Below are 57,671 nucleotides of genomic sequence, written 5' to 3'. Positions count from 1 at the left end.
TGGCGCATAAAAATCAGCTCCGCCATTATATAAGTACATGCGTCCACCCCAACTATTATAATAGTCTCTCATTTCAGGATTCACTGCAAATTCAGGCTCGAGCAGTTTTCCGAATTTCCTCATATATGAAAGAGGAATAATACTATTATAGCCATCGACCGTGTGGAAGCCGTTATACATTAGTACCGCAGGATGATAGCCAAAAGCGACTACATTTTCATTGGCATATCCAATGTCATGCTTTATATCATTAAACAACTCAATATCAAAGAACTCTTTATAAGAAATAAAATCATCAGAGCTATAGACAAATTTTTTAGAGATTGTCTTATCTATATGGATGACTTTATCAAGACCTGTTTTATAAACAATTTCGTTATACCATGTTTTAATAGTATCATTATACTCTGTCGGGGAAAATAAAACATAGCATAATTGCAACAAAACAACGGTATAGCCAAGCCATTTTTTATTAAATATAGCATTAATCTGTACAGCAACTAACGCAAACAAAATATACCAAACCGGAATATTCAAAACCCAAATTCTTCCCCAATTAAACCCTGATAAAGGAGGAATGACAGTTTCAACAAATGTGCTGATAGAATTATTTTCATACAAAGCCGCAATGAATGAAAAAGAGATAAGTATACAAAATAAAAATAATATTATGTGAATATTTTTCCTACTGATATTTTCAAATTGCGTTTTTATCCGTTTTACCCAAAAAGATAAAAAATATAAAAGTAAAAAAATAAATGCAAACGGGATTATGATTTTTCTTTGTAAAGAAGCAAAATGATACCAACCATTCAAAAAATAATTTTTAAACCATAGCAAAACATTACCGTCGCCCAGAGCAAATATTGACCTATTTAACGGCTCCTTTATTACCAAGGCATGATAGAATAATTTAAATTCAACAAGGATATACCCAGTACACAAAACAAAAAAGGCAACAAACAGATTGATATTTATTTTTTTAGATCGTATTAATAAAATTATGGAAACAAGCAGCCATAACCCTATAGCAAATATGCCGACAAAAGCAAAATTTGAAATAAGTGGAAAAAATAAAAGGAGTATATATTTTTTGTTAAATCTGGCATTTTGTTTGATTATATCTAAAAATGTAATTACTAAAATTGGTATAGAGGAAATAGCAACAGCTGACCAATAATATTTAGGCAATACAGCAAAAATTATAGAGATAACAACCGCTATAAAATCATCTTCTATTCCAAGCCTTTTTAATAAGATAAGCATAGATACGAAACCTACAATAATTGCAATATAATAATTAATCATATAGGCAAAGAAAGTAGGTAAAAGACAAAAGATAGCAGAATATAAAGAATAATTAACCTGCATAAAATACAAAGTTGACAAATTATTAAAGGATGGTGTGGGACTATTAAGCGTAAAAAAAGAGTCATTATCCTTGATCATTTTCGCCCATGCAGCATTGGAGTCCAAATTATCGTGTATGGAAATGATAGAATTCTCACCGATAAACGCCGGAAATACAAGAAAAACAATCACAAGCAGCAATATTATACGCAATAAATATCTCTCTTTCTTTTTTAATTTCAACATAAAAATCCTCAATAATAAAAATTTATGATTCACAAATTCAGCTTAGACACCATTTTTGTACTTGATTTCTTTTAACAAAATACGCATTTCCAGCTAGCAAAGCCATAGGCAAATCAGATTTTGAATCGGAGTAGAAATTTTCAATTTCTATTTTCCCAAATTTTTCTTTAAATAAAATCGGCTTAACAGTTCCATAACAGTTTTCACCTAGAATATTCCCCGTCTTTTGGTCCATATTTGTGGCTATTAAATTATTTATACCAATTTTTTTACATATTGGGCGAAGCAAAAAATCAGGAGATGCGCTTATAATGCAATCATCTGAAGCCTGCATCTCTTTGTACCATCCTTTAATTTTATTTTCATTCTCAATCCAAAAAGAGAGAATACAAGCATCTATATCCTTTATTCCTTGTAAAAATTTAAAAAACAATTTCTTAAATTCTTTTTTATCAACAAATTTAAATATATATAAAAACAGACCGCTAACTTGCAAAGGAAAAAAGCGAATAAGCTTTATATCATTTTTTAAACAGAAAAGCCAAAAATTGATTGAACTGTCTCCATCATAAATCGTTCCGTCAAAATCAAATACATTCATAATAGATATATAATTCCAAACAACATACATAAAAACAACAAACAAAAAGCCAGTATCTTTTTATCTGCAAAAACAACTTCAACAGGATCTCCATCATAGGAACTTTCGATATCAAGACTATATTGCATAAATATAATAATAACCACAGGCACAGTTAAAATCATATATGGATTAGGGTACTCCTTAGCCCACAGAGCATAAAACACACAGGTCATACCCAAACACAGATACATAAATTTATCAAGAAAGTTGAATGTATATTTTTGCAAAACGGCACGAGTCACACCATCGATGCCGCTCTCAACCATTTTAATTTCATTTCTACGCTTCCCTAGACCTAAATAAAAAGCAGCCGAAACAATCGTCAAATACAACCATGAAGAAACATAGGTTCCAGCAAGAAGAGCACCAAACATAACCCTGATTAAAAACCCTGCTGTTAAAATAGAGATATCTATAATCGGAATGTCTTTAAGACCCAAACTATATGCCAAATTCAAAATAAAATATAACAACAAATTAAACAAAGCAAAAAAACTGATATGATGAAATACAATTAGATAAAAAAGCAATCCTATAGAAATAAAAAAACAACATACAGCATACACAAAACCCTCTGCTATCGAAATTTTTCCGCTTGCAAAAGGTCTGTTTTTTTTAGTTGGATGAAGTTTATCTTTTTCTACATCCTTAGCATCATTTATTATATATATTGTTGAAGCAATAAGGCTAAACGAAATAAAACCAATTAAAACATATAGTATTCTCTGCCCCCCCCCCCTTCATCCCGCATAAATATAAGCGGAACAAAAACAAGAAAATTTTTTATACAGTGTTTTAGACGAAGGAGCTTTAATATATTTCTAAATTTCCCCATTTAAATCTTACTGTCTCTCCTTTTCGTTTCCGAATACATCCTATATGCATCTATTAACATATCATCATCACTATATTTAGGCTGCCAGTCCAAATCTTTTTTAGTTTGTGAAATATCAAGAATATACTCCTCATCGGCTATCATAAATTGTTCGGGATACATAATCGTTAGTCCTATTTTATCAAAAAGAGCAAGTATTAGTTTTACAAAACCTCCCGGCGTATGAATAACAGATGAAGAAGAGCCTGCATACTGTATAACCTTTTCTAAAAGAATCGTAATATTAGGCGGAGATTCCGATCCGAGATTGTACTCCTTATTAGGGATATCTTTTTCAAGAGCACAAATAATTGCTGAAACACAATCAAAGACCGAAATCATTTGATAATGATTTTTACCACTTCCGATCGTAGGCACAGGAAGACCTAAATCAATCAGTTTAAATAGCTTAACAAGGATACCAAACCGTCCAGGTCCAATAATCATTCTAGGTCTAAAAATTGTTATATTTATCCCTTTTTTGCGAAATTCACGGCAAATATCTTCACAGGCTTTTTTACTTTGTCCGTAAGGACCAAAAGGATTCTGCGGATGATTTATATCAACCGGAAGATATTGAGGCTTGCCGTATGTCATATCCGTTGTAAACATAATATAGCTAAGACATTTTCTTTCATACATTACCTCTAGGATATTTTGAGTTCCTGTAGTATTGGTATCAAAAAAATAATCATGGCGATTTTGGGGTACTCTGTTGTGATACTGATTCGCAGCCAAATTTATAACAGTATCGCACGAAGCAAATGAAAGATTTTCTATTTGTCTTTTATCACGAATATCGACATGAACATAGTCAGCCTTCTCATTTATTTGGCTATCCAGAACTTCATGAATATCACAAACGGTTACCGATTCATTCCTGTTTAACAGTTCATTTGCAAGATAACGCCCAACAAAACCATTACCACCAAAGATATAATACATTTAATTTCCTTAACTTCTTGAAATAAGAACAACACCAATACAGATAACTGCAATCCCCGCAATACGAACCGGCGAAAGAGATTCCTGAAAAAACAAGTAACCGGCAACTGCCGAAAGCACATATCCTATACTGAGGAACGGATATGCAAAACTGACTTGAACCTTTGAAAGAACAGACATCCAAAGGATAATACTTACTGCATAACAAAACATTGCAATCCAAAGCCATATATTGCTTGCTAAAAGCCCTATATTGTAAGCCATTCGAAGCATGTTCATTTCACCGACTTGAAGCATTCCTTTTCTAATAAACAGTTGGGCACAGCAGTTAAGACAAACACTTAATAAAATAACACCTATATTCATTTTATCAATCCTTTTACAAAACACAAATATTTTTGATATTTTTCAACAACCGCTACTTTAACACCACACCGTATTCATCGATATGCTTGATTAAATCCTTATGGTTCAATTTAGCATAAGCAACAAAGTCAAAAAAATAGGGTAGGCATGTTTCCTCTTCAATTTCCGACTTCAAATGCGCTGCCAAAAAAGAATCTACTTTATTACCTTTTAATGCAATGTCCACATCCGAACCCTGCTTATACGTTCCTAATGCACGCGAACCGAATAAAACAGCTTCCTCAATTTCGCTATGCCGTGCAATGTAACTTAAAATGATTTTGATATGCTCTTCTGGCAAACCGTACCGCATACGCTAAAGTTCCGCTCGCAGTGTATCATTAAGTTTTTCAACTTCAGGTAAAAAGCTTTCAATCACAAAATCATTAAGCTCTCCAAGAAGGGAAACATCATAGACATGACTCGTAAGATTTCTCACTTCAAGAGCTTTTAACCAAACTTCTCCATTTTCAATTATTCCATCTTGAAAGGCTTGACGGAATGCTCTCTTTCCCGTTTGAACTTCCGTATACCCTTCACTTTCAAGATAGTCTTTTAACACCTTCCAAGAAAGCTCTATAAGAATTTCAAAAGCTTGTACCAATGCCATCTGAAAGGCATCATAATATTTTGAACCCTCAGGATGTTCCTCAACGTCCAAGCACCTTTCTTTAAAGACGATGAGGGCTTTTTCAAAATTTTGAAACCGCTGTTTCCAACGGATATTTTCCGTATCTTTCATCATTGCCTATGATAAATACTTTTCCAGAGGGCTTTCATCCCCTCTACTCCTTCTCCCCCGCCTCATTCACCGTGCCGTGCACCCGTGCGGGGTTTCCATAGACAAGGGTGTATGGCGGCACATCTTTTGTTACTACGCTTCCTGCACCGATTAACGCATATTCACCGACAGTTACTCCGCAAACAATCGTAGCATTTGCACCGATAGATGCGCCTTTTTTAATCAAGGTTTGTTTATACTCATGTTTGCGTTCAATAAAGGCACGGGGATTTATCACATTGGTAAACACACAGGACGGACCGCAAAAAACATCGTCTTCTATCACCACATCGTCATATAGCGAAACATTATTTTGAATCTTTACGCCATTGCCGATAACAGCCTTCCCGCCGATGTTAACATTCTGCCCGATGGAACATCTTTTACCGACTTTAGCGCCGCTCATAATGTGCGTGAAATGCCAGACCTTGGTTTCTTCTCCTATCTCCGCACCTTCATCAACATAACTCGATTCATGCACAAAATAATTTTTAGCCATATTCCCCTACCGCTTATAAAATACTTTTATTGCATCACAGGTATAGGCAATTTCATCTTGAGTCAACTCAGGGTACATAGGAAGAGCAAGTACGGAAGCACACAGTTTTTCGGCAACGGGGAAATCACCTTTCTTGTAACCGAGATACTTAAAGCACTCCTGTTCATGTAAGCACTTGGGGTAATACACCGTCGTACCTATTCCTTTTTCGGTAAGATATGCCTGTAACTCATCCCGGTTTTCAGCAAGGATATTAAACACGTAGTACACTTCTTTTCCCTTCGTTTTTACGACGGGAAGTTTTATCTGCCCTATATCTTTTAGCAAAACCCGATATTGCGCTGCGTGTTCAGCTCGCTTTGCAATCGCCTCATCAATATGCTTGAGTTTAACATTCAGAACGGCAGCCTGTAAGCTGTCAAGCCGAGAGTTATATCCGATATAGTCATGGTGGTACTTTTTTGTTGCTCCGTGGACACGCAAGCTTTTCGCTTTTAAGTAATACTCTTCGTTATTCGTAACGATCATACCGCCATCGCCGTAGCCGCCGAGCGTCTTGGTCGGAAAAAACGAATAAATCCCCATATCGCCGACAGTTCCTGACTGATGCAAAGCGCCGTTATACATATCCTGCATCCCGAAGGCCTCAGCTGCATCTTCTAACACACGGAGATTATGCTTTTTTGCAAGTGCCATACAAGCAGTCATATCCGCCGTTTGTAAGAATAAATGCACAGGCAATAGTCCGACCGTATTTTTTGTTATACGTTTTTTCGCATCCTGCATATCCATACAGAAGGTGTCTTCATCAATGTCGCAAAAAACAGGTTTACCGCCTAAGCGGGCAATACAGGAAGTGGATGCAAAAAACGTAAAAGCAGGTGTTATAACCTCTGCGCCGTTTTTAAAGCCAAGAATATCGGAAGCAATCACCAATGCGTCACTGCCGTTCGCAACCCCGACCGCGTATTTTGCTCCGGTATACTGTTGTATTCCTTCTTCCAAACTTGCTACAGCTTTTCCTAAAATAAAATCCCCCGTTTCCAGCACTGAGGATAATGCCGTATCGAACTCATTTTTTAAATTTTTATATTCTCGTGTCGCAGTATAAAAAGGTACTTTCATCATCTTTCTCCTCTTAATCTATTTAAAGATACCCCTCATTTTCAACGTTGAAAAATCACACGGCAGCGTTACCGGCAATCCTGTTTTTTGGGATTTGTAAATAGCCAAGATAATCTCTAAAGCTTTTTTGCCTTTTTCGCCCGAAACGAGCGGTTCACGATTATGTTCGATTGCATCGACGACATCTCTAAAAAGAGCCGTATGTCCGAAACCGTACACCGTCGGCGGGTCTTTTTCATTAGGATTAAGGACATTTTCTTCCGTGTCCCCTACCTGTTCCGCATCGGCAAAACGCCATGTTTCCATCTTATTAACCGCAAGCCCGCCGATCACAACGGAACCTTCCGAACCGAATAAGCTCAATGTTTCATTGAGATTTTTCGGATACACATCGGCAGTTCCTTCTATTATGCCAACAGCACCGGAAGCAAATTCTACAATCGCACAACCGAAGTCCTCTGCATCAATCGGACGGATAAACCGGCGGGTTTGCGCCTGCACGCGGACAGCATCTTCCCCCATCATCCATTGCAAAAGATCAATACCGTGCGTACACTGGTTCATCAGAGTACCGCCGTCCTGCTCCCACGTACCGCGCCACTTTGCCTGTTCGTAGTAACCTTCATTTCGGTTCCAGCGCACTTGGATCATTCCGTGCAGCATTTTACCGAAACGGCCTTTTTGATATGCTTCACGTGCTTTTACCACCGGTGCATTAAAGCGATTCTGAAAGCACACTGCCAATGTTTTACCGTGTTGTTTTGCCGTATCAATCATCGCTTGTGCATCAGCTGTAGAAAGCGCCATCGGCTTTTCGCAAATTACATGAGAGCCATTCTGCAAACAATGCACCGCAATATCCTTATGCTTACCGGATTCGGTCGCAATCGTTACTATCTCCGGTTTACACGTCGCAAGCATTTCTTTATAGTCGGCAAATACTTTCACCATTGCATTCGGCAGTGCTTTAGCGTACTCAGCTTTTTTCTCTTCTGCACGCTCCTGCACGGGATCGCAAACAGCAACTAAATCAACCTTATCCTGCATCGCAACAAATGCTTCAATATGCTTAAAACTAATTCGGCCGCAGCCGATTAACGCAATCTTATATTTCATTTTATATCCTTCTCTTAATTTCACTCCAAAGCCACATACTTAAATTTGCTTAATTATTGATTAACTGATACGCTTCTTGTGTTTTATCGATATACAGGTAATCTTCATTTCTAATTTGAGAAAACGTATGGATACCAACCGGTAGTTTTTTCATGGAGATGTTACCTCATTGCTCAAATATGCTCGCAATCGATATACTTACCCTTATAGGCATCTTTAAAAATATATTTTGGAGACAATCGTTCGAAAGTCAATCCATCACATTCCATTTTATCTTTAAGCGTCTTCCAAGCAAGACATTCAAGATTCATCCGAAAATTGCATTTGTAGAAATTGTCCTGCAGATAATCCAATCGCCTAACCGTAGTTTTTATGCTTACATCCATAAAACATCCTTATATAAATTAAATCTTACAGCTATAAGCATAAAAAGCCAACAAGAATTAAAGTTTTTATAGGTATAGGCACAAAAACAGCAATAAATTTAAAATCTTTAAAGACACAACCATAAAATAGTATAATCTATTTATACAACGTGTAAATTAACCCCAAGCCCCTCAAAAATGAAGTTTTTAGGGGAGGCTATTCATTTATTGGATAGCGGGCATTCCAAATCTTCCGTACCAAGCAGTTTTTCTGCCGTTACAGCAAGCTTCATGTATAGTGTCATAAATTTATCCCATGAAGCATAGAGTGCATTAACCGCATTGACAATATCTTCCGGCCGCTCGGGGTATTCATGGGCAAAACTATTTCTCAACGAACGGAAATACTGCCAGTCCTCAGCCGATGTTAAAATGTTAAATTTTTCAAGTTTATTGAGAATATCGATAAACGGATGCGCGGTTGTATCGCTTTCCAGCAAACTATATACAGCAGGGATTAACCGCAAACCAATGCAATCTTGCAACTTTGCAAACCGATAGAGGAATTGATCCAAAACAGCAGTTTGCTCATCGGATAATGCGTTCAGCCTCTCTTCTGTAATCGGAAAAAACGAATGCAAAGTTTGAAGCGCCACATCAATCCTGTGTATATGTTTTTTACATTCTTCCAGCGCAGAAGCGCATTTTAGTTTTGCTATTTCGTCCATAATACTACACCTTGCCGGTATGCATTCTGCACGATCAACCGCCCATCATCAGCGCCGGTTGTTGTAAGTAGATCAATCCGTTGCTCACCGAGCTTCAATTGTAGAGCCGCAGCCGTCTGTAATTTTTCTTCAAAGGCTACAGCAGAAGTAAGCGGCGTTTGCACCAGTATATCGATATCCCCGCCCCGCTTGCTATCATCAGCACGAGAACCGAATAGGATAATTTTTTCAGCTTGCGTAAAATGCCGACGAACGGAATCGATGATGATGCTTTTAGTTTCTTCAGACAGACGCATTGTTACCCAAAGTAGTCCCACGCAGGCATGATAGTTATCCTTTTATCTTCTTTTACAAAAAGATCACGAGAATCCCGCGTAAGAATAAGTCCTTCCCGAACCTTAAAGAAATCCATAGCTTTCAGAAGTCCGTTTAACTCTCGTTCGGTGTTATCGAGGTTCAGCTCTAAGCATACCTGAATGCACTGCGGTGCAAAAAGCGGATTAACGACAAAATCGCACTCGCACGCATCATCACTATAATAGTAGATTTGTTTATCGTCAAAAGTCCCGTACTTTCGGCGGAGTTCGTTAAACACAAAATTTTCTAAAATATGCCCCGAATTTTCGCTAAACGTAAGCCCTGCCGTCCGTATCAATCCGATATCGGTAAAATAAACTTTTTTTGGGGCAAGGCTCTGTGCTTTTTGCGACCATGCGAACTTAGGTACTAAACTCAACAAATATGCATTCTCAAAATATGAAAAATAATCAAGAATGGTCGTATGCGACTTTACTCCGGCGACTGTTTTCAGCTTACTGGGAGAAATCAGTGATGCCGCATTGGAAGCAAGATACACATACAGCCGTTGCAGCGATTTATCATCACTGACATTGTAGCGCACTGCTATATCCCGATATAAGATGTCCTTTTGAAGCTGCATAACAACTTCGGAATTATTCAGCTTGAGATACTCGGGAAAACCGCCTGTTTGAAAATAGCTTTCAAACGATTGAATACCTTTTTGTGCATGCGCAAAGCGCAGATACTCGGAATAAGAAAACGGAAACAACTCTTTTACGATATGCCGCCCGGTCAGTTTTGTTCCAAGTTCACGGCTTAAAAGGGAGGCATTAGAGCCTGTTAATACAACCTGAAAACCTTGATCCAGTTTTTGCCGCACGTACAATTCCCAATGCGCTGCGGCCTGTATTTCATCAAAAAAAATAAGACGACTGTTCGATTCCTCAATAACAGCATCCAGTATCGCATAGTCGGAAACGGAGAATTCCAACAGCCGTAAATCATCAAAATTCAGATAAAAAAACGGCTTATTGAGCTTCTTTACAAACTGCTGTAACAGAGTGCTTTTCCCGCACCGCCGAACACCGCATACCACAAACGCATGGGTCGTTATATCGGGGATATCCGCTAATGCATCTCGATAGGTTCCGTCATCGGTTTTCCGCAGTTTTTCGAGTTGTGTAAGATATATTTTCTTTAATTCTGCCTGTAACATTGTGAAGAAAATATATCAACAACTGCATGGTATGTCAATATCATCAACATATATATGCCAATAACGTTAACATATCACTAAACACAATACGCCCCTTGTAAAGGGCTGCATTATCAATGGGGGTGCCTTAAAAGTTGTTTACTTCCCTACCCCGATTCCATGCATATACTGTTCGAGTTTAACGGTAAAAGTACGCATTTCTTCAGGTTTGATATCACCGATATTTGCGATACGGAATGTATCAATATTCCCCAGCTTTCCCGGATAAATGGTAAAGCTGTGTTCAGCAGCAAAGTCATGCAGGGCATCAAAACTGTATTGAGGGGTCTTCGGCTCCAAAATTGCCGTAATAAAATGGCTTTGATGCTCCTCTTTTACCAGCATTTCAAGGCCAAGCTTTTTAACCGCTGCTACTAGTATATTCCAACACTCGGTATAGCGCTCATACCGTTTTTGAACGGTCTCTTGTTTGGTCTCTAAAACAGCCTGCCGTAATGCGTACATCGTTTGTACCGGCGGCGTAAACCGTGTTTGATGGGTCTTTGAAAAATACGCATATTGATCATACAGATTTAAATAATAATTGCGCATCGGATAGTCTTTGGTCTTTTCAAGCTCGGCTTTATTGCAGATAACAAATCCTACACCCGCCATGCCTTGAATATTCTTGTTGCTTGTGGAGGCCATAAAGTCTATACCGAGTGTTTTTAAATCCATCGGCATTCCGCAATAAGCGCTTACCGCGTCAACAATCGTAACCATGCCGTATTTTTTTGCCATAGGACAGATAATATGCAAGGGGTTAAGCAAGCCGGTTGTTGTTTCATGGTATACACATGCAAGATGAGTATACTTTTTCGATGCAAATACAGCTTCAAGTTTTTCCAAGTCGATAGGTTCATACGTTGAACTTTTATATACATCCATAGGGATTTTATATACTTGCGCGATTTTTGCCATCCGCGCCCCATACGAGCCGTTATCAATTACTAACAGCTTTCCGGTATCGGGCACACAGGAAGAAACCATGACTTCATCCGCACCGGTACCGGAGCATCCGAACATAACAGTTTCATATTCATCGGGATTGGTCTGAGGCGCCAGCGCAAACAGCTTCATTTCATCGCAAAGCCATTGCATTAAATTTCCGAATTCTTTTTCACGCGGACAAATATCTGCTGCGACTTGAGCATATTTAACACTATCGGTAGTTGTGGCAGGCCCCGGATTAAGAAGCACTTCGCGACGAACATTTCGCAGACTTTCATTTTCTACGATATGAGGATAAATATCATTTACTGCCATCGCCAAATGATCTTCATCGTCGATTTCCCGCCATACATAGTACTCACTTTTCTTTACCGCAACAGCGTCAGTCTCCGCAATTTTTAAAAGCGCATGCTCGTATTCCATTTTAGGTAAATCATTATGATGAGCCTTTGCGTACGCACACATGTTATTTAACACTTCTTTCGTCAATTTGGTAATACCGACAAGTTCACCTAAAATACTGTGTAAGTCCTGCTTCTTCTTAGATAGCCCTGTCAGGCGCATATCTGCATCAGCTTGAAGATACACCTCATCACCGGAATGCGTAGCGCCGCTCGCTAAAATAAGATTTTTCCGCTCATCATTTATCAGGGTAAATAATCCGATCGAATCATAAATCAAATCGGATTCCAGCAGTAAAAAGGAACCGGTAACCAAAGGTGCACAGCATTCAAGCGTTCCCATACTGCCGGTTTCAGCATAGCGCTCATTTTTTACCGTAATGATAGCCGGATATTTTTGGGCAAGACGGTCATAATATTCGTTGCAATGCCCCGTACCGATAATAATTTTTTCTATTCCTTGAGCAAGCAGTTTTTGTACCGATTGCTCTACAATTGCTGTTCCCCCTATTTCCAAAAAACCTTTCGGCATTGTTTTTGTCTTATCTTTTAAGCGGGACCCCAAGCCACCAGCCAAAATAACAGCTTCCTTAATCATACTATTTCTCCAGTAATGCCATAAAAGCTTTTTTATTTTCAATAGGAGATGATTTCGGTCTTCCTAAGTCAGGGCGCGCACCTTTAGATACCATCACCTCAATAAATACCGTACCGGGGCTTGCAAACGCGATTTTTAAATTTGACAGCAACGCTTCCGGCGCTGCAACGGATAGAGCTTGATCATATCCACATGCCAAAGCAACAGCACATAAGTTTATGTTCCGCGCTACAGTAGGCTGTCCGCCGACCGAATCATGAGCGCCGTTATTTAAAACGATATGCACCATGTTTTTCGGTTTTTGAGTACCGATTGTACTGAACCCTCCAAGGTGCATAAGAGCTGCGCCATCGCCGTCAATACAGATAACCGTCCTATCCCGCTTGCATAAAGCGATACCGAGCGCTATTTGAGAAGCATGTCCCATTGAACCGACCGTTAAAAAGTCCGTATTATGCTTTTGCTGATTTTTCTCGCGTAATTCATACAATTCACGAGATGCCATTCCGGTAGTCGAAACAAAAACTGCATCTGAAGGAGCATAAGCTATTATATGGGCTATAGCCTGTTCTCTCGTCATTTCAGCAGGGACAGAGTCGTTTGATTTAAGCGTATAGGGTGCAAAGCATCCTTTCCGCACTACAAGCGCAAACGGAGCATTTCTTTCTTTGACCATTTTATAGGCATGGGTAATTTGAACGGCTGCCTTTTCCTCATCGGCTTCCAAAATTACATACGGAATTTCCATTGCATCAAGAAGTGCACAAGTTACTTTTCCCTGCGTTATATGCTGCGGTTCATCATGAACACCGGGCTCCCCCCGCCATCCGATTACAAGCAATAACGGTACGGAATACACCGCCTTATCTGCAAGTGAAAGGAGCGGGTTAACCGTATTACCCAATCCGGAATTCTGCATATACACAAGCGGAATAGTATCGGTTGCAAAATAGTGCCCCGCTGCGAGTCCGACAGCACAGCCTTCATTTGCTGCAATAATGTGATGCGTTTTATCTGCCGTATCCGTTATATATGCACAGAAATTTTTTAACAAAGAATCAGGCACTCCGGTAAAAAAATCGGTACCGTTTTCCTGTAATAACGCATAAAAAAATTGAGGGCGTATCATTTATTTAGTCCCCGGAATTAATTCCAAAATATTTTTTATTGAAAGACACATATCATTCACTTCTAAAGAACGTTCAGCTTCTAAAATAGTCTTTGCGACTTTATACATTGCAGGATACGATGCCCGCAACATGTGATTCGCATAAATAATAACATTTGCTCCCCATGAAGCAAGCTCCGATTCGGTAAATTGATTATAGGTAGTGGGTACTAAAACGATCGGTACTTTTTTATATTCGCCTCTAAAGCGTTTACAGAATTCTTTAATATCTTCCCCTGTTTTCTCTTTACTGTGAATCATAACGCCATCGGCTCCGGCTTTTACATACGCAAAGGCACGTTCCAAAGCCTCATCCACAGAATGGCCTGCTATCAGAGATTCAAGGCGAGCAATAATCATAAAATCTTTGGTAACTTGTGCCTTTTTACCTTCCGCTATTTTATGACAAAAATCTTCTACCGGCGCCAATTCCTGCTTAGCTTCCGTACCGAATAAGCTGTTTTTCTTCAAACCGACTTTATCTTCTATTATAATAGCGGAAATACCGTTCCGCTCCAAAGTTCGAACGGTGAATACAAAATGCTCAGGTTTGCCGCCCGTATCACCGTCATAAATAATCGGCTTTGTCGTACATTCCAGAATATCCGTTAAACTTTGTAAACGAGTTGTAAGATCAACCGCTTCAATATCTGGCTTTCCCTTACTGGTAGAATCGGTGAGACTTGAAGACCACATTCCATCGTAACGATGAACACCATCTTCTTTTTGTACTTCAATATTTTCGATAATCAAGCCGGAGAGGCCGGAATGAGCTTCCATAATCCGCACAACCGGTTTTGCTTCGATAAGTCTCCGTAACGTTTTCATTCTAATTTCAGGCGTTGTCCCGATAGTATGCATATTAGCGGCAAGCGCCGTTGAATTAATTCCTTTCGTGTAAGGAATTTCAATCACCTGACCGCCCCACTCGTTCATTACTTGAAAAACTTCATCTCTGATCTTGCTTAAGGGGCCGGCTTGCCAATCATCACCGTGAATAATAAAATCCGGTTTTAATTTTTTTAAATTCGGAACATACGACCAGTCTTCTTGCGGAATGACTTCGCTTACGCCTTTAATATTCTCTATAACCTGTTTTCGTTGTTCATACGTCAAATACGGTAATCTTTTATGCGAAACAATAGCGCTATCCGTCAACACCCCAATAATAAGGCGTCCGTATTTTGCACCTTCTGCAATAATATTGATAATGCCGGGATGGATGATATCCCCGGTAATTCCCAAATATACTGTTTTTTCCATAGGTTACATTTCCCAAAAAACATCAAGCTTGTATCAAGCCTCATATTCGCCAATATCAATTAAATATTTTTAACACCGCACACAAAAATTCATAAAAACAGTCTATTTCTTAAAAGCATGTTCAAGAATATACATTTGCCCGCGCTTATAGATGGGATAATAATCTTCATACCAGTAGAGAGCGGTCATCGTATGCCTATGCAGCAAAACACTTTCCTTAGGCATCGCAAGGATAATTTCGGGTCTAGCATCAAAAAAGACCGTAAGTTTTTCTATAATTGCGGTATTCATTCGCGCCTTTTTCCTAAAAACAATATTCTCTAACGCATGAGCACAGGGGCATTACATGAGCTACATGAATCAAAACTCCAACCGATGTTTTAGCATCCCCAACCGTACAAGTGTTGCTAAGACAGCTCCGGTACAGTCGGCAAACCAGTCATATACGGAAGCATCGCGCCCGGGAACAAAGATTTGATGGATTTCATCAGAGATACCGTAACAAGCAGTAAAAAGGCAAACAAGCGTGAAATATTTAAACGGTTTTGCAAGCCATTTACCAGAAGCAAACCAATAGGAAAGCGTAAAAGCAAGACTCCCGAAAGCGCATGCATGCAAAAGCTTATCTAATCCATGAAAAGAAACGCTCTCCGGAATAGGCAGCTTTGACTGCGCAGAAAGGAGAAAGATTACAACGGCGATACACATTGACATACACCGCATAGTATATTCGATGATTTTTTTTGAAATCATGTCCGACACCTCCGAAATAAGATGAGGACATACCTCACCCATTCACACAACTGCTTTGATTTTTAAACAGGCTGTATGCCAATCAATAAAAATGACCGCCGCTGCTTTCTGTGCCGCCGAAACAGGCTCCATTCCGCATAAGGCTGATAATCGTAAACTACGGCAATATACACCAAGTTTAAGCTAAAAGCAAGATACGCAAGCTATGGTTTTTCGGATATTCAAAGGTTTTCTAAACGTATCGCTTATGAAATAAAGGGACAAAGACATCGAGGGAGACTTCCTATTCTGCCTCGTCTTTTTTGACAATGCGTACCTTCCGCGCGGGTTTCGGTTTTGTACTTGAGTTGTGCTTATTGATGATTTTCTTTTTTTCTCCGCCGGCTGTCTCTGCAGAAATACTCCGCTGCTTTTTCTCTCGTTTTTCCTTGAGCTGCTCTTTCCGTTTTTTTTCGATAAATTCAAGGCTTTCGTTAAGCCCCTGCAAAAAGGTTTGCATTTCATCCTGAAATACGACAATTGCATGGCGGTCAAAACCGGCGCCGTCAGTGTTTTTGCTTTCGACAATCTGCAAAAAAACATCACCCAGCCGATTCTCTTTCACATTAAAAAAATATGTCCGGTTCTCTACCGGAATTTGAGTGGTAAATAATTCTCCTCGAATTCCCATTCCGTTATCCTTCCCTTAAAAGCTACCGATAATTGCCGGAATGCATATAGCCAGTAAGACCATCAGCATTCCTTTACCGGCGCCGTAAAATTCGGCTACAGCTTTCTTAATTTTTTGCCGATACCGCCGCATCGGCTTTGCGTACCATATCTCCCTGCCACTGAACCAGATATTCTTCCGCTGCCTGATCATATCCTTTGATGTCTGCCATAATGCGGAATACCGGTTCGGTACCGGAACCGCGCATCCAGATAAAGGCAATCGGCATATAGCTTGCATTATAGAACTGCACTTTGAGGCCGCCCTTTGCGGAAACTCCAAAATCTCTGAGATTTTCCGTACAAACCGTTCCATTATACGCAAACACTTTACAGGCTGCTATACCGAACCGGTCTTTCAGCAGCTGTTTTTTATCCGCCCATTCCTGCATAAAAATCTTCTGATATGCCGATTTTAACGCAGTGTGGTCGGTTGTATGGATGTGCATCAGCGCCCGCGCTTCCTGCGTCGGGGTTGTCCAATAGCGGGGAAGCGTTGCAATAATATCCGCAAAGGTAAAGTCTTTCCGGTACTTTGCCGTTTGCCCCGACCGCTCGCACCAGATACGGAACGGGCAGGATGCGCTCGGCGTATCTTTTATGAGCAAGAGCTTACTGATAGCAAAGAGCGTATTCAGCGGGTCACGCACGGCGGCGGGGTAGGTGATATTCCCCCCGTTGGAGCCTTCGCCGAGTATCCGTACTTTGTAACCGTACCGGCGTGCATCTTCCGCTCGGTTTACTACATTGGCTTCGCCTACCTCCGCATAAAACACTTCCGCATCCAAGGCTTTTGCGATTTCGTTAATGCGGAGCGATGTCGGCCCGTTGACGGTAACCGCGAGAGGCGCGCTGATGTTACCGCTGTAGTGCAGATAACTCAGTTCCGCGATGACCGACAAAGCAAAGACTTCCTGCGCTTCAAGGATCAGCGCTTTTTGCTGTACCTCATCCCAGTAGATGATATTGCCGCGGTCTCCGTCGCAGTCGGGCATATAGCCGAACAACGTATTCTCCGCCTGTGCGGGATTGCTCCGGTGCAGTTCTTCGATCTTTGCAGCACAAGTTGCGAGGTTCCCCCCTTCGGGAATAATACCGTGGACGATATTTCCGGCCTGTTCCGCAATACCGACAAGCTGCATACCGAGCTTTTCAAAGAAAGCTCGGTCAACCGAAGCGGCGCGGGCGCTGCCGTTAAAGTCTGCAACCAGTGTAAACGGCTTCCCTGCTGCCGCAAGTTCGGTGCATTGAGCGCGGATGCCGTCAAAAAAACGCGCTTGTTCCGCGCTGTCTTTTGAATCGGCAATCACTTCCTGTAAAAAGTTTTGATAGGCTGCAAGCGCCGCTTGTTTATGCGCAGCCTCCGCCTCAAACACCATTTGTACCTGTGCCGGATTAGCCTGTTTGCGCAAGGCAGCCGCAGTATCTTGGTGTGCGGCGGCGCATTTTTGTGTGAATAAGGCTATCAGCCGCGTCGATTGACTTCCGTCCAGTACGCCCCCGGTATCCAACCCGAACTTAAAGCCGTTATGCCCGATGGGATTATGGCTTGCGGAAATATACATGAAAGCCGCCCCTGCAGCGCGCGCGTACGCCATAATCTCCGGCGCCGCTGCTATTCCAACCGATTGTACCGCTAAAGCCGCCGAACTTTTCACCGCGGAAGTAGCCGTAGCAACCGTTGCCATAGGCACATCCGAACCTGTTATCGCGGACGCAGCGGCAAACGCCGTTACAGCCTCTTTTAAAAGCGCTGCGCCGGTGGGACGGCTGTCGCGGGCTATGACTATCGTGCGGATTGCCGGAAACTCAGCTTGTAAGAATTCCGCAAATGATTGAGCGGCAAAGAAAACAATATCGCGGTCGGCGGCGGAAATTTCCGGCGCTCCGTCGTTTTCGCTTCCGGATTGAGCAAATACTTTGCGCCAGCCCGACGCCGATAGAATCATCTTTTCAAATGCATGCTGTAATTCAGGGTATGCTGTATTCATTGATATTCTCTCGTATCGAAATCGATTAACCGAAACCTCTAAAAACCACAGCTTTTAGAGGTTCCGCTTCGCTTTAATGTGCTTTTAAAAACGCCTTGTAGGCTCGGTATGCCATTAAAAGGTCTACTTTACTGATCAATTCGATGGGGGCATGCATCGACAATACCGGCACTCCGCAGTCTACGACTTCCGTTCCGTACTTAGCGAGGATGTAGGCTATCGTACCTCCTCCCCCGGCGTCGGTCATACCGAGTTCCGCCGTCTGCCAGACAACATTGTTGGTGTCGAATAAATGCCTGATCTTTTGGAGATATTCGGCGTTTGCGTCATTTGAGCCGCCCTTGCCGCCGGAGCCGGTGTATTTGTTGATGCAGATACCGTTGCCGATAAACGCCGAATTGAGCTTTTCAAATACGGACGTAAACGCGGGGTCATAACCGGCGGACACATCGGCAGATAACATACAGGAGTTAGCAAATGCGCGGCGCACGCCTAAATCGCAGGGAGCATTTTGCAGGGCGGCAATCTCCGCGACCATGTTTTCAAAGTAGAGCGCTGTCATGCCGGTATTACCGACCGAACCGATCTCTTCTTTATCGGCAAAGAGGGCGACGGCGGTCTTTGCGGGAGTCCCCGAAACTTCGAGCATCGCTTTCAGTGTGGTATAGGCGCATACGCGGTCATCATGGCCGTGCCCTGCAATCATCGAGTTATCAAGCCCGACATTCCGCGCCTTTCCTGCGGGGACAATCTCGAGTTCCGCAACGCGGAAATCTTCTTCCGTAATGCCGTATTTTTGATTCAAGATTTTTAAGATATTTTCCTTAACGGGAGACTCCTTATCTCCTTTTTTATCCTCTTTAGATTTGTCTTTTTTCTTATCATCCGATTCATCCGGCGTTGCAGGTTTCATATTCCCGACAAGGACATTGAGCTGCTCGGCGGTAATGCCTTCCGCTAAGGTTTCCTGCAGCTGCTTTTTTGAAAGATGGATGAGCAAGTCACTGATAAAGAGCACAGGATCGTTTTCATCTTCACCGATGCATATTTCAACCTTCTTGCCTTCTTTGGTAAAGATGACCCCGTGAATAGCGAGCGGAATTGCAGTCCACTGGTACTTTTTGATACCGCCGTAATAGTGGGTCTTTAAAAACACGAGGTTGGAATCTTCATAGAGGGGCATCTGCTTGACGTCGAGACGCGGGCTATCGATATGAGCGCCGACAATATTCATCCCCTGCATGATATCCTCGCCGAGCACCATCATCACAACGGACTTATCTTTATTGTTAAGATAGACCTTTGTACCCGCAGGCGCTTTTCCGCTCTTTATCACTTCTTCAAGCGGCTTAAAACCTGCTTCCTTTGCCTGCCGTATAATTTGAGCGGCGCATTCGCGTTCGGTCTTTCCGGTGTTTAAAAATGAGATGTAATTTTGAGAAAGCGTTTGCATCTCGGCAAGTTCACTTTCGGTGAGCTTTTCCCATGCTGTTTTTGCTTTATACGTGAGTTCCATAGTGCACCTTCTTAATTATGTGATGTATCAAATTATCAACCAATTTCTAAAAACTTTAGATGTTGAGTTTAATCATCAGATGGGGCAGTATATACTATTGAAGAGAATTATAAAAGAGGTACATCACGATGCCGGAATATCAAAAAAAACTGGACAACCGTCAGAAAGTCAGCTACACTATAGAAAGATAGTTGGACATCTCTAAAAAACCGGTCAGCTTTTAAAGATGTCCTGACACTTTTAAAAAGGAGTTTATTGTGAGTGCAAAAAAATTAGGTCTATTGCCGCGTCTTATTATTGCAATCGTTGCCGGTATTTTAATCGGTAACTTGACGCGCTCCATCCATTTGCCGTTGCCTGTTCAGATTTTGGCAACCTTTAACGGGGTATTCGGCAACTTTCTCAGCTTTATCATTCCGCTGATCATTCTTGGATTTGTCATTCCGGGTATCGCGGATCTGGGTTCCGACGCAGGAAAGCTGCTCGCTATCACTGCCGGTATTGCGTACGGTTCAACACTGCTTGCCGGTACGTTGGCCTTTGTAACCGATTCCATATTCTTCCCGTTCTTTTTAAGTTCTCATGTGGATGTTTTTTCCCATGCGAACCCTGAAGATGCGCTGCTGCCCGGCTTATTCGGTATCGATATGCCGCCGCTGATGGGCGTTATGACTGCGTTGATTTTAAGCTTTGTTCTGGGTATCGGTATTGCGGTAACCCGTTCTGAAACATTAAAAAATGCAGCACGCGAATTTCAGAATATCGTTACGAAAGTTATCGAAGTTATCATTATTCCGCTTCTGCCGATTCATATTTTAGGCGTATTTACCAACATGACCCATGCGGGACAAGTTGGGCTTATCCTCAAGGTATTTATCAAAGTATTTGCAATCGTCATTGCGCTGCACGTCATCATGATACTTATTCAGTACATCATTGCCTGTACCATTGCAAAACGGAATCCCTTTACGTCGATTAAGACGATGCTACCGGCGTATGTTACCGCATTGGGAACGCAGTCTTCTGCTGCGACCATACCGGTAACGCTTGCTTCCGCCAAGAAAATCGGTATTCAGGAAAAAATTGCGGACTTTGTTATTCCGCTCTGCGCAACCATCCACCTTGCAGGAAGTACCATCACCCTTACCAGCTGCTCGATGGCTATCCTGATCCTGCACGGACAAACAGCGAGCGCCGGCGTTATGCTCCCGTTTATCGCAATCTTGGGTATCGCAATGGTTGCAGCCCCCGGTATCCCCGGCGGCGCCGTTATGGCAGCGCTTGGCTTTGTTCAGTCCATTCTCGGCTTTAACGACACGATGAGTTCATTGATTATCGCGCTCTATATTGCACAGGACAGCTTCGGAACTGCATGTAACGTAACCGGAGACGGCGCCATCGCCATTTTGGTCGACGCCATTTCGAAGGATAAAAAGAAGGCGTAAAGACATACTTTCATTCGATAGGAGAAAAGATGAAAAAGACAAAGATTGTCTGTACTATCGGTCCCGCTTCCGACTCGGAAGAAATACTGCGTGAATTATTTAAGGCAGGGCTCAACGTATGCCGCCTTAATTTTTCGCACGGTACGCATGAAGAGCACCAGATCCGTATCGACCGTATCAAGAAGATTCGACAGGAACTCAACTTGCCGATTGCGATTATGCTGGACACCAAGGGGCCGGAAATACGGCTGAAAAACTTCGGCGTTAATTCCGTACAGCTGAGCAAGGGACAGCAATTTACGCTTACCGTACGCGATGTTGTCGGCGATGAAAAAATATGCAGCGTAACCTATAAGAACCTTGCGCAGGAAGTACAGCCTAATAATCGCATCCTTATAGATGACGGCTTAATCGAACTGAAGGTCGAGCGGATCGATAACGGCGCCGATATTATCTGTACCGTCATGAGCGACGGCCCCGTATCGAATCATAAGGGCATCAATATTCCCGGAGCAAAAATCAATCTTCCCTTCCTGAGCGAGCAGGATATTTCCGACTTAAAGTTCGGCGCTCAAAACGAGGTTGATTTTGTAGCGGCCTCATTTACCCGCGGCCCTGCGGATATCTTAAGCATCCGCAAGGTCTTGGAGGAAGCAAATGGGAACAATATCCACATTATTGCGAAAATCGAAAACCAAGAAGGCGTCGACTCCATCGACAAAATTATTGAAGTTTCCGACGGTATCATGGTTGCTCGCGGCGATTTAGGTATCGAAATTCCGCCGGAAGAAATTCCGCTCGTGCAAAAGATGATTATCCGTAAAACGTTGCGGGCAAGTAAACCGGCAATTACGGCAACCCAAATGCTTGAGTCGATGACGCATAATCCTCGCCCGACGCGGGCGGAGGTTACCGATGTTGCAAACGCCATCTTTGACGGAACGAGCGCCATTATGCTTTCAGGAGAAACGGCTGCGGGAAAATATCCGGTAGAAACCGTTAAGATGATGCACCGCATTGCCGTTACAACCGAAAATTCGTTAAACTACGACAAGATTATGGGGGCGGTTGCCCGGGAGCATTCTTTGACCATTACGAATGCCATCGCACACGCAACCTGTTCTATGGCGTTGGAAATGAATGCACAGGTTATCGTTACCGCGACCTCTTCGGGAGAAACGCCGCGGGCACTTTCAAAATACAAGCCCAAGGCGCCGATTGTTGCCGTAACACCGTCCGAAGCAACAGCGCGGCGGCTGTCACTCAACTGGGGAGTATATCCGATTGTAACATCCTATTTTAAATCGACCGACGAAATGTTCGAGCAGTGCATCAACGTCGCAAAAGAGAATGGATTCGTACAAGAGGGCGAACTTGCCGTACTGACCGCCGGAGTTCCGATCGGACTGGTCGGTTCGACAAACTTGTTGAAGGTTGAAACCGTCGGAAAGATCCTGCTGAAGGGTAAGGGCACCGGCGTTGAATCGGTTGTAACCGGCCGAGTAAAGGTTATCCGCACCGAGCAAGACTTGCTGACCGACTTTGCGGATGGAGACATTATCGTAACCCAAGCAACCAACGATTTAATGAATTCCTTTATCGAGCGGGCAGGCGCCGTCATTACCGAAAACGGAAACTTGAGCGGACATGCCGCCCTGATGGGAATGAACCTTTCGAAGCCGACCATCGTCGGAGCCGCCGAAGCAACGACCGTATTAAAAACAGGCGATATTATCACGCTGAACGGAAAAACCGGTGTCGTGATAAAAGGAACTGCTGCGCTTTATTAAATCGGTTTCGATGCAGAGACACGGTATACCGGCTTCTTCATCGTACGTTCCACAAAGTATCCTTCCGTGTCCGTATAGGTTGCTGAACTTCAGATTGACGCCGATAACGCCGTCCGCTTTAAATTCGGAAGCGAGACGCTTAATATCTTCAATCCGCTCTTTGTTCGGGGTAAAACGCGCACAGTTGATGTGTCCAAGATAGCGCTTGCTTAAATCTTTGACCATGCCGTCAAGGGTATTGCTTGCTTCGTCGGCATCAATGAACAGGAAAATGCATCAGATTTTTGGCCAGCATTTCCGCACTGCTTCTTTAAAGCGAAGGCCGCGGTCGAACTCGTTTTTAAACATGCCGAAGCTCGTAGCGCCGGGGGAAAATACGACGATTGCTTGTTCTGCAGCAGTCGTGTTTTGCAGTGTCGGTTCATAGTCTCGGCGGATTACTTCAAGCAAGGTAGAAAGGTCTTGAAAGGGGCCAAAGTACGGGGTGTGCTGAGCTTGCAGTAGCGGTGTCAATTTATCGGTTCCTGTGCCGGCAAGTAAAAACAATGCTTTTGCCTTTTTAAGCTCCGGCGCAAGAGTGGTAAAGTCAAGCTTTTTATCGGTTCCGCCGGTGATGAGGATAACCGGCTTTTCAAAAGCGTTCACTGCTGCCGCTGCCGCTTCGGGAATTGTTGCTGCGGAATCGTTATAGAATTTGAATTGTTCCGTTTCGTAAAAAAATTCAAGCCGATGGGGAATACCGCCATAGTTTTGCATAACGGACGGGATCTGTTGCAGATCGGCGCCGTATAACGCAAGGGCAAGCGAGGCAGCCATAACATTTTGTTTGAGCGCTGCGCCGGGAACGGTAATCCGTGAAGGGAGCAGCAGGCGGTCTTCGTCCGGCGCCAGCCGTATCCGAGCAGAGCCGTCGGGGGCTATCCATGCGCCGAGTAGATGCGGCGGCAGCGGATGTGCGCTGTACCAAAAGACTTGCCCAGCTGTTTCTTGCGCAAAGGTCTTTCCCCAGCCGTCATCGTAATTGCAGATTGTGTAATCGGTGTTATCCTGATTGCGGTAGATGATTTTTTTGTCGGCTACATAGCGTTCCATCGAGCCGTACCAGTTTTGATGATCGGGCATAATATGGGTAATAATCGCTATTTTCGGTTTTAACTGCGGGCTTTGCGCAAGGTCGCTGAGCTGCCAACTGGAAAGCTCCAGCACAACCGGTGTGTCGGCTCGTGTTTCGGTTAAGAAGGTGAGCGGACTCACCGTGATGTTGCCGCCGAGGAATACCCGTATGCCGCATTGCTGCAGCCCATAATACAGCGCACTGACGGTTGAGGATTTTCCTTTACTGCCGGTTACGGCAAGCACCGGCGCGGAACTCAGCTGTAAAAAAATTGAAATATCGGTTTCGATACAGCGCGCAGCTGCAAGATACGGATTTCCTTCCGATTTTACGCCGGGGTTTTTAATCACCATATCCGCCGTACGGAAATCTTCAATATTGTGACCGCCGAGCGCAAAACGTACATTGGGATAGCGCCGCAACTCCGCAACCGAGGGAGCAAGCTCCTCTTCGGTTTTCATATCGGTTACGATAACCTCTTTTGCGCCGTGTTCCGCAAAAAAACGAGCCGAAGCAAGCCCTCCGCCGTTTAATCCGAGTCCCATAATCGTTACCGAAAGCCCTGCAATATCGTTTAAATTCCGTATCATCATTCAACGATAGTATCAAAAAACAAGCGTTTAGAAAAGAATAGCGAAGAGGCGTCTCTAGGGCGCTGCGCTGCAATTACTTTACCTTGACTATTATACCCTGTAAAGTTAAAATGTTAATATGAAAGATACATTGATAGATAGTGCCGTCCGCAAGATTCCGGATTTTCCTAAGAAGGGAATTTTGTTTTATGATATTACGGGGCTTCTGATAAATCCTGAAGCGTTTCACTATTGCTTGGATAAGCTTACGGGCTTTTATAAGGATGAAAAAATCGATGCGGTTGCAGCGATCGAATCGCGCGGTTTTATTTTTGCGGCTCCCTTTGCCGATAGGCTCGGTATTCCGCTGATTCTCATTAGAAAAAAAGGAAAGCTGCCGGGTGAAACCTATTCCTGTTCTTATGACCTCGAATACGGGCAAGCAACGATCGAAGTTCACACCTCCGATATACAAAAAGGCCAGCGGATATTGTTGCTCGACGATTTGATTGCAACCGGCGGCACGCTGAATGCGGCGCGGAAAATGCTGAATCAGGGCGGCGCCGAGGTGGTTGGTTTTTGCGGCCTTATCGGATTGCCGTTTTTGCACTATGACAAACTTCTCGGTGATTTACCGATTAAAACACTGATCGAATACGACAGCGAATAGGGATAAGATTTTAAAATGATTACATTAATTAAAGATATACTGACACAAAAACCGGACGGGCAGGAGGTCGCTGTCTACGGATGGGTGCGTACCAAACGCGAAACAAAGAACCTTATTTTTATTCAGGTAAACGACGGTTCATGCTTTGCCTCGATTCAGCTTACCTTTGACCGCGATAAGGGGATCGATGCGCAAACCGAAAAAGAATTAAGCAGGATTACGACCGGCGCTTCCATTAAAGCGGTCGGAGCATTGATCGAATCTCCCGCATCGGGACAGGCCGTAGAGGTTGCCGCAAAAACGATTTTTGTGTACGGCGAGGCTTCCGGCGAAACCTATCCGTTGCAAAAAAAACGGCATACGTTTGAGTTTTTACGCGACATAGCTCACTTACGCGCCCGTACCAATACGTTCGGAGCGGTTGCCCGTGTGCGGAATCAAATGGCTTTTGCCGTACACAACTTCTTTCAAGAGCACGGATTCCAGTACGTGCATACGCCGCTGATTACCGCCTCCGATTGCGAAGGCGCCGGCGAGATGTTTCAGGTAACCACGCTTAATATGCAGGAGATTATCCGCAAGGCTTTAAAAGATAAAGTTGATCCTGCCACTTTCGCGGTTGATTACAAACAGGACTTCTTTGAACGGGAAGCCTATCTGACGGTTTCCGGTCAGCTTGAGATAGAAACGTATGCAACGGCGCTTTCACGGGTCTATACCTTCGGGCCGACCTTCCGCGCAGAAAACTCAAACACGACGCGGCACCTCTCCGAATTTTGGATGATAGAACCGGAGATGTCGTTTTTCCGGCTTGAGGACAACATGGATTTAGCGGAGAAATTTGTTGTCTACCTTCTCAAATGGGCATTAACCCATTGCAGAGCCGACCTTGAGTTTTTTAACGCGCAGATTAAGCCGGGGCTTATCGAAACGCTGGAACACGTCGTACAGTCCAAGTTTACCCGTATCACCTATACCGATGCGGTGAAAGAACTTGAAAAACACGCTTCCGAGTTTGAGTTTAAACCGTTCTGGGGTTGTGATCTTCAAAGCGAGCACGAAAAATATTTAACCGAGCAGGTCTTTAAAGGTCCCGTTATCGTAACGGATTATCCTAAGGAAATAAAAGCCTTCTATATGAAGCAAAATGATGACGGTAAAACGGTACGGGCGATGGATGTGCTGGTGCCGGGACTGGGAGAGATTATTGGCGGTTCCGAACGGGAAGACAACCTTGCTGCGCTGGAAACCCGTATGACCGATCTCGGCCTTGATGTCAAAAACTATTGGTGGTATTTGGATTTGCGCCGCTACGGAACCGTACCGCATTCGGGATTCGGGCTCGGATTTGACCGGCTGCTCCTCTATGTCACCGGTATGGCGAATATCCGCGATGTTATTCCGTATCCGCGGACTCCAAAATCTGCGGAATTTTAACCGCAGCAACACAGTGGATTGTACCGCAATGCAGCGTACCGCTACGCGCGCACTGCGCAAGTTGTTCTTATATGGGTCGTACTTGTTCGTGACGCACTTACACGTTCCGACCATAAGACCGGCAGTATGAGTAATCGTTCTTGGAATACCGAGGCGCTCGTGCTGTCGGTTTCTTCTTTTAGCAGCGACCATCGGAACGTGTCGCTTCTTGTGCCGCAGGAACATGGGTGCACGATTGTACCGGCGACCCTTTTCGGCGGCGCACGGAGTAAACTGCGGGGGATGGTTTCTACCTATCAGAGCGGGCAAGTCTGGCTCTATTCAAACCCGATAAAAAATTCAAACAAAATTACCGATTTTTCAGTGAGCGCCTACCGGATGGAGCTGCGCGAAAGTTTAGCCCGCAGTTGGTGCGCCGCCGTGTGCAGCGAAATCACGATAAAAACCTGCGGCACGGTGAACTGGCAGCTGGTGAACGCTTTTTTGGACGGGCTGTGCGTGTCCGACGATGCAGGATGCGAGCGGGGGCTCTTGCGCTTTTTATGGCGGCTATTGCAGACCGCAGGCGTTGCCCCCGATATATTCCACTGCGGCACGTGCGGCGTCGAGATTGCACGTCGCACCGGGGGTGTAACCGGCAGCGCGGAAATTGTAAGCGTCGGTGCGGGGAGCGGCAGGACTGTAACCAATGCTGCGGGGTGGGAGAGCGGCAGCGCCGAGATTGCAGCCGACGCTGAAATTGCGGCAAACGCCGCGTCCTGCCCGGCGGAAACGTGCTGCGCTGTATATAGCCCCGCAGAGGATGAGTGCTTTTGCAGCTCCTGCCGTCGGTTCGATGCCCATACGTTTCCGCTTTCAGCAGAGGCTTTCAGGTATCTGTATGCCGTAACGGAAAAAGCTCCCGGCTATTCACGGCACTTGCCGCTCAGCCCCGCCGCTTATGGGGAGCTCAAGCGGTTCCTCTTTTTCTTAACCGAAAAGATGGCAGGAGCGCCGCTTAAAACCTTTCAGATGAGGTATGTGTAATTATCAACATTGTGCTTTCCTTGCTTATACTATGGAGCATCTCTAAAAAGTCGGTTAGATTCTTAGAGATGCCCGACGAGTTTAAAATTAGTCCTATCAAAGAAGTATCATCATTTTTAATTTTCTGCTATAATGGGGGTTATGAAACCGATCAATGAAGTTCGCACTTCATGCCTGAACACCCGCTCATCATCGAAAAAGAATGCGTATATTCTCTGCGTCGGAATTGCCGAAATCATGGACTGGGCATCTGCAAAAAACTCAAGTTTTTAGAGGTCCCATTGTTGAGTTCATTTAAACTGATAAAAGGATAACTGGGAATATGGCGCTTATAGATTGCCCCAATGGGACTGATTTTGAATTCGGTGTGTTAATACAAAAGAAAGATATTTTTATTTTAGAAAGCGGACAGCTGCCGATCGGTAGCGAAGTTTCCCAAGCTCTTAAAACATATCGTAATGAAGATATTATCAGCCTTTACGGTGAAAGGATATACCGTACCTTTGCAGCGGCCTTATCGCCTGATGCAGCGGAACCGGAAGGCTTTAAACGGATACCGTACCGGAATTTATTTATAACGGAACCTGTCGAGTATGCCTCGATTGTTGCCCGTGCAGCTCTTTTGCTCGATTGGCTGCAGCATACTAAGTATTGTGCTTCATGCGGCAGTCGGCTGTATTTAAGCGTAACCGAAACAGCATTGGAATGCCCGCAATGCAGCAGAATATTTTATCCTGTGCTTGCGCCGTGCATTATTGTGCTCATCAGTAAGGGGGAACATATCCTTTTAGCACGGCATGTACAGCACATCTCCGACCTTTATACGTGCATTGCGGGCTTTATCGAAGCCGGTGAAACGGCAGAGGAAGCCGTTATCCGTGAAGTCCGTGAAGAAGTCGGCTTAACGGTTAAGAACATCCGGTACCGTGGAAGCCAAGGCTGGCCGTATCCTAATCAGCTGATGCTTGCCTTCCGCGCCGAATATGTTTCGGGAGATATTACCGTACAAAAAGAAGAGTTATCGGAGGCCGCATGGTTTACGCGCGATGCGTTGCCCCCGATACCGCTCCCCGGCTCCGCCGCTCATCGGCTTATCTGTGGCGACTGGTATTAGCCCTGATGTACACTGTTCACCAGCGGCACGGATGCCGCTGGTTCCATGCAGAAGCGAGTTTGTCCTGCAAACTCGTCGTTGAACAGCGTACACGGACGTACGCTGTTCAACGACGGCACGACTTACGGCTCTTTTTCAACTTTAAACCGGATATCGAATAATAACGTATCTGTCGGGTTTCCCTTCCGGTAGAGTGTAAAAGATTGCAATGGGCTTGCTTTAAACTCGCTGACTGCACGGCTCTTCTGCAGTGGATTGTTCCCTTGTTTATCGCTTACAAAAATATTCTCCACGCCACTGATGTCTCCTTTTATATCGAAGGCAAGCTGAACAACAGAAGATTCGTTCGGTACAATAATAGTGTCCGTCTGCGCTTGAGGTTGTGCATCCTTCATATATGTAAATGTTAATTTTGGTTTCGTATTATTGTCGTAGTTAAAGATCGTTTTCCGCAGCTTATCTTTATCAAGCGGCTGCATACCGATAGTACCGGTAACATCTATAGTGTTATGTCCGGTGTATTTTATCTTTTCCACCGTTGCGGTTACCTTGTATCCTTTTGCAGGAATTTCCGTACGTTCGACGGTCTTGTATTTTTCGCTATATTTGATATACGCAGTCGCATTGTCATCTAAGAACCGTAATTGATACTTAATAATCTGCCCCGGATTCTTTGAGGAAAAACCTTCTTTTACAATATACTTTTGGAACTGCTTCAGATCGGTTACTGCCTCGCTGCCGCCTCCGATAATATTGATTGTAATGGTTGTTCCCTTTTCCAGCTTTTTGATTGCCAAATCAATATCGGCTTCGGCATGGTTTGTTGTTGTAACTTTAAATACCGCGTCAAGATTTGCCTTGAGCTCAGACTTCTTTTGATCGGATTCGATGGTAAGGTAGGCGATGCGTCCGTAAGAAACCGACGATACATACACCGGCATTGTGTTTCCAACCTTGTCGCGCGGTATATTGACCATAAGCGGTGCCGCTTCTTGATTCACATCGACGGTGTAAAATGTTTCGACGAATTTGATAAGACGCCGCTCCTTCTGTTCTCCATCCTTGAATTTAAAACCTGCTGCAATTTTACTTTTAATCCCTGCTGCACCAAAACCTACTCCTATTTTAAGCTGTGCTTCAAGGCTTTTCTCATTGGTAATTTCCATCTCTTCATAGCTTAAATTGGCTGAGGCATGGTAAGTAATACTTTGACTGAGGATTCGATTGCGCAGATCTCTATATGATGCCAAATCCGGAAAAATTTCGCCTGAAGTAATTCCCGATTTTCCACCTTTATCTTTTACACCTTGCAAATCGAAAGATATTATCGCTTTCCGTTTATTGCCTTCGGTAATTTCTTGATAACTATCTTTGTCAAGATTATCACCGCGCAAGACTGACCCGGGATAAATGGAGTTCTGGGAAGGATCGAGCAAGAGCGTGTTATCAAAAGCTGCCGAAAGATCGTGTTCTACTTCTTTTTCGATGTATTTGACTACCTGCCCGTGAGCATTGAGTTGCGGTTCCGTTTCTCTAATTTGCTGTCCTTGGAAAATCAGCTCACGCAATCGCTGCGGTGAACGTGCAAGGCTTTCGGGAAGCTCAAGCCCTTTATAGGTAATTTCTCCCTGCTGGTTGTTAGGCTTATCCTGTTTGGGTGAAGAAGGGTTTATAGGCTTTTCTTGTTTTGTTTCTTTCAGCAGCGGTTTTGTCGGTTGTTGACACCCTGCTATGCCTATTACTGCAAGCCAGATCAACAATACAGCACGGTGTTTGATACGTGTTGTGGACTTTGCCCATTCTTGTTGTTGCATAGAAACCTCCTTGCGGTTGATGCTGCCTGTCTTATAAAGCACGCGCCGCAAAATGGCTTGAAATTCGGGGCAAAAAATGAAAATTTTTATAAAAAATATGATATCAAGGAAAATCAACAACCCCGACGCAGAGCGCCGGGGTATGAAACCCGCACGAATCAATCATAAAAATAGCCGAGCTAATACTGAAATACCGATAACATTGATTACCGTGATAATCAGCGTAAGCTCTATGACAAACCGTTTTTTAAACAAAGAAAACAGCATAAACAGGTTTTTTATATCCATCATCGGGCCGTATACTAAAAAGCCGAGGATTGAACCTAAGGAGAATCTATCTAAAAAACTGCGGGCGATAAAGGCATCGGAGGTGGAGCAGGCGGAAAATACAAAGGCGAAAAGCATCATTAGCAGAAGCGAACCTACCGCGCTGCTGCTTGTTATGCTGAACAATTCCTGCGGGACTGCTGCGCGTATTATGGCGGTGATAAACGCACCGAGAATTAAAAAGGGGCCTGTGGTAAAAAATTCCGAACAGGTGTGCATCAGCAGCGTGTATGTTTTGGATTGCAGCCATTGCATCCTGCTTTCTGCAGTGGGTTTGCCGGAGTTGTCCGATTGAAGCTCATTGTGTACGTTTTGAGGAGCCGTTCTGCCTGTCGCAAGCCGAAACGCTGTGTCTACGCCGACAAGGGTGTGTGGTTGAGCTGCCTGTTCCATATCAAAATCTTCCTTTAAGTATTTTTCTTCGGGATAAAACAACAGTAGAAGCCCAATCGTACCTGCAACTAGCAAGCCGAAGCATAGCCGATAGACTGCTACGGACGGCTGTTGTGGGAAAGCGTACAGCGTCGAGACAATCGAAATAGGGTTGACGATGGGGGAAGCAAGCATAAAGGTAACCGCGATGGGCATTGCAATGCCTTTTTTAATCAGGCTGCGCATCAGCGGAACGGCAGCGCATTCGCAAACGGGGAACAGAGCTCCGGCAAAGAGCGCTGTTAAAAAGCCAAGTCCGTATCTTTTAGGAAAAACCTTGATAAGAATCCGGTCGGGAACAAAAGCGTACAGCGCTGAGGATAAAAGTGCCCCCACCAGCATGAATGGCACAGCCTGCAGCACGATGCCGGTAAAAACGGTATGTATGGTAGAAAAAAAAGCCGTCATATAAAGACCTTCTACACTCCGTAATAATACAGGCAGGTGTCGAGGTTACCGCTTTTTAACGGACGCTTTTTGAGCGTAATACCTGTACGCAGGAATATATCTGCAAAAGCCGGTTTGTCAGTAATAAAACCTAAGCGCCAGTTGTCAAACTCGTGCGGAATGGACGTCATTTTTTCGTAGAGCGCAGTTGCTTCCTGTTCATCGCCGAGGCGGTCTCCGTACGGCGGATTGGAAAGGAGCGCACCTTCGGGATACGGCGCAGCAAGTTCGCTAAAATCAGCCTGTATAAATTCGGGACGCGGGATACGGTTATCTTTTCCAATCCGCTGCAGCGCTTTACCGGCCAGCATACAGGCGCGCTCGGCATTGGTTTGTGCAAGCCGCACCGCCTCAGGATCGTTGTCTGAACCGCTTACCCGTACCAAGCAATCCGTGCGGATATTGAGCGCGCCGCGTCGGCGTTCTTCTTCAATAAGCTGCCGGTCTTTTTTAGACGAATAGCAGGCAAAGGTTTCAAAGGCAAAGCTGCGGCCGATCCCGGGCGGAATATTGTAGGCATACAATGCCGCTTCTATCGGGATGGTACCCGAACCGCAAAAAGCATCGTGCAGCGGCAACTTCCGTTTCCATTGCATACACTGCAACAAAACAGCCGCCAGCGTTTCCCTCATCGGTGCGGCGCCTCCGCTTAAGCGGTATCCCCGCCGGTGCAGCGGTTCTCCTGAAAGGTCAAGCAGCAGATACACGCGGTTATGTTCTATATATATGCGTATGCTGTATTCTCTCCCCGTTTCGGGTAATACATCCATCTTCCATGCAGAACAGAGCGCGGTACAGACCGCCTTATGGACAGCCCGCTGCACGGCATGTTCGGAGGCGAGTTTACTCTTAAAGGTTCTCACCTTGTCTACCGTTATCTTGGAATCCTTGGAAAAAAAACGCTGCCAATCTACTGCGGCAACGGTGTCATACAGTGTATCAAAGTTGTCAGCTGCAAATTCTTTTAGAACGAAATAGAGCCTGTCCGCAGTGCGGAGATAAAAGTTTGCACGCATGATGCTTACAACTTCCGGCTCCTTCAGTGTAGAGGTAAAAAAAACACGCCCCGGCAATCGATTGACCGGTTTAAAGTCTAACAGTTTTAATTCATTTGAAAGGATCGGCTCAGCGCCGACTGCGCAAAGCGCTAAAAATTCAAGCATAAAAGGACTATACTCATTTTTATCGATTTATACAATTAACTGAGGGTAAAATCCCTACGGCGCTTTTGTGGGGAAGAATACTTAATTCCTCATCGGTTTATCCGGTGAGGAATTTCTCATTCAGGCTGTGAATTAAGGGGGCGAATGCAGAAAGCAAAGAGCCGGTAAGTGAATGCTTATCGGCTCTGTTTTGTGTCTACAGGGGTCGCGGGTAGTTTAGTTTTTTTGCCGACATTAAAACAGTTTTAAAAATGCCTCCTCGGTGATAATTGCAGTGCCGAGTTCCTGCGCTTTCTTGTTTTTTGACGAACCGGAATCGGGGGTATTGGTTACGAGGTACGTAAGTCCCTTGGTTACCGAAGATTTTACCGTTCCGCCTTTTGCTTGAACCATCGCTTCAGCTTCTTTCCTTTTAAGTGTGTTCAACTCTCCGGTAAAGCAAAAACTTTTTCCTGCAAGCGGCAGATTCCCTTGAGTTGCGGCAGCAGGTGTTTGAATAACGATAGTCCCCGAACCGGTAAGGCGCAGCATCTCTTCCTTTGCATCGCGGAGGCCGAGCGTAAGCGTATGGGCAAGGATGCTGCCGAATTGGTACACGGCGGCAAAATCTTCTTCCGAAGCTGCAAGCAGTTTTTCGAGGGTGTCAAAGCCCGCATCAACCAGTTTTTCTACCATCGTGCGGCCGATGCCTTCGATATCGAAACCGGCAATAAAGACCGGCAATGGGATATCCCGTTTGGCGTGCAGTGCGCGGTATACTTTTTCCGCAGACTTTTTTCCCATGCGTTCGAGGGCTGCGAGTTCCTCAACAGTCAGCGTATATAAATCGGAAATAGAGCGAAGGCGCTGTGCGTCAAAAAGCTGTTTGAGGAGCACCGTCCCAAAGTCCTGAATATCAAGGGTGTTGATCCATTTTTCTATCCGGTGATGAATGAGCTTAGGGCACGCCGGATTAGGGCAATACAGGCGGGTACCTTCGTCACGGAGCGCAGCGCCGCAGCTCGTACATCGGCACGGCTGTTCGATGGGCACACTTGATGCAGGATTTTCGATAAGCGCTTCTATCTTGGGGATAATCTCTCCCCGTTTGGTTACCAGCACTCTGCTGCCGATCTTGAGGTTCAGCTCCGTAATCATGTTCGGATTGCAGAGGTTTGCCCGCTTGACGGTTGTACCCGCCAGCTGTACCGGATCGATAAGCGCGATGGGGGTATAGGTAGCGCCCGATTCGCTCCACTCGACGCTGCGCAGCGCAGTGACCGCTTCTTCAAGGCTAAACTTAAAGGCGATTTGTTTTTCCGGCCGCGCCCTGCTGAGGTCGGCAGTATCGATACGGTCGTTTTTAATAACAAGACCGTCGATGTCGTAGGGAATAGTGCTGCGAATATCCATAACATGGGCGCGGTAGTCGATAACCTCCCTGACGCCGACGCACCGCATAACCGGTACCTGTAAAAAGCCCTGCGTTTTAAGCCAGTTGAGCTTTTCGGTTTCCGTGGTGAAAGGCGCCGCTTCGGTAAAGGGCTTTCCGACTGTTCCCGCGGCAGCATCATAGCAAATAATTTCGAGGCGCTCGCTGCCACTGCCGTCCTTCCGCTTCATCAACCCGTTTGCTGCATTCCGGCAATTCTTTTTATCGGGGTAAAAATTGTGCAACACCTCTTTGGTCATCAGCACTTCGCCGCGGATGCCGCCGGAAAAGGGTGACGCTCCGTTAGGAGCGGAATCTCCTTTCATCTCAAGTACGACTCCCTGCATCTTTTTAACATTCGCAGTAATATCATCGCCGATTTTGCCGTCACCCCGTGTTACCGCACGAACAAGCCGCCCTTTTTCATATTGCAGCTCCATACTGGCGCCGTCCAGTTTGTATTGTACCAGAAAATCGGAAAACGGCATTTTCTCCGCCCATTTTTGGAAACTTTCGGGATCCGCCGCCTTGTCTTGGCTCCCCATCGGGATAATATGTTCCGCTTTTGGGAAACCGTCGGCGCTGTCCTTGGGTACCGTTGCAAATAAGGCATTCCGAGGGTCAAGGCTCCGCAGTTCGTCCCACAATAAATCAAAATCCGCATCCGAAATTTCCGGTTCTGCGTTATAGTATAAGTCCTGATGCTTTTTTATCAGCGCTTCAAGCTCTTGTATCCGTGTATTATTTGTCATACCCGAAAGGATACTATGGATATAACAAAAATACAACCAAGTCCTTTTGAAAATAGCGTGTCTGATGCGTTTGCCCTGAACAATTTCCCTTTACAGGACACATAAAAAATGATACTGTTTGTGTACCTTTCCGGTAAAAATGTTGTTGAAGGTCGTAGAAACTAATATGAAAAAACGGATAACTGTATATGCGGCGCTATGTATACTGTTTATTTTATTTTCTTCATGCCACCGCAATCATAAAATTGAATATATTGAAGATCCTTCTTGGGCGAAAGTTCAGGTAAAAGCCACATTGGTCATCGGTGTTTCCGATTTTGTTCCCATCCTCTCTTTTAGAAATGAAAAGAACGAAATAGTAGGGTATGACGTCGATATAATGACGGAATTATGCCGCCGCCTCGGTATTCATCCGATCTTTTACCCGATAGATTGGACGCAAAAAGAAATTCTTTTGAATACGGGAGTAATCGATTGCATTGCAAGCGGTTTTAGCCTTACGGAAGAACGTAAGCAGCATTACCGAATGTGTGCGCCATATCTTCAAAATGCTAAAATTGTTGTAACGCTTGCAAGCAAAGGATACCAAACATTGGATCAGTTAAGAGATAGAAGGATAGCAGTTGAGGTAGGCACAGGTGGCGATGAAGCATTATCGGATATGGAGATATTGAAAGATCATGTGAGCATTCAGCAATTGATCTCCATAGATCGCCTGTATGAAGCGCTCAATGCAGGTACCTGCGATGCCATCGTATTAGACCTTATTTACTCCTGCAACACGCTCGATCAAAGCCCGAACTACAGTATTATAAATGAAGCTATTTCTACCGAATATTACACGTTCGCTTTTAGGAAAACGGACGGTTCGCTGGTCGCTAAAATCGAATCCGTTTTGGTCGAAATGAATGAAGACGGCACTATTCCGGATTTTTCCCGAAAATGGTTCGGTTCTAATTTATCAGTATTGAATGTTCGATTTTAATAACGCTGAGGTAAAAATGAAGATAAAAAGTCTTTTCGGCATATTATTAGTATTTTCACTTTTTTCTTGTACCGGCAACCGGATAGAGAATAAAGGAATAAATGATACTTCATTGGCAAGGATTATTGTCAAAAATGAGCTTGTGGTTGGCGTCGATCCGTCAATTCCACCGCTCAGTTTTTATTCCAGCACAGGAGCAATTGCCGGATTCGAAGCGGATGTAGCTCAAGCTCTTGCCGATAAGCTTGGCGTAAAGCTGCGACTTGTACCTATTATAAGCATCGCAGATAGAATCGCAGCGCTCGAAAACAGAAAAATTAATTATATTGCAAGCGGTTTTATTAATAATGAGGCAAATGCAGAACGCTTTTTACTAAGTACACCGTATTTACGAGATGCGTTAGTGGTTGTTGTACTTCAAAGTATGGACGGCACAGTGCCATTCAGTCAATTTTCCGATTTACGGAATAAGCGGATCGGCATACTATCCGATGAGGGAATGTTCGAACTTGTAATGAAGTCTCCCCTTTATATTAATAACGGTCGTCGGCCATATCGTTATTCCCGACAAGAAAGTATGCTGCTTGCATTGGATTACGATCAGCTTGATGCGGTCGTCATGAACTTGCTGACATATTACAGTAAAATTACAATAGAAAAGAAAAAACTATATCAGGTAATTGGAGATCCGATTAGCATCAATACTTACAGCTATGCATTTAGAAAAGAAGACAGAGAATTAATGGAAACAATAAACGCTTTTCTTGCCGATATGGCACGGGACGGAACCCTGCTGGCAATATCCACAAAGTGGTTCGGAGCCGATGTTTCGATGGTTGGAAAATATTAACCCCGCCGCATAATCAGCAACCATGCCGCATAATAAAAAGATAAAATACAATACCGATAGCAGGAAACACGCTGAATAATAAAAAAAGCGCCGGATACCCTAAACATTCGATAACATACCCACCAACCATACTCCCTATTACGTAGGCAATGCCGTTTGCTGCAGTAAAAAAAGTCATAGCAGTAACTGTTTTACCGTAACTGTGCACAACACAGAGCAGTACACCCAATGGGTGGAATAAACCGAAGCTCAGCGAATGCAAGAGCTGCCCTACGACCGCACCGCTGATTCCGGGAATAAAAATATAACAGCAATTCCGTATAATCACGCTTAGTAAACAGACAGCAAGGAGCCGTTCTTTGCCGAAACGCCGGATAAGTTTTCCGGAGATAATAAGCAACGGTATTTCCGCCATTGCCGACAGCGCCCATAAACCGGCAGAAGCTTCCACTTTAATATATTCTTCAACATAGAGCGAAAAAAAACGCTGGCAGGGAACCAAGCCTAAAAAGGCCAGAAAGATCAATAATAAACATTCCCAAAACAGCTTAGGGAATGCAGCAAACGCAACTTTCTCCTTTACCGATTGTCCTTCGGTAGATTCTTTTAATGTGGCTTCTTCCGTTTTCATCGGGGTTCCCGTCTCGACAAGCAAAGAAGCATATAAATCAGGTACCCACCGGAGCGTTACCACAAACATGAGTGCAACTATGCTGACAGCCAAAATCATTGAAACAGGATTTTTCCCTGAAATAGAGGGATGCAGCTGTAAAAATAAATTCATACCGACAAAGCCGACAGAACCGAGCGCCCGAATTTTCCCATATTGAGCGTTATGTTGCCCCAGTGCCTTTGTTGTAAAACCGTCCAGTACCGGAACCATTCCCTTAAAACCTACAGCAAAAATACCGAGACAAAGCGCCGTAACAAAAAATGAATGAAAGCGGAGAATGGGCAGCAGTAATAGCGCAATATCGAATCCGAATATACACATTATCAACCCGTAGCGGCCGGTTTTATCAAGCTGCCGCGTAATAAAAAAAGGCGCACATACGCCTACTATTTCAATAATGCCGAGCAGAATACCGATTTGGGCAGTTGAAAAGCCGAGCGTTCTAAGCATAATCGGTAAATAGGTATTAATTATCGCATATAGTGAAAACAGCAAAAAGTACGGAACACCTCTACGCAATATCAGCGGCTGCTCCATCGATTTTTCCATAGGGTTTATACTCCTTATAACCGGATTGCGAATATGTTAGTCGTACGAATAATACAAATATGTGTATGTTTTGTCAAAAATTTCCCGCGAAAACATCGACCGATTATGCCGTATGCGCGCCGACTATAACGTATGGGGCAAGCATCCCGGATACAAGCATTACCGAAAAGACGAATAAAAAAAGCCTTGAAACGTACTGTTTCAAGGCTTTCCATACTACACAGCATTACCGATAGCAATCGATACCGGCAGTTGTAAACTACCAGCGGTAGTGAGCAAAGGCTTTGTTCGCTTCCGCCATACGGTGGGTATCTTCCTTCTTTTTGAAGGCGGTACCGGTATTGTTGTACGCATCGATAACCTCGGCAGCTAAACGCTCGGACATTGCATGACCGTTCCGGCTGCGGGCAGCGCCGATAATCCAGCGCATTCCGAGCGCCTCGCGGCGGGATTCGCGGATTTCGATCGGTACCTGATAGGTGGCGCCTCCAACGCGGCGTGATTTTACCTCGACAAGCGGCTTAACATTTTCAAGCGCTTTGGTAAATACGGTAAGCGGATCTTCGCCTGTCTTTGATTTAATTACATCAAAGCTGTCGTACAAAATAGCTGTCGTAACGGATTTTTTTCCGTCAAGCATCATGCGGGCAATAAACTTTGAAAGCACAACGCTGTTGTAGCGTGCATCCGGCGCAATCGGTCTATTGATAGTCTTCTTTTTCCGTCCCATAATAAACCTCTCCTTTACGCCTTAGGCTTCTTTGCGCCGTACTTTGAACGGCCGCGCTTACGATCGGCAACACCGAGCGTATCCTTTGTTCCACGAATGATATGATAGCGCACACCCGGTAAATCCTTAACACGGCCGCCGCGAATTAACACGACGGAGTGTTCCTGTAAGTTATGTCCGATACCCGGAATATAGGCAGTTACTTCGATACCGTTGCTCAAGCGCACACGGGCAACCTTCCGCAATGCGGAATTCGGTTTTTTCGGCGTAACCGTCATTACACGGGTGCATACACCGCGTTTCTGCGGGCATGACTGCAATGCAGGACTCTTGGTTCGCGAGACGACCGCTTTTCGACCCTGCTTTATCAATTGATTAATCGTAGGCATTTGCCCTAACTCCTTATATCTCTCCGCCAGCACTACGGATTAAGCTATAATCGGAATCGTTACAAATTCCTGTTCATAACGATCCCAAAGTATATACACTTATAATCTGAACATACAGACGCACTATTCTAGTGTACTATATACAGTCTGTCAATCCTCAAAATCTCCTGTAGGTTCGTCAAGAGAAGTTTCATCATAAGAAGTTTCGGCGGACTCCGTATTCTCGTAGCCGAGCTCGTCATCCGTATCAAAGTCTTCTTCATCCATCTCCGCTTGAGCTTCGGCAGCTTCCGCTTCTTCCAATTCGCGTCTGCGCCGTTCGAGTATTTCGTTGACCTGCTCATCCAAGTCGCTCATGTTCTTATCGAAGAGCTTAACCGATCGATACTGCGGCATACCGGTACCGGCAGGGATAAGATGTCCGATAATAACGTTTTCCTTTAAGCCGCGCAGCTCGTCGGTTTTACCGGCAATCGCAGCGTTCGTCAAGACCTTCGTCGTTTCTTGGAAGGAAGCCGCCGAAATGAACGAATCGATATTCAATGCAGCCTTGGTGATACCTTGGAACATCGGACGAGCGACAGCAGGTTGACCGCCTTCCGCAGTAACGCGCTTGTTCTCCGCATGGAACTGATACTTGTCAACCTGCTGACCGTAGATAAAGCGGGTATCGCCGACAGACATAACCTCAATTTTCCGCAGCATCTGGCGAACGATAACACCGATATGCTTATCGTTGATGGAAACGCCCTGCATCCGATAGACATCACGGATTTCATTCATCAAATAATTCTGAAGCGCATTTTCACCCAAAATTGCAAGAATATCATGCGGATCGAGGTTACCGTCGCACAGCCGTTCACCTGCTTCAACCGTATCGCCGTCTCGGACAAGCAATCGCTTGGACATCGGAACCAAGTGTTTATAATCCTTGCCGTAATGATCCTTCACGATAACAATCCGCTTACCTTTCAGCAAGCCTTTAAACGAAACGGTACCGGCGACCTGAGCAAGTACAGCAGGAGCTTTCGGACGGCGAGCTTCAAACAGTTCCGAAACACGGGGAAGACCACCGGTAATATCCTGCGTTCTCGCAGCAGCTTTTGCAAGTTTTGCGATAACAGTACCGGCCTTAATCTGCGTATCTTCTTCTACCATCAGCTGAGCGCCGTCCGGCAGATAATAGAAGCCGAGCGCATTACCGGATTCATCCGAGATAAAGACACGGGGCTGCAAAGTCATATCCGATTTCAACTCGGAAATATGGCGCTCAACCACGCCGGTTTCATCGTTCACATCTTCTTCGAGGGTTGAACCGGGGATAATATCCTCAAACCGGACAAACCCATCTTGCTCCGCAAGGATCGGTTCATTATACGGATCGAAGGTTGCAATAACCGAGCTGGCCGGTACGTAATCACCTTTTTTGACAACAACCGTCGAACCGTTTCTGATTTCGGTTTTTTGTTCGGAAGCCGTCAAATACAGTGTCGAACCGTTCAAATAGGCAAAAGCGCTCATCGGACTCTTCACAACCGTACCATCCGCAGCGGTATACAGCACATCGTCACGCAGAACACGAACGCCCGTTTCCACCGCAACGGAATCCCCTGCCGCAAGCCTATACTCCTCAAGAACTTTTTCAAACAGAAGCGTGCCGCGGCGGGTAAACAGCAGATTACCGTCATCAAGTGAGATTGATGTACCCAAAATATCTTTGATGATGACGGGGTATTTAAAGGTGATATGATTCTCTTCGGTTGTGCTGCTTGCCGTACCTCCAACATGGAAGGTACGCATCGTCAACTGAGTACCCGGCTGACCGATAGACTGTGCCGCAATAATACCGACCGCTTCACCGATTTCAACAATCTTATTGCGGGCAAGGTTGCGGCCGTAGCACTTCACGCAAACGCCGTGTTTGGACTCGCAGGTTAATACCGTGCGGAGCTTAACGGTCTGTACGCCCGCCTCTTCAATCTTCGCTGCAATCTCATCGGTGATATATTCGTTTACATCGATTAAGAGTTCATGCGAAATCGGGTGCTCTACCCGCTCGAGCGTATACTTACCGACAATCCGTTCGCTTAAAGATTCAATAACCTCATCTCCGGATTTTACCGCCGAGTATTCAATACCGTTGATGGTACCACAGTCTTCTTCATTGACAACAACATCCTGCGCAATATCGACCAGACGGCGCGTCAGATAACCGGCGTCTGCAGTCTTCAACGCGGTATCGGCAAGTCCCTTGCGGGCTCCGTTCGTAGAAATAAAGAATTCAATAACATTCAAACCTTCTTTGAAGTTTGAACGGATGGGCAATTCGATAATATCGCCGCTCGGTTTAGCCATAAGACCTCGCATACCGGCAAGCTGACGTATCTGGTTTCGGCTTCCTCGCGCACCGGAGGTAGCCATCATATAAATCGTGTTAAAGCCGTCCTGATCTTTCGCGAGCGTATCCATCATTATCGTGGTCAACTCTTCGTTTGTCTTTGACCACACCTCGACGACCCTGTTATACCGCTCTTCCTGCGTGATATGGCCGCCACGGTACTGATTATATATAGAAAGAACTTCGTTGTTTGCTTTTTCGAGCATAGTCGATTTTTCCTGAGGGATAATGATATCGTCCATACTCAAGGTTGCGCCGAAGAAAGTCGCATAGTAATAACCGACGGATTTAAGCTTATCCAGCATCTGAACGGTAATCCATGTTCCTTTTGTGCGGTACACAGTTTCGATCAGCTTGCGGATTTGCTTATCATCCAAAGCGGTATTGACAAACGGAACGCCTTCGGGCATCTCTTCATTAAAAACGATCCGTCCGGGTGTTGTTTCCACTTCTTCGCCGCGATAGTTAATCTTGATAAGTTCCTGCCAACCGATAGAACCTGCCTCTGCGGCCATCATAACCTCGGAAACCGAAGAATACCGGCGGACATGCTGTCCTTCCTTTAACGAACGCTGCTTGGTTAAATAGTACAACCCGAGAACCATATCCTGCGACGGATATACGATTGTCTTTCCGTTTGCAGGGTCGAGTAAGTTTCTGCTCGAAAGCATCAGCGTCCAACATTCCATCTGCGCCGCTTGTGTAAGCGGTACGTGGATAGCCATTTGGTCGCCGTCAAAGTCCGCATTGAACGGTTTACAAACAAGCGGATGCAACTTGATGGCTTTACCTTCGACAAGAACCGGCTCAAAAGCCTGAATACCAAGACGGTGCAGCGTCGGCGCACGGTTCAGCATAACGGGATGCTCGCTGATGACCTCGTCGAGAACGGCAAAAACCGGAGCGGCCTCCTGCTCAACCATGATTTTCGCTTTCTTGATATTGGAAACAATTTCTTTTTGAACGAGCTTTTTCATAATGAACGGCTTGAAAAGTTCCATCGCCATCTTGGTAGGCAAGCCGCACTGCCACAGTTTCAGTTCAGGACCGACAACGATAACCGAACGTCCCGAATAGTCAACGCGCTTACCAAGCAGGTTCTGACGGAAGCGTCCTTGCTTGCCTTTGAGCATATCGGAGATGGATTTAAGCGGGCGATTTGAAGAACCCTTAATAACGCGCTTCCGCTTCGAATTGTCGAACAGAGCATCCACCGCTTCTTGCAGCATCCGCTTTTCGTTGCGGATAATGATATCGGGCGCTTTAAGGCTCATCAAACGGGTCAAACGGCTATTCCGGTGAATAACGCGGCGATATAAATCGTTTAAATCCGAAGTCGCAAAGCGTCCACCGTCCAACTGCACCATCGGGCGCAAATCGGGCGGAATAACCGGAATAACGTCGAGGATCATCCATTCGGGCTTATTGTTTGACGTTCTAAAATGTTCGACAATCTCGATACGCTTTAAAAGCCGCTTATCGCTTTTTGCGCCCTTTTCGATCATCTTCATTCTGAGCTGAGCGGCAAGCTCATCCAGATTTAAATTGCTCAATAAGGTTTTAACGGCTTCCGCACCCATATTTGCAGTAAAGGCTCCGCCGTACCGCTCCTGAGCATCGCGGTATTCATCTTCGCTCAACAGCTGATTTTTCTTTAAATCGGTTCCACCCGGCTCAATAACAATGTACTTTTCGTAGTACAGTACCGAACGGAGCGCCGCAACCGGCAAGTCCAGCAAAAGTCCCATCCGGCTCGGTACCGAGCGATAGTACCAGATATGAGAAACGGGAGCCGCTAATTCGATATGTCCCATACGCTCGCGGCGTACCTTAAAGTGAGTAACTTCGACACCGCAACGGTCGCAAATAACACCCTTGTAGCGGATTGATTTAAACTTACCGCAATAGCATTCCCACTCTTTTGTAGTTCCGAAAATACGCTCGCAGAAAAGCCCGTCCCGCTCCGGCCGCAGGGTACGGTAGTTAATCGTTTCGGGTTTCTTCACTTCGCCGTACGACCACGCACGGATCGCTTCGGGCGAAGCTAATTTAATCATAATATTGTCGAAATCTTGTATATCTCTCATAGCCCATCCTTATCTCAATTAAAACTTGGAGCTGTTTTCGGTAATCAATTCTTCATCACGCTCAGTCAGCGGGATTTGCTTTCCTTTTTCATCGTAAATCGTGAAGTCCAGCGCCAAACCGCGCAATTCCTGTACCAATACGTTAAACGATTCGGGGATTCCGGCAGCGGTCGCAGCCTGTCCCTTTACGATGGATTCATATATTTTGGAACGTCCGTGCATATCGTCCGACTTAATAGTTAAAAGCTCCTGCAGCGTATTAGCTGCACCGTAAGCTTCGAGCGCCCACACTTCCATTTCTCCCAAGCGCTGACCGCCGAACTGGGCCTTACCGCCGAGCGGCTGCTGAGTTACCAGAGAATACGGACCGGTTGAACGGGCGTGCATCTTATCGTCAACAAGGTGCGCCAGCTTCATAAAGTAGATAACCCCGACAAATACGTCGTTTTGGAAGGGCATACCGGTTCGTCCGTCGCGCAGCTTCACCTTTGAGTTGGCGGGGATACCCGCTTCCACCAGTTTCTTTTCGATTTGCTCATTGGTCGGCGACTGGAATACGGGCGCTTCGTACCATTCGTCAAGGCGCAAGCCCGCGAGTCCGAGTTCCGACTCCAAAATCTGACCGATATTCATACGAGAAGGAACACCGAGCGGATTTAAGCAGATATCGAGCGGAGTACCGTCTTCCATATACGGCATATCTTCTTCCGGTAAAATGCGGGCAACAATACCCTTGTTTCCGTGGCGGCCTGCCATCTTATCGCCCTCGCGCAACTTGCGTTTTGTCGCGATGAGAACCTTGATAAATTCGTCAACACCCGGATTAAGATCATCACCCTGTGAGCGCTTCAATCGCTGTACATCGATAACTGTGCCTTCAACGCCGTGCGGTACGCGCAGCGATGAATCGCGAACATCCTTTGCCTTCTCACCGAATATTGAGTTGAGCAGCTTAAATTCCGGCGTCGTCTCCGACTCGTTTTTAGGCGTAATCTTTCCGATCAATATATCGCCGGAGCGGACTTGCGCACCGATGCGGATAATACCTTCCGCATCAAGGTTATCGAGGCTTTTTTCCGATTTATTGGGAATATCGCCGGTAATCCGCTCCGAACCGAGTTTGGTTTCACGGACTTCCGTCGTAAACTCTTTAATATGCACCGACGTAAACATATCGTCTTTCAGCACGCGACGGGAAATCAAAATAGCGTCTTCGTAGTTATACCCGTTCCACGGCACAAAGCCGACCAGAATATTGCGGCCGAGTGCAAGCTCCCCTTGATAGGTTGCAGGCCCGTCGGCAATGACATCCCCGACTTCTACATGCTGTCCGACGGCAACAATCGGCCGTTGATGGTAACAGGTATCCTGATTGGTACGCTGATATTTCAGCAGCGTATAGTCGCGTACTTTTGCCTCGTTTTCTTCCGACGCATCGGATTCGATGGAAATCTTCTCGGAGGAAACGAACGTAACCGTACCGCTCCGCTTTGCTTTGACTAACACCCCCGAATCATACGCACACTTGCCTTCCATACCGGTACCGACACGAGGCGGTTCGGGGAATACGAGCGGTACACCCTGCCGCTGCATGTTTGACCCCATGAGCGCACGGTTTGCATCGTCATGCTCAAGGAATGGAATGAGCGACGCGGAGACGGAGATAATCTGCTTGGGCGACACGTCCATATACTGTACTTCTTTGGAACTGCGCGTCGTGTAGTCTCCCTGATGGCGACATGCAATTTGTTCCGCCGTAATCGTGCCGTCGCTCTGCACTGCAGTGGACACCTGTGCAATGTAATATTTATCTTCGTCCATCGCCGAAAGGTATTCAACCTCACGGGTTGCAACACCGTTCACGACCTTGACATACGGCGCTTCCAAAAAGCCGTAGTCGTTGACATGCGCATAACTTGCCATCGACACGATAAGACCGATATTCGGACCTTCCGGCGTTTCAATCGGGCACATCCGACCGTAATGAGTGTAGTGAACGTCGCGGACTTCAAAACCGGCACGGTCACGGGAAAGACCGCCGGGACCTAATGCGTTTAGACGGCGCTTATGGGTAAGCTCCGCGAGTGGATTGACCTGATCCATAAACTGCGAAAGCTGACTTGCCCCGAAAAATTCTTTGATGGTTGCGACAATAGGCTTTATGGAAATAAGCTCTTGCGGCTTAATCGTTTCAATTTCTTTTGAACCCATCCGCTCGCGCGCAATCCGCTCCATACGGAGAAACGCGGTTTTGAGCGTATTGGTCATCAGCTCGCCGACTGAGCGAACACGTCTGTTTCCGAGATGGTCAATATCATCGATTGAAGCATCTCCAATGTAAACCTGAATAAGGTATTTCATCGTATTTACGATATCGTCGAGGATAAGCGTACATTCTTCAACGGGATGCTCGTAATCAAATTTTTTATTGAGTTTATACCGCCCAACACGTCCGAGATCATACCGGCGGGGAGAGAAAAACATCGAAGTTAAATCTTTTTCGGCAGCCTCTACCGTCATAGGATCACCGGGCTTTAAAGCGGCGTAAACGACAGACAGCGCCTCTTCCTTTGTAGGCTCTTGCCCCTTTGCAGCATCGGCAAAGCGGATTTCCTCCCGTTCAAAACAGTTGATAATTACAGGAGAATCAAGACTGCCCTCTTTTTTAAAATCGATAACGGTAATTTCAGTAATATGATTTTGCTGCAATTCATCAACAACGTGCGGATGAATCTTTTCACCGGCTTGATAGAGCGTCCGTTCCCCGGATTCATCTGCTACGGTTATCCGCTTGGCAAACACACGGCCTACCAGTTTATCGTATTCCGCTGTTCCTTCGGCAACCGGTAAGACTTCGGTTTTATAAAAAAAGTCGATAATCTGTTCACGGCTTTCATAGCCCAACGCCCGCAAAAACAGGGTTCCTAAGATACGCTTTTTCTTATCGAGCTTTGCATAAATCAGATCTTTTTTCTGATCGATTTCAAATTCAAGCCAGCTGCCACGATAGGGAATAATACGGCTTGAATAAACACCTTTGTCGTGAGAAAAGATAACGCCCGGGGAGCGGTGTATTTGAGATACGACAACACGCTCGGCACCGTTGATGATAAAGGTACCCCGCTCAGTCATCAAGGGAATATCGCCCATATAGATACTCTTGCGGCGGATTTCACCGGTTTGATTAAATACCAAGTCTATCTGAGCCTTTAACGGGATGGCATAGGTCAACCCCTTCTGCTTGCACTCATATTCGCTGAATTTAATGTCATTTTCATCAAGTGTATATGATTGATATTCCAGCGTCATATCGCCGTTTGGGCTTTCGATTGGGAAGGTCGTCCGAAACACATCCTCCAAACCGACTTCCTCCGAAGTATTTCCGCTCCGGTGTGTTCCGCGGCATAAAAATTTTTCATAAGATGCGAGCTGAATATCAATTAAATTAGGCAGCTCCATAAAATTTTGGATATTTTTTCCGATATATTGGCGATTAACCGTTTTCCGCACAGGCATCCCGTCTTCCCCCTTCTCTCGCCCAAGCAGCTTCGCGTCTCTATAAAAACTTAAAATAAGCACGCCATACTGCACAGCATATAATTTATCTTACAATCTACCCATTTTTTAAACAGATTTTTTAATAGTTCGTTATTTTTATTACCGTATTTTTTACCTGTTTAAACTACAAAAGCCTCCCCTATTGACGAGGAAGCTCCACATAGCGTTTGAGAAAAAAATCATAGAATCAAACAATAGCCGACTGCACTACACAGCCGGCTTATATCAAAAAAATTAAGCAATCGTAATCTCTGCACCGGCAGCTGTCATTGCCTCTTTAATCTTTTCAGCTTCTTCTTTAGAAACATTCTCCTTCAATACTTTCGGAGCGCCTTCTACGAGTTCTTTTGCTTCTTTAAGACCAAGCCCTGCAACAACGTTTCTAACCTCTTTGATTACGCCGATTTTCTTGCTGGGGTCTGTCAGACCTTTAAGCGTTACGGTAAATTCAGTCTGCTCTTCAGCTGCTGCTGCACCGCCTGCAGCGCCGCCGGCAACAACTGCAACGGGAGCCGCCGCTGTTACACCGAATACTTCTTCCATCGACTTAATCAATTCGGAAAGCTCGAGAATAGTCTTCTCTTTGATTGCCTCAATAATTTGTTCATTTGTTAATGCCGCCATATTATCTTCTCCTATAAATTAAAATTTCACAGCTCATACAAGCCGCAGTAACGGTAGACAGGAAGACAGCGCGTGAAGCCTGACTACCGCATTTGGAATTGGGAACTCTAAAAATCTAACAAAGTTTTAGAGCTACCCAATTATGCTTCAGTCGATGCAGGTGCAGCGTCGGAAGCGCCACCTTCTTTATCAACAATAGCTTGAAGAGTACGCACAAACTTTGCGGTCGTTGCATTGACCGTAGACATAAACATTGCAATAAGTTCTTTTTTGCCGGGCAATTTAGAGAATGCTTCGATTTTTGCAGCATCATAGAATTCCCCGTCAACCACAGCACCTTTTACCACCAGTGCAGGAGTTTCTTTTGCAAATTCAAACAACGTTTTTGCAGCAGCGTTTGCATCTTCGCTCATCATAGCAACTGCAGTAGGACCGACTAAATAGTCTTTAACATCCAAATTCACGGAGTCAAAAGCGATGCGTGCAAAATTATTGCGTACGACTTTGTAGGTACAATTATTTTCGCGGAGCTTTGCGCGCAGCTGTGTAATCTGCTCGACAGACAACCCGCGGTATTCTGTAAAAATAAAAGACGAAGCAGCTTTTAACTCATTCGTAATATTTTCGATAGCAGCCGTTTTTGCAGGCTGCGGTTTATGTGCTCGCAGTGCCATCTTATTCTCCTACCTTATAATCTACCCAGACACCCGGCCCCATCGTAGAGCTGACAGAAACCGATTGGATAAAATCAGCCTTCGCATCGGCAGGCTTTTTTCGTCCGATTTCAGTCAAAAGGATCGTAATGTTTTCGGCGATTTTATCCGTATCCATCGAAACTTTACCGATTGCAAGATGAACAACGCCGGTTTTATCGGCACGGAATTCAACACGGCCTTTTTTAAGCTCATTGATAGCAGCGCCAATATCAGCAGTAACCGTTCCGGTTTTAGGATTAGGCATCAACCCTTTCCGACCAAGCACCATACCAAGCCGCCCGACATCTTTCATCATATCAGGGGTAGCAACAGCGATATCAAAATCAAGCCAACCACCCTTAATTTTTTCGATATAATCGGCAGCACCGGCATACGTAGCTCCGGCATCCAAAGCTTCTTTCACACGGTCTTCTTTACAGAACACCAACACACGCTTCTCGCCTCTAAATTGATGTGGCAAAACAACAGTATCACGAACGCTCTGATTCTTACCCAGTTTCAGACTGACATGAACTTCGACCGTTTCATCGAATTTTGCAAACTTCAGCTCTTTCACCAATTCTACAGCTTTGGGAACAGAGAAAAGAGCAGCATTATCGTATTTTTTTAACGCATTGCGGTAATTTTTTCCGTGTTTCATTAGCGCTCTACCTCCACACCCATACTTCGTGCAGTTCCCGCAATAATTTTCTTTGCAGCCTCCAAATCATTTGCAGTAATGTCCGGCATCTTCATCTTAGCAATTTCTTCAAGCTTTGCTTTTGACAAAGTTGCAACCTTCTGACTTATCGAATTTGCAGAACCTTTTTGGATATTACATGCCTTTCTGATTAAAACCGCAGCAGGCGGAGTTTTCAAGATAAAAGTAAAGCTTTTATCCGAATAGACCGTAATAACAACAGGAACAACCAAGCCCGGCTCCATCGATTTTGTGCGGTCGTTAAATTGCTGCACAAACTGAGGTGCGCTTACACCATGCGGCCCAAGCGCAGGACCTACAGGCGGAGCAGGCGTTGCCTTTCCGGCAGGACACTGCAATTTAATAACCGCAGTAACCTTTTTCTTTGCCATAACCATCTCCTTCTGGTACTAACGGGAAAACATTCCCTCCCATAAATAAAAAACTAAAACACTAAATCAACTCAACCTGAAGCATATCAACTTCAACAGGGGTTGTCCTACCGAATATAGCAACCATCACTCGCAGTTTATTGCGATCTGCCATAACCTCTTCTACAGTGCCGGTAAAGGTATCAAAAGGCCCTTCTATAATTTTAACCTGTTGACCGGGCGTAAACATCTGCACGGATCGAGCTCTTTCGCCCTTAATCTCCCCTGACTTCTGCAAAACACTTTTTGCCTCATCAGCCGAAATAGCCTGAGGCCGAGCATCGCCGACAACACCCAAAAATCCGGTAACACCATGTATTCTTCTAATCGGAGCACACACCCCTTTCCAGTTTACGGCAGGCAAGTCCATTTCAATAAGGATATAACCGGGCAGGAATTTTCGGCGAACAACCCGCTTTTTACCGTCTTTTACCTCAGTCAATTCCTCTTCGGGAATTTTAATTTCAGAGATAACTCCCGCAGGAATCTCACCACTTTCCATTAATAGACGTATTGCACGCTCCACTCTCTTTTCATAGCCCGAAAAGATATGTAGAATATACCATTCTTTTGCCATAACCGTTCCTTAAAAGAACCAGCCAAGGCAAGCAACAAAAAACGTATCAACAATACCAAGAAAAACAGCAACAAGAATGGTAGAAACAATAACAACCTTCACAGCAGAAACGACATCATCACGAGTAGGCCAAACCACCTTGCGCAGCTCAGCAACACACTCTTTTCCAAAAGTAATTATTTTTGACATATCTACCCCTTATTTATGAAACAGGCCAGGAAGGACTCGAACCCTCAACATTCGGTTTTGGAGACCGACGCTCTACCATTGGAGCTACTGACCTCTATTTAAAAGCCGCAGGCCATCGGTCGGACTTCAAATACTTATTTAACTTTTGTTTCTTTATGTACGGTATGCTTACGATCAAACGGACAATATTTACTTAACTCAAGCTTACCCTGAATATTTTTCCGATTTTTTGCGGTTGTGTAGTTCTTCCGCTTACATTCAGTACATTGTAATGCGATAAGCTCAACAGATGTTTTCTTAGCCATCACAAACCTCCTATAAAACAAAAAGCTTCCGAGCGGAATCGAACCGCTGACCCCAACCTTACCATGGTTGTGCTCTGCCGACTGAGCTACAGAAGCAGAATGACGCTTGAGAATACCAGAAGAATAAGAAAGTGTCAAGGACTCAGGAAAAATGCATCAGATATTTTTTTGAATACCCCCCCCCCCCCGCAAAAAAAGAGACTGCCCAACCAGAGTTTCGCCGCAACACGGCTCAAATGGTTGTCCAGTCTCTTTTTTTGCGGAATTTGTGCTATAATTCTCTGATGCATTTTTCCTTCTTTTAAGAAACTGATTGAAATTTTGAAGAAAAATTCAATCAGCGGGCATGAGGTCTCAATAACTTCACGGATTAAAGAGGCCTTTCTCAGGGGCGCGTACCCGTACCATCGCTGTATAAGCATCTTTGTTTTTTTCAATAAACTCATCAACCGGTATCAGCTCGCCGTCCTCATATATGTCAAGATGGAATGCTCCAAAACCGTCAAAATACGGAAAGAATACGGCTATCCGCTCATACGTTCTCAGCTCTGTAGCCGAAGACACCGTGCTGATACATGCAAGATAAAAGTGATCAGGTTCGACGATGGCAAAATAATATAAAAGCGGTAAAAGATACGATGTTTGATATCCTGCATATCGTTGATACCCCAAAAAAGCAGGTTGTTTTACCGATCCCGTTTTTGCACTCGTACTTACCGGAATTGCCGCTCCGGTAAGCGCAAAAGGACAGCTATCTACATCCAAACCGGAAGAGTCGGGATAAACAGTGCGCTTCAAATTTAAGCTTAAAGCAGCGGCGCCGAGATTCCGTATCCAATCCAATCCGAAAAAGATATTCTCGGTATCCAGATACGGCCTTGTAAAATGAGTTTTAGGCGCATCGGTCTCGCGTTTTAACGCTTCAACAACCGTCCCCTGCCCTGCAATAGGACGAATAATCCCATCGATAACCCACTTTGCAAAACCGGCCGAATCAACACCGCCAATTACTTCAGAGCGGATTTGGTCGATATTCATCGCAGCTGTTATTTCCAATTCCGTTTGCGGCTGGGAATTACTGATATGCACCGGCTTTCCGTCATGGTCAAAGCAACCGTCTTTCACCCGTACCAACCGATACCGGAGATTTTCAACTATGCGCGACATCGATTTAACGGGGCTGTTATCACGCGGCGGATTAAACAAATCCCATGGAATGATTGACTGACTTAATGCTTTCAACCGTAAAAGCGAAATATGATAGAGTGTTTCAAAAGGAACGCCTATAGCGATGTCTTTCCGCATATAAGCATTAAAAAGACATATATCGATAAACGACTTCCCGCTATAAGCCTTTTGGCTTGCAGGACGGAGAGAAACCGAAAGGGCAGGATTTTCACGCGGATATATTTTAATCGACAATGGAGCGCCGGTATCAGCCCTTCGGTACAGCATCCACGTACCTTGCGGCACGAGATTGTGCTCCGGCAAACTGTAATCGGTAAGATTAGGAATAATAGAAATGATATATACATTCTTACTGTCTTCCGCATACTTTCCCGATACCGTAAACGTATTTCCTTTTGAATCCGTATGCAATTCGGGCGCCTTTTTGATAACTTTTTCAATCGGCGCAGAAAACCATGAGGCAGCAATCGCTTCTCTAATTTCAGCGGAATCCGGTATTTGATCAAACGGATAAAGATGTATGGTTTTCGGATTTTCACCGGCTACCGTTTCTACCGTAATAACGGATTCTTTGCTCTCGGCATCTTGTTTTACTGCCGGGGAATTCGGTGAGGACACATCAGCTCCAAAAGCAGCCGCTATACTTATGAATATGAGAATACTCCCTATCAGATAAGAAGGTATCCTAAAATGAACGCTTTTCATACTTCTATGGTATCGGCATTTCCGTATTATATCTTAAAACACCATCGAAGGTACTTAAAGTCAATGAAGTTTTTCGGCGCATCCTTCAGTCTTCCAATTCGGGAATCCGATCTTTCAGTTCACGCAGAAACTGCTCGCCGCTTACTCCTTCCCTCAAACAAATAAATACGCAATTATCACGGCCTGCAATAATACCGAGAACGGATTCAAACCCCATATTTTCAAGCGCCATCGAAATAAGCTCGGTATGCCCTGAGTACGTTTTGATAACCGCCATATTTCCCGAATAATCTATAGAAATATACCCGCGTAAAAAATCTTGGATGCCCGCCTGCTCGGTTTCACGAGGATGGTCTTCACTCGGTACCGTATAGACATAATCACCCTTTCCGTTGGAAACCTTGCTCACCTTGAGCATTTTTAAGTCGCGCGACAAGGTTGCTTGAGTAACGGAAAACCCCTCGCGATCCAAATAGCCGAGCAGCATTTCCTGTGATTCAATCGGGTATGATTTTATCAATTTTCTGATTGTTTTTAATCTTGTTAGCCGCTGTTTCACTTATGTCACCTATGGAGTAATAGTGCATAAATATTCAAAAAAGTCAATAAAAATAAAAAATATAGACAAAAATATGCATAATCTTGCATAAAATTCCGCGCAGAAGACAGGCAACCGCTTAAAATATTGCTAATGCGGATGCCCTAGTCGATTACCACGGTTCTTAAAGAATGAGCATGGCATCGCCGTAAGAAAAAAAGCGATATTTTTTTTCTATTGCATGGCGATAAGCAGCAAAGATGTTGTCGCGGCCGGCAAATGCGGATACCAGCATAACGAGGCTCGACTGCGGCGTATGGAAGTTGGTAAGCAGCGCTCCGGTGAGCCCAAACCGAAAGCCGGGATAGATAAATATATTCGTTGCCTGCATCCCGCGGCTCAGCCGCTGCGTATCGGATTTCCATGCGGATTCGAGCGTCCGCACCGAAGTGGTGCCTACAGCAAGGATGGTTTTGCCGCTCCGGTGAGCCGCTTCCACTGCCTCCGCCGTTTCGTCGGAAATAAAGAATTTTTCGGAGTGCATTGTGTGTTCTTCGACTACTTCAGTCCGCACCGGTAAAAATGTACCGAGGCCGACGTGCAGCGTTACAGCGGTTCGTGCAATATGCCGCTTATCCAGTTCCTGTAAAATCGGCTCCGTAAAATGGAGACCGGCGGTTGGTGCAGCGACCGAACCGGTGTTCTGTGCGTATACCGTCTGGTACCGCGCGGCATCTTCATTCGTGTCGCCGCGCTTGATATACGGCGGCAGCGGGATATGACCGTTGGCTTCCAGCCAACGGTCATCAATGCAGCGGTCAAAACGTATATATTTGCAATCGACTTCCGCTGCATTGGGGGAAGGAGGTGGAATCAGCACGGCACGGGTGCCGTCGTCAAAAGTGTATTCCTTCCCCTCCCGCTGCCGCTTGGCACGCTTTACGATGGTTTTCCACACAAAGCCTTCGTCGAGCGGCTCAATCAGCAAAAATTCAGTTTCACCGCTACCGGTATGGGCATACAAACGGGCATGGCGCACCTTTGTGTTGTTAAACACCATTAAACAATCGGGCGGCAGAAAATCGGGCAAGTCGGAAAACATCGCATCGGTTAATGTCCCCGTCCGTCTATTTAACACGAGAAGTCGATCCTTCCCACGTTCGGCTGAAGGATACTGCGCAATTAATTCTTTCGGTAAGTCAAAGTCAAAATCTTTTGTAAACATAATGCCTCAAAAACGGAAAGCACTATACCCGAAACCCACCACCAGTGACAAGGCAATCGCTTGAAATATCTCCGGTGCGGTTTATCTTGGATGTTTAACTGCACTGGGTCTATCTCCGTTCTTGACGCACAGAAGCCATTCTTTCGGTTCGGGGATTTCAAATTTCAACGGTTCTCCTGTAAATGGGTGATTAAATTCAAGCGTCCGTGCATGGAGAGCAAGCCGCCCGAAAGGATTGGTTTTTGCTCGGTAATTTTCATCTCCGGCAAGAACATACCCTTTCGATGCCAAATGCGCCCGAATCTGATTCTTTCTTCCCGTTTCAAGGCTTAATTCAAAAAGCGTATAATGAGTCCCGCGCTCAATTATTTTGTAATGAGTTACAGCGCTTACCATCTTAAAGCGGGCTTTATCATGCGGAACAAAACCTCGATTGTGCGCATTGTATGCAATTTCATCGTTAATGGTGCCGCTGTTCTTCATTACACCGAAATAGCTCCGCGCATAATTTCCCTGCACAGGATTTTCCGCAACCGCACGGTAAATACGCCCCGTTACCAGAGTCTGCCAATGATCCATAATCTTTTTTTGAGCTTTTTCCGTCATTGCAAACATCATTACTCCCGATGTTTCGCGATCAAGACGATGAACTGCAAACGGTCTATGCGCTTGAGAATAGGTTCCTTTTTTGCGCATTATCCGCTCAAGAACTTCGAGAGCAGTCTGCGCGCGGCTCCCCGGATACGGCACGGAAAGCATTCCGTCCGGCTTGTAAATCACCGCAAGATATTCATCTTCATACAGGATGGTAATCTTCTCCCGTCCGAAATCCCGTTTGCATTTCTTGTTGCATTTTATTCCAGCTGTCTTTGTTCCGGTTGTCATACTACGATTATCTCTTTCTTTCTGCCCGCCTTTTCCGCCGGAACATAAAACAGTAAAGCAGGCATTGCCTGCGATCGATTTATGGGAAACGATTTTATTCATATCGATAATAAAATCACAAAAGGCACAACGTGTACAGGGAACGAGGACCCAAGAACCGAAAGTCCACCGGCTTTTTCTGTAAGGAAATGATTTAGATACGTCTAATTTCTAGCCATTTTGCATCTCGTGCTCTATATAAGAGGCGGAGGTTAAACCATGAAACTCAAACGATTGTTATTTTCGTTCTTTGCCTGTATTACCGCCGGTATTCTCTTTCTGCAATGCACGCGGTGCACTCCTCTTACGGATACGCAGTTTAAGGAACCCGTTACGCTTGTTACTTATAACACGCAGACATTTTTTGATGCCGTAGAAGACGGTAGCGAATTCAAAGAATACAAAGGAAGCAAATCCCGATGGACAGCTCAGAAGTATAAAGCGCGTCTCGAACGGCTGAAAGGCACCTTGTTTGCGGCAGGAGAAAAATTGACCGGCAAAAAAGACCGGTTACCCGATATTGTAGTCTTACAGGAGGTTGAAAATGAGCGTGTGATTGAGGATTTTTGTAAACAGCTGCCAAGCGGGGAAAACTATCCCTATGCAATATGCCCGCCGCGTTTGGAAAAAGGGGCATTTACCACAATCATCCTTAGTAAGTATCCCATTGAACGCTATTTTGTGCATCGCCTTTATACCGAGCAAAAGAGAGCGTTGCGAGCATTGATAGAGATTGTATTGAATACGGGGAGTAACGACAAACCGCGGTTATTAACCGTCTTTGCAGCGCATTGGAAATCAAAGACCGGCAGTTCCGACAGTGCAGCTATCCGTGCTCAGCAGGAAGCTCAGTTGATAAAGAAGATTCAAGAGCATAGAGAAAAAAATCCGCGCATTCCTTTTATCGTATGTGGAGATTTTAATCAGACCCTTAAAGAATTTAATCAGCTGAATGATTTTCCGGTATGTTGGGATGTATCGAACTATAAAGCGGAGAACGAAGCAGGCACGCAGCCTGACGGCAGTTATTACTTTAAAAATTCGTGGGAAAAAATCGATCATATTTTCTACGAGGGCGGCGCGGACAGTGGCGCTGATTCAAAAACTGCCTCGGATGACGGAACCGCTTATATTGAACCGCTGTTGTTTTTCGTGCTATATGAACCGCCGCTCGTTGAGGGCGGTAAACCGGTCAGGTACAATGTACTGACCGGCGAAGGATATTCAGACCATTTACCGCTTGGCTTCCGCTTTGAGATACATTAAGGCATCTTTAAAAACTCGGTTAGGGAAACACTGGAGATGTCTCAAAAGTTGGTTACTTTTTCGCCATCCTTCATCAGCAAAGCCTCGATGCGGCTTTGGCAAGCTGCTCACCGGTTAGTCCGGCGCATTCAAGAACATCCTGCCGCGAACCTTGCATAAAGACCGTGTCGGGAAAGGCGCATACTGCCGTTTTTGTACCGGAAAGTCGTTTTTGAACCAAACTTTCCAGATACTGCCCGACACCGCCGATATATGCGCCGTCTTCGATAAAGAGTACGGCAGGGTATTTTTTGACTTTTTCCAAGAAAAAGGTTTCGTCAATGGGTTTTAAGAAGCGAAGATTGTATATATCGGCGGATATGCCTTTTTGTCCGAGCAGCTCTGCCGCCTGAACGGTTTCCGGGAACATCCCGCCGGTGCACACCAGCAGCACATCGCTGTGTTCTGCCGTTACGGTAAACACGCCGCGGCCGGTTTCCATCGGCAACGAAAATGCGGGACATTCCGCTGCGCACGTATTTTTAGGGTACCGTATTGCAACAGGCGTATCCAACTGTAATGCCCATTCAAACATTGCCCGCATTTCCGCT

Annotated in this window: 55 protein-coding genes and 2 tRNA genes (2 of these 57 running past the window's edge); 10 read left to right on the top strand and 47 right to left on the bottom strand. The window is 45.0% G+C overall.

Going from position 1 to position 57,671, the window contains the following annotated elements:
- The 22 genes from HGH47_RS02870 to HGH47_RS02765 form a co-directional block, all read right to left on the bottom strand.
- A protein-coding gene (locus tag HGH47_RS02870) for a DUF6044 family protein (RefSeq protein WP_212565392.1) crosses the window boundary here: on the bottom strand, positions 1–1,596 show its 5' portion. 189 nt of this gene lie to the left of the window's left edge; 1,596 of the gene's 1,785 nt are visible here — the first part of the coding sequence; the start codon lies at positions 1,594–1,596; its stop codon lies off the left edge, out of view.
- A gap of 37 nt (positions 1,597–1,633) precedes the next feature.
- Positions 1,634–2,197, bottom strand: coding sequence for an HAD-IB family phosphatase (locus HGH47_RS02865; protein ID WP_212565393.1), 564 nt, complete (start codon positions 2,195–2,197; stop codon positions 1,634–1,636).
- The gene (locus tag HGH47_RS02860; RefSeq protein ID WP_432910366.1) at positions 2,194–2,961 is read right to left on the bottom strand and encodes a UbiA prenyltransferase family protein; all 768 of its coding nucleotides are present in this window, start codon (positions 2,959–2,961) and stop codon (positions 2,194–2,196) included. Before HGH47_RS02860 ends, HGH47_RS02865 begins: the two co-directional genes overlap by 4 nt.
- Positions 2,962–3,074: 113 nt before the next feature.
- Entirely contained in the window at positions 3,075–4,058 is a 984-nt protein-coding gene (locus tag HGH47_RS02855) for an NAD-dependent epimerase/dehydratase family protein (RefSeq protein WP_212565394.1), read from the bottom strand.
- Positions 4,059–4,067: 9 nt separating this feature from the next.
- A complete protein-coding gene (locus tag HGH47_RS02850) occupies positions 4,068–4,424 on the bottom strand; it encodes a DMT family transporter (RefSeq protein WP_230974440.1) in 357 nt (118 codons plus the stop codon).
- A gap of 52 nt (positions 4,425–4,476) precedes the next feature.
- Positions 4,477–4,776, bottom strand: coding sequence for a nucleotidyltransferase family protein (locus HGH47_RS02845; protein WP_212565395.1), 300 nt, complete (start codon positions 4,774–4,776; stop codon positions 4,477–4,479).
- A gap of 3 nt (positions 4,777–4,779) precedes the next feature.
- Positions 4,780–5,208: an HI0074 family nucleotidyltransferase substrate-binding subunit gene (locus tag HGH47_RS02840; protein WP_212565396.1), complete on the bottom strand. Its 429-nt coding sequence runs from the start codon at positions 5,206–5,208 to the stop codon at positions 4,780–4,782.
- 40 nt (positions 5,209–5,248) lie between these two features.
- On the bottom strand, positions 5,249–5,743 hold the full coding sequence (locus tag HGH47_RS02835) for an acyltransferase (protein WP_212565397.1): 495 nt from the start codon (positions 5,741–5,743) through the stop codon (positions 5,249–5,251).
- Positions 5,744–5,749: 6 nt separating this feature from the next.
- Positions 5,750–6,871: a DegT/DnrJ/EryC1/StrS family aminotransferase gene (locus tag HGH47_RS02830; RefSeq protein WP_432910234.1), complete on the bottom strand. Its 1,122-nt coding sequence runs from the start codon at positions 6,869–6,871 to the stop codon at positions 5,750–5,752.
- 15 nt (positions 6,872–6,886) lie between these two features.
- On the bottom strand, positions 6,887–7,984 hold the full coding sequence (locus HGH47_RS02825) for a Gfo/Idh/MocA family protein (protein ID WP_432910231.1): 1,098 nt from the start codon (positions 7,982–7,984) through the stop codon (positions 6,887–6,889).
- Positions 7,985–8,033: 49 nt separating this feature from the next.
- Positions 8,034–8,138 carry an AAA family ATPase gene (locus tag HGH47_RS02820; protein ID WP_212565399.1) on the bottom strand — a complete coding sequence of 35 codons (105 nt, stop codon included), beginning with the start codon at positions 8,136–8,138 and terminating at the stop codon, positions 8,034–8,036.
- Between the two features lie 432 nt (positions 8,139–8,570).
- Positions 8,571–9,077, bottom strand: coding sequence for a hypothetical protein (locus HGH47_RS02815; RefSeq protein WP_212565400.1), 507 nt, complete (start codon positions 9,075–9,077; stop codon positions 8,571–8,573).
- The gene (locus tag HGH47_RS02810) at positions 9,065–9,394 is read right to left on the bottom strand and encodes a nucleotidyltransferase domain-containing protein (RefSeq protein ID WP_212565401.1); all 330 of its coding nucleotides are present in this window, start codon (positions 9,392–9,394) and stop codon (positions 9,065–9,067) included. The genes HGH47_RS02815 and HGH47_RS02810 overlap by 13 nt, the downstream gene beginning before the upstream one ends.
- A complete protein-coding gene (locus HGH47_RS02805) occupies positions 9,376–10,593 on the bottom strand; it encodes an ATP-binding protein (RefSeq protein WP_212565402.1) in 1,218 nt (405 codons plus the stop codon). Before HGH47_RS02805 ends, HGH47_RS02810 begins: the two co-directional genes overlap by 19 nt.
- Positions 10,594–10,731: 138 nt before the next feature.
- Positions 10,732–12,582, bottom strand: a complete 1,851-nt coding sequence (locus HGH47_RS02800; protein ID WP_212565403.1) for a 2-aminoethylphosphonate aminotransferase — start codon at positions 12,580–12,582, stop codon at positions 10,732–10,734.
- A gap of 1 nt (position 12,583) precedes the next feature.
- The gene (aepY, locus tag HGH47_RS02795; RefSeq protein WP_212565404.1) at positions 12,584–13,711 is read right to left on the bottom strand and encodes a phosphonopyruvate decarboxylase; all 1,128 of its coding nucleotides are present in this window, start codon (positions 13,709–13,711) and stop codon (positions 12,584–12,586) included.
- Positions 13,712–15,013, bottom strand: coding sequence for a phosphoenolpyruvate mutase (gene aepX, locus HGH47_RS02790; RefSeq protein WP_432910223.1), 1,302 nt, complete (start codon positions 15,011–15,013; stop codon positions 13,712–13,714). It lies immediately after the preceding gene.
- 102 nt (positions 15,014–15,115) lie between these two features.
- Positions 15,116–15,304: a hypothetical protein gene (locus HGH47_RS02785; protein ID WP_212565406.1), complete on the bottom strand. Its 189-nt coding sequence runs from the start codon at positions 15,302–15,304 to the stop codon at positions 15,116–15,118.
- 69 nt (positions 15,305–15,373) lie between these two features.
- On the bottom strand, positions 15,374–15,766 hold the full coding sequence (locus HGH47_RS02780) for a VanZ family protein (protein ID WP_212565407.1): 393 nt from the start codon (positions 15,764–15,766) through the stop codon (positions 15,374–15,376).
- A gap of 283 nt (positions 15,767–16,049) precedes the next feature.
- Positions 16,050–16,436: a PUR family DNA/RNA-binding protein gene (locus HGH47_RS02775; RefSeq protein WP_212565408.1), complete on the bottom strand. Its 387-nt coding sequence runs from the start codon at positions 16,434–16,436 to the stop codon at positions 16,050–16,052.
- 106 nt (positions 16,437–16,542) lie between these two features.
- Entirely contained in the window at positions 16,543–18,465 is a 1,923-nt protein-coding gene (locus HGH47_RS02770) for a phosphoglucomutase (protein ID WP_212565409.1), read from the bottom strand.
- Positions 18,466–18,538: 73 nt separating this feature from the next.
- Entirely contained in the window at positions 18,539–19,981 is a 1,443-nt protein-coding gene (locus HGH47_RS02765) for an aminopeptidase (RefSeq protein WP_212565410.1), read from the bottom strand.
- A 257-nt stretch (positions 19,982–20,238) separates the two neighbouring features.
- Between HGH47_RS02765 and HGH47_RS02760 the strand changes: the two genes are divergently transcribed.
- Together HGH47_RS02760 and pyk are read left to right on the top strand one after the other, a co-directional pair.
- Positions 20,239–21,426, top strand: a complete 1,188-nt coding sequence (locus tag HGH47_RS02760) for a dicarboxylate/amino acid:cation symporter (protein WP_212565411.1) — start codon at positions 20,239–20,241, stop codon at positions 21,424–21,426.
- Between the two features lie 29 nt (positions 21,427–21,455).
- On the top strand, positions 21,456–23,216 hold the full coding sequence (pyk, locus tag HGH47_RS02755) for a pyruvate kinase (RefSeq protein ID WP_212565412.1): 1,761 nt from the start codon (positions 21,456–21,458) through the stop codon (positions 23,214–23,216).
- On the opposite strand, the gene HGH47_RS02750 is transcribed toward pyk, so the two are convergent.
- A complete protein-coding gene (locus HGH47_RS02750; RefSeq protein ID WP_212565413.1) occupies positions 23,142–23,441 on the bottom strand; it encodes a 2-hydroxyacyl-CoA dehydratase in 300 nt (99 codons plus the stop codon). The two genes, pyk and HGH47_RS02750, sit on opposite strands and share 75 nt — an antisense overlap.
- A 51-nt stretch (positions 23,442–23,492) precedes the next feature.
- The gene (gene murD, locus HGH47_RS02745; RefSeq protein ID WP_432910215.1) at positions 23,493–24,923 is read right to left on the bottom strand and encodes a UDP-N-acetylmuramoyl-L-alanine--D-glutamate ligase; all 1,431 of its coding nucleotides are present in this window, start codon (positions 24,921–24,923) and stop codon (positions 23,493–23,495) included.
- Between the two features lie 118 nt (positions 24,924–25,041).
- Between murD and HGH47_RS02740 the strand changes: the two genes are divergently transcribed.
- From HGH47_RS02740 to nudC, 5 genes are all read left to right on the top strand, one after another.
- On the top strand, positions 25,042–25,572 hold the full coding sequence (locus HGH47_RS02740; protein ID WP_212565414.1) for an adenine phosphoribosyltransferase: 531 nt from the start codon (positions 25,042–25,044) through the stop codon (positions 25,570–25,572).
- 15 nt (positions 25,573–25,587) lie between these two features.
- Positions 25,588–27,009, top strand: a complete 1,422-nt coding sequence (gene asnS, locus HGH47_RS02735) for an asparagine--tRNA ligase (RefSeq protein WP_212565415.1) — start codon at positions 25,588–25,590, stop codon at positions 27,007–27,009.
- Between the two features lie 126 nt (positions 27,010–27,135).
- Positions 27,136–28,035: a DNA repair protein RecO gene (gene recO / locus HGH47_RS02730; protein ID WP_212565416.1), complete on the top strand. Its 900-nt coding sequence runs from the start codon at positions 27,136–27,138 to the stop codon at positions 28,033–28,035.
- Positions 28,036–28,176: 141 nt separating this feature from the next.
- Positions 28,177–28,308, top strand: coding sequence for a hypothetical protein (locus tag HGH47_RS02725; RefSeq protein ID WP_256481848.1), 132 nt, complete (start codon positions 28,177–28,179; stop codon positions 28,306–28,308).
- 49 nt (positions 28,309–28,357) lie between these two features.
- A complete protein-coding gene (nudC, locus tag HGH47_RS02720; protein WP_212565417.1) occupies positions 28,358–29,149 on the top strand; it encodes an NAD(+) diphosphatase in 792 nt (263 codons plus the stop codon).
- A gap of 122 nt (positions 29,150–29,271) precedes the next feature.
- On the opposite strand, the gene HGH47_RS02715 is transcribed toward nudC, so the two are convergent.
- The 4 genes from HGH47_RS02715 to ligA form a co-directional block, all read right to left on the bottom strand.
- Complete coding sequence (locus HGH47_RS02715; protein ID WP_212565418.1) at positions 29,272–30,963, bottom strand: thiol-activated cytolysin family protein; 1,692 nt, start codon at positions 30,961–30,963, stop codon at positions 29,272–29,274.
- A gap of 162 nt (positions 30,964–31,125) precedes the next feature.
- Positions 31,126–32,130 (bottom strand): permease, encoded by a 1,005-nt coding sequence (locus tag HGH47_RS02710; protein ID WP_432910208.1) that lies wholly within the window; start codon positions 32,128–32,130, stop codon positions 31,126–31,128.
- Between the two features lie 11 nt (positions 32,131–32,141).
- Positions 32,142–33,332 carry a THUMP domain-containing class I SAM-dependent RNA methyltransferase gene (locus HGH47_RS02705; RefSeq protein WP_212565420.1) on the bottom strand — a complete coding sequence of 397 codons (1,191 nt, stop codon included), beginning with the start codon at positions 33,330–33,332 and terminating at the stop codon, positions 32,142–32,144.
- Positions 33,333–33,566: 234 nt separating this feature from the next.
- A complete protein-coding gene (gene ligA, locus HGH47_RS02700; RefSeq protein ID WP_432910205.1) occupies positions 33,567–35,495 on the bottom strand; it encodes an NAD-dependent DNA ligase LigA in 1,929 nt (642 codons plus the stop codon).
- 166 nt (positions 35,496–35,661) lie between these two features.
- On the opposite strand from ligA, the gene HGH47_RS02695 reads away from it, so the two are divergent.
- Together HGH47_RS02695 and HGH47_RS02690 are read left to right on the top strand one after the other, a co-directional pair.
- Positions 35,662–36,480 carry a transporter substrate-binding domain-containing protein gene (locus tag HGH47_RS02695; protein WP_253675627.1) on the top strand — a complete coding sequence of 273 codons (819 nt, stop codon included), beginning with the start codon at positions 35,662–35,664 and terminating at the stop codon, positions 36,478–36,480.
- 16 nt (positions 36,481–36,496) lie between these two features.
- Positions 36,497–37,330 carry a substrate-binding periplasmic protein gene (locus tag HGH47_RS02690; protein WP_253675628.1) on the top strand — a complete coding sequence of 278 codons (834 nt, stop codon included), beginning with the start codon at positions 36,497–36,499 and terminating at the stop codon, positions 37,328–37,330.
- Between the two features lie 13 nt (positions 37,331–37,343).
- On the opposite strand, the gene HGH47_RS02685 is transcribed toward HGH47_RS02690, so the two are convergent.
- The 18 genes from HGH47_RS02685 to HGH47_RS02600 all read right to left on the bottom strand — a co-directional run bounded on the left by HGH47_RS02685 (position 37,344) and on the right by HGH47_RS02600 (position 55,878).
- On the bottom strand, positions 37,344–38,552 hold the full coding sequence (locus tag HGH47_RS02685; RefSeq protein WP_212565423.1) for an MFS transporter: 1,209 nt from the start codon (positions 38,550–38,552) through the stop codon (positions 37,344–37,346).
- Between the two features lie 259 nt (positions 38,553–38,811).
- A complete protein-coding gene (gene rpsG / locus HGH47_RS02680) occupies positions 38,812–39,282 on the bottom strand; it encodes a 30S ribosomal protein S7 (RefSeq protein WP_044013319.1) in 471 nt (156 codons plus the stop codon).
- A 14-nt stretch (positions 39,283–39,296) separates the two neighbouring features.
- Entirely contained in the window at positions 39,297–39,671 is a 375-nt protein-coding gene (rpsL, locus tag HGH47_RS02675; protein WP_016518396.1) for a 30S ribosomal protein S12, read from the bottom strand.
- A 150-nt stretch (positions 39,672–39,821) separates the two neighbouring features.
- A complete protein-coding gene (gene rpoC / locus HGH47_RS02670; RefSeq protein WP_432910198.1) occupies positions 39,822–44,156 on the bottom strand; it encodes a DNA-directed RNA polymerase subunit beta' in 4,335 nt (1,444 codons plus the stop codon).
- An 18-nt stretch (positions 44,157–44,174) separates the two neighbouring features.
- Positions 44,175–47,672, bottom strand: coding sequence for a DNA-directed RNA polymerase subunit beta (gene rpoB, locus HGH47_RS02665; protein WP_432910195.1), 3,498 nt, complete (start codon positions 47,670–47,672; stop codon positions 44,175–44,177).
- 276 nt (positions 47,673–47,948) lie between these two features.
- Positions 47,949–48,338, bottom strand: a complete 390-nt coding sequence (gene rplL / locus HGH47_RS02660; protein ID WP_212565426.1) for a 50S ribosomal protein L7/L12 — start codon at positions 48,336–48,338, stop codon at positions 47,949–47,951.
- 140 nt (positions 48,339–48,478) lie between these two features.
- Positions 48,479–49,012, bottom strand: coding sequence for a 50S ribosomal protein L10 (rplJ, locus tag HGH47_RS02655; RefSeq protein WP_016523247.1), 534 nt, complete (start codon positions 49,010–49,012; stop codon positions 48,479–48,481).
- A 1-nt stretch (position 49,013) separates the two neighbouring features.
- Positions 49,014–49,694 carry a 50S ribosomal protein L1 gene (rplA, locus tag HGH47_RS02650; RefSeq protein WP_016523246.1) on the bottom strand — a complete coding sequence of 227 codons (681 nt, stop codon included), beginning with the start codon at positions 49,692–49,694 and terminating at the stop codon, positions 49,014–49,016.
- Positions 49,694–50,125 carry a 50S ribosomal protein L11 gene (rplK, locus tag HGH47_RS02645; RefSeq protein WP_212565428.1) on the bottom strand — a complete coding sequence of 144 codons (432 nt, stop codon included), beginning with the start codon at positions 50,123–50,125 and terminating at the stop codon, positions 49,694–49,696. Before rplK ends, rplA begins: the two co-directional genes overlap by 1 nt.
- Positions 50,126–50,186: 61 nt before the next feature.
- Positions 50,187–50,741, bottom strand: a complete 555-nt coding sequence (gene nusG / locus HGH47_RS02640) for a transcription termination/antitermination protein NusG (RefSeq protein WP_432910189.1) — start codon at positions 50,739–50,741, stop codon at positions 50,187–50,189.
- A gap of 9 nt (positions 50,742–50,750) precedes the next feature.
- The gene (gene secE, locus HGH47_RS02635; RefSeq protein ID WP_044013336.1) at positions 50,751–50,930 is read right to left on the bottom strand and encodes a preprotein translocase subunit SecE; all 180 of its coding nucleotides are present in this window, start codon (positions 50,928–50,930) and stop codon (positions 50,751–50,753) included.
- A 21-nt stretch (positions 50,931–50,951) separates the two neighbouring features.
- Positions 50,952–51,024 (bottom strand) — tRNA-Trp (locus tag HGH47_RS02630).
- Between the two features lie 40 nt (positions 51,025–51,064).
- Entirely contained in the window at positions 51,065–51,235 is a 171-nt protein-coding gene (rpmG, locus tag HGH47_RS02625; protein WP_016523242.1) for a 50S ribosomal protein L33, read from the bottom strand.
- Positions 51,236–51,258: 23 nt separating this feature from the next.
- Positions 51,259–51,331, bottom strand: a tRNA-Thr gene (locus HGH47_RS02620).
- A gap of 267 nt (positions 51,332–51,598) precedes the next feature.
- Positions 51,599–53,041, bottom strand: a complete 1,443-nt coding sequence (locus HGH47_RS02615; protein ID WP_432910185.1) for a hypothetical protein — start codon at positions 53,039–53,041, stop codon at positions 51,599–51,601.
- 172 nt (positions 53,042–53,213) lie between these two features.
- On the bottom strand, positions 53,214–53,687 hold the full coding sequence (locus tag HGH47_RS02610; protein WP_253675632.1) for an arginine repressor: 474 nt from the start codon (positions 53,685–53,687) through the stop codon (positions 53,214–53,216).
- 163 nt (positions 53,688–53,850) lie between these two features.
- The gene (gene queA, locus HGH47_RS02605) at positions 53,851–54,891 is read right to left on the bottom strand and encodes a tRNA preQ1(34) S-adenosylmethionine ribosyltransferase-isomerase QueA (RefSeq protein WP_432910181.1); all 1,041 of its coding nucleotides are present in this window, start codon (positions 54,889–54,891) and stop codon (positions 53,851–53,853) included.
- Positions 54,892–54,972: 81 nt separating this feature from the next.
- Positions 54,973–55,878 carry an RluA family pseudouridine synthase gene (locus tag HGH47_RS02600; protein WP_212565433.1) on the bottom strand — a complete coding sequence of 302 codons (906 nt, stop codon included), beginning with the start codon at positions 55,876–55,878 and terminating at the stop codon, positions 54,973–54,975.
- A gap of 156 nt (positions 55,879–56,034) precedes the next feature.
- On the opposite strand from HGH47_RS02600, the gene HGH47_RS02595 reads away from it, so the two are divergent.
- Positions 56,035–57,081, top strand: a complete 1,047-nt coding sequence (locus HGH47_RS02595; protein WP_212565434.1) for an endonuclease/exonuclease/phosphatase family protein — start codon at positions 56,035–56,037, stop codon at positions 57,079–57,081.
- 73 nt (positions 57,082–57,154) lie between these two features.
- On the opposite strand, the gene dxs is transcribed toward HGH47_RS02595, so the two are convergent.
- Positions 57,155–57,671, bottom strand: partial view of a 1-deoxy-D-xylulose-5-phosphate synthase gene (gene dxs, locus HGH47_RS02590; protein ID WP_432910177.1) — the 3' end only. The gene runs 1,352 nt beyond the window's last position; the window shows 517 of its 1,869 coding nt (coding positions 1,353–1,869); its start codon lies off the right edge, out of view — the gene reads right to left on this strand; the stop codon is at positions 57,155–57,157.

The organism is Treponema sp. OMZ 805, assembly GCF_050937395.1.
Lineage (GTDB): Bacteria > Spirochaetota > Spirochaetia > Treponematales > Treponemataceae > Treponema.
This window is presented reverse-complemented; position numbering and strand designations above follow the sequence as displayed.

What these genes read in the sequence shown, in the direction of transcription:
- HGH47_RS02785 (WP_212565406.1), bottom strand. Translation starts at nt 15,304, where the DNA reads ATGAATACCGCAATTATAGAAAAACTTACGGTCTTTTTTGATGCTAGA.
- HGH47_RS02770 (WP_212565409.1), bottom strand. Translation starts at nt 18,465, where the DNA reads ATGAATACAGCATACCCTGAATTACAGCATGCATTTGAAAAGATGATT.
- recO (WP_212565416.1), top strand. Translation starts at nt 27,136, where the DNA reads ATGAGTAATCGTTCTTGGAATACCGAGGCGCTCGTGCTGTCGGTTTCT.
- HGH47_RS02715 (WP_212565418.1), bottom strand. Translation starts at nt 30,963, where the DNA reads ATGCAACAACAAGAATGGGCAAAGTCCACAACACGTATCAAACACCGT.
- HGH47_RS02820 (WP_212565399.1), bottom strand. Translation starts at nt 8,138, where the DNA reads ATGAAAAAACTACCGGTTGGTATCCATACGTTTTCTCAAATTAGAAAT.
- HGH47_RS02855 (WP_212565394.1), bottom strand. Translation starts at nt 4,058, where the DNA reads ATGTATTATATCTTTGGTGGTAATGGTTTTGTTGGGCGTTATCTTGCA.
- HGH47_RS02740 (WP_212565414.1), top strand. Translation starts at nt 25,042, where the DNA reads ATGAAAGATACATTGATAGATAGTGCCGTCCGCAAGATTCCGGATTTT.
- HGH47_RS02825 (WP_432910231.1), bottom strand. Translation starts at nt 7,984, where the DNA reads ATGAAATATAAGATTGCGTTAATCGGCTGCGGCCGAATTAGTTTTAAG.
- HGH47_RS02845 (WP_212565395.1), bottom strand. Translation starts at nt 4,776, where the DNA reads ATGCGGTACGGTTTGCCAGAAGAGCATATCAAAATCATTTTAAGTTAC.
- aepY (WP_212565404.1), bottom strand. Translation starts at nt 13,711, where the DNA reads ATGATACGCCCTCAATTTTTTTATGCGTTATTACAGGAAAACGGTACC.
- HGH47_RS02800 (WP_212565403.1), bottom strand. Translation starts at nt 12,582, where the DNA reads ATGATTAAGGAAGCTGTTATTTTGGCTGGTGGCTTGGGGTCCCGCTTA.
- HGH47_RS02865 (WP_212565393.1), bottom strand. Translation starts at nt 2,197, where the DNA reads ATGAATGTATTTGATTTTGACGGAACGATTTATGATGGAGACAGTTCA.
- HGH47_RS02815 (WP_212565400.1), bottom strand. Translation starts at nt 9,077, where the DNA reads ATGGACGAAATAGCAAAACTAAAATGCGCTTCTGCGCTGGAAGAATGT.
- asnS (WP_212565415.1), top strand. Translation starts at nt 25,588, where the DNA reads ATGATTACATTAATTAAAGATATACTGACACAAAAACCGGACGGGCAG.
- HGH47_RS02775 (WP_212565408.1), bottom strand. Translation starts at nt 16,436, where the DNA reads ATGGGAATTCGAGGAGAATTATTTACCACTCAAATTCCGGTAGAGAAC.
- HGH47_RS02695 (WP_253675627.1), top strand. Translation starts at nt 35,662, where the DNA reads ATGAAAAAACGGATAACTGTATATGCGGCGCTATGTATACTGTTTATT.
- HGH47_RS02835 (WP_212565397.1), bottom strand. Translation starts at nt 5,743, where the DNA reads ATGGCTAAAAATTATTTTGTGCATGAATCGAGTTATGTTGATGAAGGT.
- HGH47_RS02600 (WP_212565433.1), bottom strand. Translation starts at nt 55,878, where the DNA reads ATGAATAAAATCGTTTCCCATAAATCGATCGCAGGCAATGCCTGCTTT.
- rpsL (WP_016518396.1), bottom strand. Translation starts at nt 39,671, where the DNA reads ATGCCTACGATTAATCAATTGATAAAGCAGGGTCGAAAAGCGGTCGTC.
- rplJ (WP_016523247.1), bottom strand. Translation starts at nt 49,012, where the DNA reads ATGGCACTGCGAGCACATAAACCGCAGCCTGCAAAAACGGCTGCTATC.
- aepX (WP_432910223.1), bottom strand. Translation starts at nt 15,013, where the DNA reads ATGGAAAAAACAGTATATTTGGGAATTACCGGGGATATCATCCATCCC.
- pyk (WP_212565412.1), top strand. Translation starts at nt 21,456, where the DNA reads ATGAAAAAGACAAAGATTGTCTGTACTATCGGTCCCGCTTCCGACTCG.
- rpsG (WP_044013319.1), bottom strand. Translation starts at nt 39,282, where the DNA reads ATGGGACGGAAAAAGAAGACTATCAATAGACCGATTGCGCCGGATGCA.
- HGH47_RS02850 (WP_230974440.1), bottom strand. Translation starts at nt 4,424, where the DNA reads ATGAATATAGGTGTTATTTTATTAAGTGTTTGTCTTAACTGCTGTGCC.
- HGH47_RS02805 (WP_212565402.1), bottom strand. Translation starts at nt 10,593, where the DNA reads ATGTTACAGGCAGAATTAAAGAAAATATATCTTACACAACTCGAAAAA.
- rplK (WP_212565428.1), bottom strand. Translation starts at nt 50,125, where the DNA reads ATGGCAAAGAAAAAGGTTACTGCGGTTATTAAATTGCAGTGTCCTGCC.
- rplL (WP_212565426.1), bottom strand. Translation starts at nt 48,338, where the DNA reads ATGGCGGCATTAACAAATGAACAAATTATTGAGGCAATCAAAGAGAAG.
- HGH47_RS02710 (WP_432910208.1), bottom strand. Translation starts at nt 32,130, where the DNA reads ATGACGGCTTTTTTTTCTACCATACATACCGTTTTTACCGGCATCGTG.
- HGH47_RS02685 (WP_212565423.1), bottom strand. Translation starts at nt 38,552, where the DNA reads ATGGAAAAATCGATGGAGCAGCCGCTGATATTGCGTAGAGGTGTTCCG.
- HGH47_RS02705 (WP_212565420.1), bottom strand. Translation starts at nt 33,332, where the DNA reads ATGCTTGAATTTTTAGCGCTTTGCGCAGTCGGCGCTGAGCCGATCCTT.
- HGH47_RS02595 (WP_212565434.1), top strand. Translation starts at nt 56,035, where the DNA reads ATGAAACTCAAACGATTGTTATTTTCGTTCTTTGCCTGTATTACCGCC.
- HGH47_RS02750 (WP_212565413.1), bottom strand. Translation starts at nt 23,441, where the DNA reads ATGGTCAAAGATTTAAGCAAGCGCTATCTTGGACACATCAACTGTGCG.
- HGH47_RS02830 (WP_432910234.1), bottom strand. Translation starts at nt 6,871, where the DNA reads ATGATGAAAGTACCTTTTTATACTGCGACACGAGAATATAAAAATTTA.
- HGH47_RS02780 (WP_212565407.1), bottom strand. Translation starts at nt 15,766, where the DNA reads ATGATTTCAAAAAAAATCATCGAATATACTATGCGGTGTATGTCAATG.
- nudC (WP_212565417.1), top strand. Translation starts at nt 28,358, where the DNA reads ATGGCGCTTATAGATTGCCCCAATGGGACTGATTTTGAATTCGGTGTG.
- secE (WP_044013336.1), bottom strand. Translation starts at nt 50,930, where the DNA reads ATGTCAAAAATAATTACTTTTGGAAAAGAGTGTGTTGCTGAGCTGCGC.
- HGH47_RS02690 (WP_253675628.1), top strand. Translation starts at nt 36,497, where the DNA reads ATGAAGATAAAAAGTCTTTTCGGCATATTATTAGTATTTTCACTTTTT.
- rplA (WP_016523246.1), bottom strand. Translation starts at nt 49,694, where the DNA reads ATGAAACACGGAAAAAATTACCGCAATGCGTTAAAAAAATACGATAAT.
- murD (WP_432910215.1), bottom strand. Translation starts at nt 24,923, where the DNA reads ATGATGATACGGAATTTAAACGATATTGCAGGGCTTTCGGTAACGATT.
- HGH47_RS02725 (WP_256481848.1), top strand. Translation starts at nt 28,177, where the DNA reads ATGAAACCGATCAATGAAGTTCGCACTTCATGCCTGAACACCCGCTCA.
- rpmG (WP_016523242.1), bottom strand. Translation starts at nt 51,235, where the DNA reads ATGGCTAAGAAAACATCTGTTGAGCTTATCGCATTACAATGTACTGAA.
- rpoB (WP_432910195.1), bottom strand. Translation starts at nt 47,672, where the DNA reads ATGCCTGTGCGGAAAACGGTTAATCGCCAATATATCGGAAAAAATATC.
- nusG (WP_432910189.1), bottom strand. Translation starts at nt 50,741, where the DNA reads ATGGCAAAAGAATGGTATATTCTACATATCTTTTCGGGCTATGAAAAG.
- rpoC (WP_432910198.1), bottom strand. Translation starts at nt 44,156, where the DNA reads ATGAGAGATATACAAGATTTCGACAATATTATGATTAAATTAGCTTCG.
- queA (WP_432910181.1), bottom strand. Translation starts at nt 54,891, where the DNA reads ATGTTTACAAAAGATTTTGACTTTGACTTACCGAAAGAATTAATTGCG.
- HGH47_RS02765 (WP_212565410.1), bottom strand. Translation starts at nt 19,981, where the DNA reads ATGGAACTCACGTATAAAGCAAAAACAGCATGGGAAAAGCTCACCGAA.
- HGH47_RS02840 (WP_212565396.1), bottom strand. Translation starts at nt 5,208, where the DNA reads ATGATGAAAGATACGGAAAATATCCGTTGGAAACAGCGGTTTCAAAAT.
- ligA (WP_432910205.1), bottom strand. Translation starts at nt 35,495, where the DNA reads ATGACAAATAATACACGGATACAAGAGCTTGAAGCGCTGATAAAAAAG.